This window comes from Flavobacterium beibuense F44-8 (assembly GCF_000769915.1).
GTDB lineage: Bacteria > Bacteroidota > Bacteroidia > Flavobacteriales > Flavobacteriaceae > Flavobacterium > Flavobacterium beibuense.
In genome coordinates this window covers 1-57671 of sequence record NZ_JRLV01000023.1, presented here as the reverse complement: position 1 = coordinate 57671, position 57671 = coordinate 1, and the positions used below count along the sequence as shown (strand labels likewise).

Sequence of the window (57671 nt, the reverse complement as noted above, 5' to 3'; positions counted from 1 at the left end):
ATGAGCTACCTCAGGTCGTTTTTTCTTTACCTCATCAAGATGAAGTACTACTTTATTAAGCAATTCTTCCTGTTTGTTTTTATGTAAAAGTTCGGCTATCTCAACAGATAACAACCAGTCGTTAGGATGACTCTCTTTCACTTTGGTAAATATAGCTTCAAGATCACCTGTAGCACCACTTCTTATGTCTCTAACGTTTTGATACAAACCTTCCAGTTCCTGTCTCTCTACAGATTTTTTCGCTTTTATGGTTTGGCTTGAAGGCACATGTGTAATAAGATCGAAGCTGTTCACATCAGCAGGGCCAGAGAAAGCAGAAACCACCTTCTTACCTACCGCCATATCATAAGTTCCCCATTCCGGTTGGAATAACACAGTATCACCATGAGTAACGGTACAGTCTTTAAAGCTTATCAGGATTATTTTCCCCTGTATGTTTCTGGTTCCGGTTATAATTTCACCGTTTACAGTTACATCTCCTTCAAATTCAAGAGTAACTCTTTCACCTTCATACACACCATACGCTTTTAAGTCACGCGGACTCATATCTTCAATCGCCAGGTTAATCCCTTTAAGTTTACCCACAGGACTACCAAAACCTTCGGCATGGTATGATGTACCATGACCTACCAGCTCTTTTTCCCTGTAAGCAAGCGCTGTACCACCGGTACATTGCAGGTAAATAGGTTTACCTTCATTTTCTATAACATTAGAAAAAACTCCTGAAATCTGCACACCTGTACTAAGTTCAACAGTACCTAAGGCATTAGAATTAATAAGCTTCTGAACCCCCGAAAGCCCTCCGGTACGCAAAGCCATTTTGTTAGCAAACTCCTCAAGCACCAGGCTTAAATGAGCAAAATCAGGCGTTACAAAAAGTTGCGGCTGCGGTTTTGTAATATCAAAACTCTGATAAGCCGCATTTATATCGTATGGTAATTTGGTAACATTATCAGTCATACACCAGGCACTTTCCCCAATAGACGAAAGCAATCCTGCGCCATATATTTTAGGGTCTTCAACCGTACCTATAAGTCCGTACTCCACTGTCCACCAGTGTAGGTTACGTATAAGCGCCATTTCACTAAGCTCACCAAGATCGTTTTGAAGTTCGTCTACCCTTTTCTCGGCAGCTTCAATTTCGTCCTGCGGCGTACCTTCAGCTTCCTTCAAAATGGAAAGCAACCTGATAGCCTCATATATCTCATAATCTCTAGCCGACGAAATTGCCTTACAGCCAATTTCACCAAACCTTCTAAGATACTCGGCATATTCCGGGTTTGCAATAATAGGTGCGTGTCCTGCTCCTTCGTGAATAATATCGGGAGCCGGAGTATATTCTATATGTTCAAGCTGACGGATATCGGAAGCTATAACAAGTACATTATACGCCTGAAACTCCATAAAGGCATTAGGCGGAATAAAACCATCTACCGCTACGGCAGCCCATCCTATTTCCTTTAGTATCCTGTTCATACCATACATACTTGGTATGCTGTCTACCTCAATACCTGTTTTTTTAAGACCATCCAAATAAGAACTGTGAGCTACTTTACTAAGATAATCCACATTTTTACGCATAACATAGCGCCAAACTGCCTGGTTTATGGGAGTATACTCTTCATAATCCTGCGGTTTAATAAACTGTTTCAGGTGCTTAGGCAACCTGTCTATCAACGGATTACTTTCAATAGTAGCATTCATAATATAGTAGTCTTAGTAATTGAGGTAAAATTACGAAATTCTCAATTAATTTCTACCATATAAAAAAAATCAATTGTTAATACCTAAAATTTAAACTCAATATTAAATAAATTGGAATAAAATCGAAACTTTAACAGTATGCAATTACAATAAAGCCTTGTATTTTCAGTTTTATTTTTACTTTTACGAACCTTAAACATTAATTAATTTTTAAATTTTCATTATGAAAAAACTTTTTTGCTTTTTAGCTATTGCAGCTACAGCAGCTTTTACATCGTGTAGTAGCGATGATGACTCAGGAAACAACGATAACGGAGGTGGCGACGTAGTAACGGGAATTACCCTTACTTCAAGTTCATCTACAGTTACTTTAGGTAGCGCTTTTACTTTTACAGTAAAAAACAACCTAAACGAAGATGTTACTGCAGCTTCAACTATCTATGTAGACGACACAGCTCTTGAAGGTAACACTTACACTGCTACTGAAGCTGGTACTTATACAGTACACGCTACTAACGGTGACTTTACAAGTGCAGACGTAACTGTAACTGTAACTGAAGAAGTTGCTACTGTTCTTACAATCACTGTTTCTAATAACTATTTCCTAGTTGGTGGTGAGATTAGCTTTACAGCTGCTACTGACCTATCTGACGATGTAACAGGAGATGCTACTTTCTACGTAAACGGTAACGCTATTGAAGGAAGTACTTTCACAGCTACTGAAGCAGGTGAGTATGAAGTATACGCTACTTTAGAAGATCTAACTAGCGCAACTGCTACTTTCACTGCTGCTGAAGAAGCTACTGAAGCTAGCGATTCTTTCATCGTTGACGGTCTTAACTACGAAACTGGTTTTAACATTTTCGGTTTTAGAGGTGTATACTCTACAGCTGTAGAAGGTGAATATATAATTGTTTGGGATTACAACTCAATTCAAATAGTAGGTGAAGGAGAAGATGCTACTACTCCTAACTACGTAACAATTACCTTCTCTATGCCAATAGAGCCAACAGGAACTGATGAAACAACAGGGCAACCAACATTTACTATTGAATTCCCAGTAGCTGGTGAATACACTATTACAGATGAGAACATCCTTAATACATTTGTTGTAAACAACAATAACTTATTAGTTGAAAGTATTGATGATGTACAGAGTGCTAGTTTAAATATTTCTTCCGTATCATTTGCTGAAGCAGAAGGAGAAACATCTGACGTAGCTTCTACATACACTATTACATTAGCTAACGGTACAACTGTTACTGGTGAATTTAGTGGCGCTACCGATGCATATGACGCAAGTGAAGATAATGCAGGAAGAGGCGTAAACACAAGAATTCCTTTAACAAGAACTACTGTAGGTTTAAGCAAATAATTAATATTGCTATACAAACTAAAAAGCCGCTCAATGAGCGGCTTTTTTTATTTCTTATTATCTTTTTGTGGCGGAAACTGAGCAAGTATATTAGAAACAAATTCTTTAATACGTTCCTCCTTCTTATCACGGTCCAGTGTTAAAACTCCTGTACCTACCCCCTGCCACACCAGGTCTTTTTTCTTAGCGTCTATAAGGTCTATATACAGCGTACCTTCGGTAGATGTGCTAACAGTGGTATAGTTACCACCCCAGCCCCAGGGATAACCGTAATAGCCTCCCCAGCCCCAACCACCGTAACCCCAGCCTCCATAAAACTGGTTTACATTGACTTCTTTACGGGCTTTGGTAAAAAAGTTCACCATAAAATCAGGGTTTTCACTTTTGGTAAATCCTTTTTTGGCAAACTCCTCATCAATGGCACGAAGAATCCTTTTCTTGTCAAGGTCAGATATATCAGCCTTATCTATACCCGGCTGAAAATAAGCATAAGTCCTGTACGTATTAAATTCAACAGCATCATCATAATCAGCAGCTACTTTAATAGAATTACAGGAACCTGTAAGGACCAAAACAAACAGTAACGATAGCAATTTTATTGTTTTCATAATCCAAAGAGTTAATAGTTCTTATTAATACACAAACTAATAACCGGTTTTGTGATTATTAGCCCAACAATGCGTCGTCTACCATATTAGGTATGGTCACTTTTAAAAGCGGCTGTACTTCCATTGCTCGTTTAATAGCAAAAACAGCACCTTCGTTTCTAGCCCATCCTCTTCTTGCAATACCGTTGTTAACATCCCAGAAAAGCATTGATTCTAAACGTCTTGACGCATCACTAGAACCATCAAGAACCATACCAAATCCGCCATTTATAACCTCTCCCCAGCCTACGCCTCCACCGTTGTGAATGCTTACCCAGGTAGCCCCCCTAAAGCTGTCGCCTATCACATTATGGATAGCCATATCAGCAGTAAAGCGGGAACCGTCATAAATATTAGACGTTTCACGATAAGGAGAATCAGTACCCGATACATCGTGGTGGTCACGCCCTAAAACAACATAACCTATCTCTCCCTTAGCGATTGCCTGATTAAAGGCTTCGGCAATTTTAATCCTTCCTTCTGCATCAGCATAGAGTATACGTGCCTGAGACCCCACTACAAGTTTGTTTTCCTGAGCTCCTTTAATCCATTTAATATTATCCTGCATCTGCTGTTTAATTTCAGCAGGTGCTGTTGTAGACATCTCCTCCAGTATATTTAAAGCAATAGCATCGGTCTTGGCAAGATCTTCAGGTTTTCCTGAAGCACATACCCAACGGAACGGACCAAATCCATAATCAAAGCACATAGGCCCCATTATATCCTGTACATAACTTGGGTATTTAAAATCGATACCGTTTTCTGCCATAATATCGGCTCCGGCGCGCGAAGCCTCTAACAGGAACGCATTACCATAATCAAAGAAATAAGTACCCTTAGCCGTGTGCTTATTGATTGCTGCAGCATGCCTTCTAAGTGTTTCCTGTACTTTTTCCCTAAAGGTTTCCGGCTCTTCAGCCATAAGCCTGTTAGACTCCTCAAAACTGATTCCGGCGGGGTAATATCCTCCCGCCCACGGATTATGAAGCGAGGTTTGATCACTACCTAAATCAATATATATGTTTTCTTCATCAAATTTCTCCCATACATCTACTATATTACCCTGATAAGCAATAGATACAACTTCTTTATTGGCTTTTGCCTCAAGCACCCTTTTCACAAGAGCATCGGTATCGGTTACTACTTCATCAACCCATCCCTGAGAATGACGTGTATGAACCGCTTTCGGGTTAACCTCGGCACAAACCGTAATACAACCCGCAATGTTACCTGCTTTTGGCTGAGCACCACTCATACCACCAAGACCCGACGTAACAAATACTTTTCCTTCAAGCCCTTCTCCGTTTTTAGAGATTTTTCTACCACCGTTCATAACTGTAATAGTAGTACCGTGTACAATACCCTGCGGACCTATGTACATATAACTACCGGCAGTCATTTGCCCGTACTGAGTAACACCAAGCGCATTGAATTTCTCCCAATCATCCGGTTTGGAGTAGTTAGGGATCATCATACCATTTGTAACCACTACCCTTGGCGCATCTTTGTGCGATGGGAACAGTCCCATTGGGTGACCGGAATACATGACAAGCGTTTGCTCTTCGGTCATTTCACTAAGGTATTTCATAACCAGCCTGTACTGTGCCCAGTTTTGAAACACTGCACCGTTACCACCATAGGTAATAAGTTCATGAGGGTGTTGTGCCACAGCATAGTCCAGGTTATTTTGTATCATCAGCATAATGGCTTTTGCCTGCTCTGATTTTCCCGGATATTCTGAAATAGGCCTTGCATACATTTCGTAATCAGGACGAAAACGGTACATGTAAATACGTCCGTATTTTTCAAGCTCATCAGCAAATTCTTTAGCCAGTTCGGCATGGTGCTGTGGTTCAAAATAACGTAATGCATTGCGTAGTGCCAGTTTTTTTTCTTCTGCCGAAAGTATTTCCTTACGCTTAGGCGCATGGTTAATAGTTGGGTCATACGGCTTCGGTTGTGGTAACACCGAAGGGATTCCTTCCTGTATCTGCTCCTTAAATGTCATAGTCTCAGTATTCAGTTGTTAGTGTTCGTTTCTTATTACCTTTAGCAACATAAGCTGTTGTTATAGGCAAGTGCTTATTTCTTTTTAAATGTTCCGGTATTTTTATCGTAGCCGTAGGCACAGTGCCTACAGCCGTTTTTACAGCAATAGCCTCTTTTTAAATGAAACTTTTCGGTAAAAACTTTATAGCCTTCGGGTGTAAGATAATAATCTTCACCTTCTATTAATTTATTTTCAGAATTTTGCCCACTCATGCGCGCAAATTTATGAACTTTACATTTAATGATGGTAATTGTATCTAAATATTTAATTCCGAAAGGATATACTGCAATAACCCTATTTCCTTTTATCATTTTAAGAAAAGAGGAATATAGAGGAAACACAATCTTACTTAATCATGAAAAAATCCATTTAAGGCAGCAGCTTGAACTCCTCATCCTACCTTTTTACCTGTGGTATTGTATTGAATTCCTTATACGCTTACTGATACACAAAAAATGGCATAAAGCTTACAGAAACATAAGCTTTGAACGGGAAGCTTATGCTAACGAGAATGTTACCGATTACCTGAAAAACAGAAAGTTACTATCTTTCATATTATTTATTTAAAACCAAAATTATTAACAATACAATATTTTGTAAGCCAATTAATTATACATTTACCATTACAAACACTAAAACAAATAATTATGGACATTAACTGGCTTGCAGTCTTAGCAGCTGCATTATCTACACTTGTTGTAGGTTTCATTTGGTACAACCCTAAGGTTTTTGGTACCGCATGGATGAAAGAAACAGGTATGACCGAAGAAAAAGCAAAAGGCGCTAACATGTTTAAAATTTTCGGCATGGCTATCCTTTTTGCCTTTTTTATCTCATTTATCCTGCAATTTATGGTGATCCATCAGTTTGGACCTATGGGTATGGTAGGCGGACCTGAATTTTTTGATTCGGCAAAACCATCTTTCGCAGCTTTTATGGCTGATTACGGAAGCGCTTACAGAACTTTTAAACACGGGGCGCTTCACGGCTTCATGGCAGGGCTTTTCTTTGCTCTCCCTGTTATAGGCACCAATGCTCTTTTTGAAAGAAGAAGTGCTAAGTACATCCTGATTAACGGAGGCTACTGGATTGTATGCTGTACCATTATAGGGGGTATAGTTTGCGCATGGCCTGTAGCCAAATAAAAATATAACACAATAAAAATCTCCTTCGGGAGATTTTTTTATTTTCTTTGCCTCACTTTGAGCACCACATTTTCTTATACTATTTTCAAATCAGCACAATCCCTTCCTGATGAATGGGACACTATTGCTGCGCAAAACATTTTCCTATCCAAAAACTACCTTTCGGTACTGGAAAATGCTTCGCCTGCAAATATGGAATGTCACTTTATTGGTTTGTTTAAAAACGATATACTTTGCGGTATTGCCATTGCTCAGTATATCGACCTTACCAGAATAAACACTTTTGGTGAAGAACAGGAGAAGAAATTCAGCATTAAGGATTATCTGTTCAAAAAGTTTTCGTCGCACATCCTTATTTTAGGAAACAACAAACTTACCGGACAAAACGCCTATTGCCTAAACCATGACATTAAGGAAACAGTAGCGCTATCATTATTTAAACAGGCACTTAAAAAATTACGAAAACAGTATCTAAAAAAATGCATTCCTATTAACCTTACTCTGGTAAAGGATTTTAATAAAAAAGAACTCCCCGATTTCAAAGCTGCAGGGTTTAAAAACTACTATCAGTTTTGTACACAACCCAACATGATTTTTGCCATTATGTCTGAATGGGAGTCGGTAAATGATTATCTGGCCGCACTCAATACCAAGTACAGAACACAATACAACCGAGCCCGTAAAAAAGCAGAAGGAATAGAGAAAAGAAAACTTAGCGAAGAGGAAATAAAAGAACAGGAAAACCGTATCCATGAGCTATACTTAACCGTAGCGCGAAATGCTCCGTTTAACACCTTTTTTCTGCCTAAGGGGCACTTCTATACTTTTAAGCAACAGCTAAAAGACAAGTTTTTGTTTTATGGCTATTTCTCCAATGATACCTTAATAGGGTTCAGTACCCTTATTAAGAATAACAGTGATATGGACACCTATTTTTTAGGTTATGACGAGACCATACAAAAAGAAAAAATGCTATATCTCAACATGCTGTATGATATGGTAGCCTATGCCATAAAAAAACAGTTTAAACATGTAATTTTTGCCCGATCGGCCATGGAGATAAAAAGCTCGGTAGGCGCCCATCCGGAAGAAGTTTATGGCATTATTAAGCACCATAACTCAATACTCAATATTTTTATGAGCAGGCTATTCCCCTATTTTGATCCTAAAATACAGTGGAAAGAACGCAATCCTTTTAAGTAGCATCGGGCACTGCGACCTTCATCTGCCTATGTAGTATTTTAATATCAAGTCGGTCTGTTTCTCCGCAAAACTCACCGTCTATCTGAAAACACACAGGAACATCGGTAGTTACAAGGGCTTCATCTGTAGATATAATTTCCACGTCCTCACTTTTATCCAAAGGCATTTTTCCTGCCAGTATACGCCCTATAAAAAATACATCAAGGCTTTTTAATATTACAATCTCAAATTTACCGTCGTCCATTTTCCCAACCGGGTTTATGGTTACCCCGGTACCATATCGCTGGGTATTAGCAATAACAACCATGCGTGCCTTAGTTTCAACCGTATTTCCGTTTGCTTCAATAATCACATGGAAAGGATCCCTAAGCTCGGTCAAGGTATTAAATGCCTGAAGCATATAACCCAGCTTACCACGCAGACTGCTGTTCTCGTAATTACGTATCAATTCGGCATTAACCCCTATATCACTTAAATGCAGGCTCTTTTTATCATTAATACTCACCATATCCATCTCCATATAACCACCATTAAAGGCAATTTCAAGATTCTCCTCAACGTCTTCAGGCAACTTCAGGTCAACCGAAAGTCCGTTTGCCGATCCGGCAGGCAGTACACCAATTATCACATCCTTATGGCCTATGGCTTCGGCTATCATTTTTACAGAACCGTCACCTCCGGCCACCATAACCCTTTTGGGTTTATGCTTTTCGTAAAGTTCCTTAATCCTGCTTTCATCATCTTTACCCGTAGTTTCATATTCAATTAGCAAGACGTTCTGATTTTTGGCATATTCACGGGCAGCCTCTATGAGGTCTGTTTTATCATTCCCCCCTGCTATGGGATTTACCACCAGTAAATATTCCTTTTGCGTTTCCATTTTCTTTTTTCATTAAATTTAATTAATTTACAGCAACGAACCTTCTTACAAAAATCATAAATTTTAATGAAGCCAATTTTACGATTGTACCGCGGCTATGCCAATGAAGATGAACTAATAGTTTTTGGACACGTATTTAAACCCAACAAAGCCAACAGTTATGAATTTGAGAAGAAGCGCTTTAAGAATGCAAAATCAATCATAAGAATGTTCAGGCTAAAAACCTTAGCCAATGCCGATGTGTACCTGGAACATAACGGCAGAAAAATACACACTAAAACCCTTGATGACGGTTATTTTAAGTTTTGTATCCCCTTGAAAGAAAAAGTAGGTCACGGTTGGAACGACTACTATGTAAGTACCACTTACAAAGGAAAAGAAGTTAGGGAACACGGCACCTATATAAGGCCTTATGAAGGCAACTTAGGCTTTATATCTGATATTGATGATACCTTTTTAATATCGCACACCCGTAACCTTTTCAAAAAGCTTTACATCCTTTTATGGAAAAACATTAACGACCGTAAGATTTTTGAAGGAGTAGTTCCCCATTATCAGGCGCTAAGTACCGCAGGACGCAATAAGAAGGATGAAAAGAATGCTTTTTTTTATGTTTCAAGCAGCGAATGGAACCTTTATAAATTTATTGTAAAATTTACTGAGATTCATGAGCTGCCTCGTGCCGTACTTCTTTTAAAGGATATTAAAACCAGCCTGATGGACTTTTTTGTTACCGGGCGCGGAAATCACGGACATAAGTTTGATAAAATAAAACACATACTGGAATTTTATCCGCATTTGGAATATACCCTTTTAGGAGATGATTCACAAGACGACCCTTATTTATATGAGCAAATCTGTAAAATATTTCCGGTAACGGTAAGGGCAGTATACATAAGGCAAACCGGGCATAGCAAGAAAGAGAAAGCACAGAAGGCACTTAAAAACATTGAATCATTAAACATTGCCACCTGTTACTTTAAGGATAGCCACGAAGCCATTAAACATTCAAGAAAAATAGGCCTTATTCAGTAAACTTTAAGTTTACCTTACCTATTTTTTAACAGTTTAAACCTTACCTTTATGCTTTAACCTTTTTAAATACCTAAGTGATTATGAAAAGATTAATGATTTTATCAGGAATTATGGCTATGCTATTTGTAGCGTCCTGTAAGGACAAAAAAGAGACACCACCAACACCGGACCCGGTAGAAAACCCGGCACCTCCGGCAACGCCACAACCAACAACTACAGCTCCTGCTGAGGAAGACCTTGACGGAACTTCAATAAGCATCAGCAAAGACGGAGTTAGTTATGAAAACAAAGATGGTGACAGTGAGAGTAAGGTAGAAGTCTCAGGAAAAAATTCTGAGGTGGAAATAAAAACCAAAGAATAAAAAAAGCCCTGCAAATGCAGGGCTTTTTTTATTGTAGACTTTCCAGTTCTTCCTGAACGGTTTCCCATTCTTCCATTAAACCTTCAAGGTCTTTTTTCTTTTTCTCATAGGCTGCAAAAAACGAAGCATCAGCCATCAGTTTCTCATAATCGGTTTCCAGTCGCCTGTCATCCTTTTGGATATCACTTTCCAGGCTTTGTATCTGTCCTTCAATTTTATTCAGTCTGTTTTGCAGGGTTTTATTCTTTTTCTGATCCTCGTAAGAAACCTGCTGTTTCACCTCCTTAGGAGCCTCTTTTACCACAACATCCTTTTTCTCCACCTCCCTCATATTCTGAAGGTTTCGCTGTTCCAGATAGAAGTTAATATCTCCCAGATATTCCCTTATTTTCCTGTCTTTAAACTCATACACCGTATTAGCCATTCCCTGAAGGAAGTCCCTGTCGTGAGAAACAAGCAGTAAAGTACCCTCAAATTTCTTTAGGGCAGCCTTTAAAACGTTTTTAGACTTAATATCAAGGTGATTGGTAGGTTCATCCATTACAAGCACGTTAATAGGCTGTAAAAGCATTTTACAAAGTGCCAAACGGTTTCTTTCTCCTCCCGAAAGCACTTTTACCTTTTTCTCCACATCATCTCCCCTAAAAAGGAATGCACCAAGCATATCCCTAACCTTAGATCTATTAGTATCGGTTGCGGCATTCTCCATGGTTTCCAAAAGCGTAATCTCACCATCAAGATATTCAGCCTGATTTTGGGCAAAGTATCCCAACTGAACGTTATGCCCCAGTTTTATATTACCGGTATAGTCAATTTCCTCAACAATAGCTTTTATCAGTGTAGATTTACCCTGACCGTTTTGCCCTACAAAAGCAATTTTACTTCCGCGTTCAATAAGCAGGTCGATATTACTTAATATGGTTTTCTCGCCATATTTTTTAGTCACATTTTCGGCTTCAACCACAACCCTACCCGGAGTAACAGAAACGGGGAAGGAAATATTCATAACCGAATTATCGTCCTCATCAACCTCAATACGGTCTATTTTGTCCAGTTTCTTGATGAGTGATTGCGCCATGGAAGCCTTAGAGGCTTTTGCCCTGAACTTTTCAATCAGCTTCTCTGTTTGCTCAATCTTCTTCTCCTGATTCTTTTGGGTAGCAAGTTGTTTTTCCCTTATCTCCTCCCTTAGAGTAAGGTACTGTGTATATGGCTTATTGAAATCGTATATCTTACCAAGTGATATTTCGATAGTTCTGTTTGTAACATTATCAAGGAACATTTTATCATGCGATACGATAATTACAACTCCAGGATAGTTACGTAAAAACTGCTCCAGCCAAATGATACTCTCAATATCAAGGTGATTGGTAGGCTCATCCAGCAGCAACACATCATTATATTGAAGCAGAAGCTTTGCCAGCTCAATTCTCATTCGCCATCCGCCCGAAAAGGTATCGGTTAGCTTATCAAAATCCTCGCGCTTAAAACCAAGACCTAACAGTATCTTCTCGGTATCACCCACATAGTTATATCCTCCCAATATCTCGTAGTGGTGTGTGTGATCACTTAAATCTTCTATCAGCTTAGAATACGATTCACTTTCATAATCCGTTCTTGTGGTAAGCTGCTCATTGATTTCTTCGATCTTAGCCTCAGCCCTCTTGATTTCCTCAAAAGCCTGATATGCCTCTTCAAGCACGGTTCTTCCTCTCACAAAATCGATATCCTGGCGCAGGAAACCTATTTTAACCTCTTTCTCAGTAGCTATCACACCCGAATCTGGCGGTATATCGCCTGATAAGATTTTAAGCATGGTAGACTTACCGGCACCGTTTTTACCAACAAGTCCTACCCTGTCTCCGGCACCAAGCCTAAAGGTTACTTCTTCAAACAAATAAGTTCCGCCAAAAGAAACCGATAAATTATGTATGTTAAGCATTATCTGTTTTTATTTAATTGTAAATTTGTGTGAAAACCAAATTTTTTGCAAATGTTAAAAAAAGGATCCAAACTATATAGCATTTTAACAGGAACATGTCCTCGTTGTCAGGAAGAAAGCATGTATATCGATAAAAATCCCTATAATTTGAGCAAGGTATATAAAATGCATGAGAATTGCAGCCACTGCGGACTGCATTATAAAATAGAGCCTTCCTTTTTTTACGGAGCGATGTATGTTAGCTATGCCGTTGGTGTCGCTTTTAGTGTTGCGGCCTTTATAATTAGCTATGTATTTTTTAACAGCAGCCTTAAAACAGCCTTTATCGCTATTGTAACTACACTTATAGCACTAATGCCTGTTAGCATGCGTGTATCAAGAAATATTTGGATTAATTTCTTTATCAGCTACGATAAAAACTGGAAAAACAACACTAGCGCTTGAAGCGAAGGAAACTTACTGTTTTATCTACAGGAATATCATTCTCAATAGAATCAAATAAAATTTTAGCCATAGGCGGACCTAACATTACACCACGTGTGCCCAATCCGTTTAAAAGGTGCACTCTTTTATACAACTCATGGGTACCAACCAACGGTTTCCTGTCTTTAACTGTGGGACGTATGCCTGCCAAATGTTCAAGGATTTCGTAGTCACATGAAATTACCTCCTCTATTTTTTCTACAAGTTCTTGTTTACCTGCTTCGGTAGGAACGGGGGTTTTATCATACCATTCGTAAGTAGCTCCCACCTTATAAATATCATCACCAACCGGGAGAATAAACACACTTGCATTTATCGCTACATCAAGCTTAAGTTCGGGAGCTTTTATTACTAACAACTCACCCTTAGTACCATCCAAAGGCAACCCTGTAAAGTATGGATTATCATGCAGGCCAAAGCCTTCGGCAAAGACAATATGCTTCGCTTTTATCCCTTTATATTCAACACAATCAGCAGTAACGTTAAGTTGAGTATAATCAAACGTTTCCTTTATAAGCTGATGGTTGTTTTCAAGATATTCCTGATAAGCATTTAGATAAACTCCGGTATCCAGATACCCGGTATGCAATACTTTTCCAAAGCCGAAAGGAGAATCAATACCGTTATACTTAGTGTGAATTACCGAAGTAGACAAAAAAGGTGATAAAGCAGGCTTATCAGCCGCCTCAAACCAGTTATTTTGTTCTTCGGCCGAAACGAACTTTCTGCAAATAGGAATAGGAACATCAAACTTTACATTAAGTCGATTCTCAATAGCATTGTAAAACGGCTTTATATATTCAATATGTTCTTTAGCATTCAGAGGCATACTAAAGCGCTTTAATATTACAGGATTATATAATCCGGCAGCTACATAGCTGGAGTTTTGAGAAGCATCACTAATAACCGTAAATGATTTATCATTCAAAAATGCTGTTTCAGCAAAACTTACACCTGCCAGTCCGGCACCTACAATTATATAATCTTTCATGGTGTAAAAATAAAAAACTCTTACTTAAAAAAGTAAGAGTTTTTCATATTGTATATAAGACAACTACTTATTAGTAATTCCACATATCCTGCTCAAAGTTACGAATAACCTCTTTTAGGCGCTCAGCTTCAAGAAGCTGCATTTGTGAATTATCTTTTAAATAGTCCTCAATAAGTCTGTCACCATATTCGTTTTCAACTTTAATCATAGTAGCTGAAAAACGTCTTGAGTTTAACAGGTGATCAAAAGTAATTGGCATTGCAGAGTTTCTTGGGTTGAATGCATCTTCTCTGTGCAGAATATCTCTTGCAGCAGGGAAGTAAACCCAGAATAATTGGATTGGCTCAGCCGAATCACCCATCCTCATTTTAGTAAGGGCATCAACAGCCATAGGACATATACCTATCATTCTGTACTTTAATTCACCCTGTCTCTTATCAAAATACCAGTACCCTTCAATCATGTACTTAGTAACGTCTGCAGCAGTAACTTCTGAAGTGTCATAGTGCTCGGCAGTTAAAATGCCTTTAGCCTTCAATTCATCCTCGGTACTACCCATATACTGGTTCATAGTTTCGATACCGTAGCTATTAAGTTCTTTGTAACTAAATAACTGTTCAATATTTTCAGGAGTAATTTTATCCCTGAAATAAGAATCACCATAAACCTCTGTTAATTCACCATCTTTAATTGCAGTCGTTAAAACATTGAATAGAGACTTTCTATTTTCGCCCAGGTTATCTTCAACCGGAAAATACAAAGGGAAATTAATTCTCTCGTCAAGGTCTATCACTTCCCACACTCTCTTACTGAACAGGATATCTCTATCTCCTACATAACCGTAAGGTAGTGGGTTATCATTGTCCGCAACCATTTCAGCCTCGGTCTTCTTACCTATCTCATCCGGTGTTTTTGCATTAAGCACGTTAGATTGAGCAAAAGCTGATCCAGCACGTAAAACACAAAGAGCCGCTAATAAAATTTTTCTACTATTCATATTTTAATTCTAAATTATAAAAGAAAAACGTTCTTTTAAATAAAATTATTGTACTTCCCAGTTAAATGCCCCAGATGGCTGAGGAATATATTGGCCAGCACCTATAATATCATACTTAATATTAGTAATGATAACCTGATCACCTCTTGCAGCTTTAGAAATAGCTTTTAGAGCCTGAGCATTGAATCTGTTACCCTGACAAATAATTGCAGGACTACCAGGAACATAAACTTCAAATGATTTAACGTTTGTTTTGATATCAAATACGAAATCAGAGAAATCAATATCAATAGTAGAGTTAGAAAGGTCATTTTTGTTACCTTTTCCAGACCCAACCTTACCTCTTAATTTAGGTAGCGGTGCAGGAATTTGTCTAATATTAAATGTCTTTTTATCGCTTACTGTTTGACCGCCAGGTAATTTACCTGTTACAGTAACTGTAGCAGTTTTACCTGAAATACCGTCAACTTTCCAAACGTATTTACCGTTTCCAACTTTTCTTAAACCAGGAGCAGATGCATTAACATCACTTTCAGGAATACCTGCAAAAGAAATTGTCATTGGGTTATCAACACCACGGTAAACAGAGTTCATTTTATCCGCAGAAATTGTAGCAGAGTTAGGTTTTGGTACAACTACATAGTTACCTTTAATATCAATGTTAACTGGCTTACCGTTTTCTACGAATGTAAACTTACCACCAATTTCATGCTCACCTATATTACCAGCACCAAATTCAAAGTTAACCTGACCACCTTTAAGAGCTTTATCAAGATCTACCGGGCTACCATTAAGCTCAACAGAAGTTGGAACTGTAGAATCATCATAACGACCAAGTACAATAGTACCTTTTACCGGCTCACCAGCAAAGAATGCTGATTTTTCAGTTACAACGATTGCCTGATAGTTATTCATAGATGCAATAGTTGCAGTAGTATTACCTACTAAAGCATTATAGATATCCTGCTCAGTTTTCTTAACATCATTCTGCATAGCAGTAAGTTTTGTTAAAGAAGCAATTGCAGGGAATCCTTTGTAATGATAGTCAAGATATTTTTTCTTTACACCTTCACCGTCAGTAACATCTCCTAAATTAAATTTACGATTGATGTCCTGAACAATGATTTTGTATTCATTACTTTTTCCAAGAATAGAGATAAGGTCACTTTTATATTTCTCTATAGTAGCAATGATTTCTTTACCCTTAGCAGAGTATCCGTCACCACTAAACCATAGTTCATCTATTTTATCACCTTTATCCATCGCTTCATAAGGAAGCTTTCCGTCCTCAGTTTTCTCAACCTCTTTAGTGATATCACCTTTAAGGTTTTCTATATAAGCATAAAAAGCATCTGTTACAGGTTTAACTTTTTTAGCTTTTTCAAAAGGCTCAGCATACTGAGATGCGTTTTCTTTTGATTTAGTTTGTAAGTCAGCGTAAAGCGTATTATTATAATCTTTCGCGAACGCATTAACGTCTTCAAACTTCTCGTTCATAAGACCAAAAGCGGATAATACCTCTTTTGACATATTAAGAGCCATCATAGCGATGAAAACCAGATACATCAGGTTAATCATCTTCTGCCTAGGGGTTAATTTTCCTCCTGCCATTTCCTAATTAGTTTTTTTGTTTTTTGGTTAAAAAATATTTAAATAAAACTAATCAGTCAATTAGCCTCTGTTACCCATAGCAGAAAGCATTCCGCCATAAACATTGTTTAATGAAGCGATGTTTTGAGTCATTTGCTGCATTTGTTGCTTTAATTGAGAAGCGTTCTCAGCAATCTCTTTGTTAGCTTCAGCATTACGAGAAGCACTTTCTAACTGTACTTTGTAAAGACTGTTTAGAGATTCCATTTGAGCTGCTGCTGTAGACATCTCTTCGCTGTATTTCTTTTGAGAAGCGATAGAGTCTACTGTAGGAGAAATTCCTTTAGCTGCAGATTCGAAGTTTTTGATACTGTTACCTAAGCTAGCCATTAACTCACCGTCAATTTTAGCCTCTTTTAACAGGTTATCTAATTTTTGAGATAATAACCCCTGAGCTTCTTTCGGATCTTCTTTTTTCTGACCTTTTTTAGTTGGCTCTCCACCAGCTAGTTCAGGATAAACAAGAGACCAGTCTAATTCTTTCTCAACTGGATCAAAAGCAGAAAGACCGAAGATAAATGCCTCAACACTTAGACCGATGATAAGCATTGGACTTGCACCTGGCCAGTGCATAAGCTTAAATAATGCTCCGATGATTACAACTGCTGCCCCCATACCGTAGGCGAAATTCATAACTCTTTTAGGTAGTGCCATAATAAATAATTTTTAGTTTTTAGTTAAGTTAATCAATTAAATATTCAAGTTATTAAAATTGGTTATTAGTTAATTGTGTTACGTGTATTTTGAGTACCCATGTAATCCTGCACTGTTCTGAAACCGATAAAGCTTCTTGCAGAATCTGCATACTCATAATCTCTCGTACTCACCTGAAGGAAGTAAGCAACATCCTTCCATGATCCTCCGCGAATTACTTTACGTTGATTTTGGTGATCTGTAACGTTAGGGTTCATTGTAGAAACATACTCATAAGATGAAGCATCGTATGAAGAATCTGTCCACTCAGAAACGTTACCTGCCATGTTGTAAAGATTGTAATCGTTTGGATCGTATGACTTAGCTTCTACAGTGTATAGCGCACCGTCTGCAGCATAGTCACCTCTGTTTGGTTTAAAGTTAGCAAGGAAACAACCTCTGTCACCTTTAGCATATGGACCACCCCAAGGGAATGTACCTGATTCCAGGCCACCTCTTGCAGCATACTCCCATTCTGCCTCAGTTGGTAAACGGAAAGAGTTTACAAACTGTCTTCCTTTATCTTTTTGATAAGCATTTTTGTAAAGTGTTCTCCAAGCACAAAATGCTTTTGCCTGTTGCCAGGTCACACCTACAACCGGATACTCTCCGTAAGCCTGATGCCAGAAATAATCATTATGCATTGGCTCATTATAAGAGTAAGCAAAATCTTTAATCCAAGCTGTTGTATCAGGATAAACATCTACTCTCTCTTTTTTCAAATACTTACTTCTCTTAGTTCTTGTATTCTTAGACTTATCTTTTGCAGCAGCCTGAATATCCATCCAGGAATAAGCAAATACAAGTTTAGAAACATCAATAGTTCTTAAACCATTGTAAGACTCAGAAGCAGGAAGATACATAGAATCCATAACCTCAACATAGTACTCATCCGGGTATTTTTGAGGATCGTCGATAAGCTTTACTTTATGGTTAAGCTTTCTACCGGCAAACGGATCATCATCAGTACCAATACTGTAGTAATTATCATACATATACTGATCGTAAGGAGATTTCTCCTCTTCTGTCTGATCCATGAATGCATACTCACCGATACCACCGCTACCTGGAGTCTGACCCATTTCTTCTGCAAGAATAGCAAGTCTTGTTCTGATAGTAGAATCTTTAACCCATTCAACAAACTGACGGTATTCACTATTGGTAATCTCTGTTTCATCCATGTAAAACGAACGAACAGTTACAGTCTTAGTTGGAGCATCCTGTACATTAGCCAAATCGTCGTCCGATTTACCCATAATGTAAGCACCTCCAGGAACCAAAGTCATACCATAAGGCTTTTCAGGCCTCCACTTTCTGCCTTTAACACCTACAAGCTCTCCGCGGTCGCTAGAACCACAGCTAATTAAAAATGTTAAAGTTGCTGTTAATGCAATGAACTTCTTCATATAAAATTGGGTTATTAATGTAATTCTATTTTTTAAGGGCGTAAACCTATTTATTTATTTTCAAAAAAACAATTTTTTTCCTAAAAAAACCTAAACAAAAAGTAATCTAATGGTAACTTTAAGAAAATCTAAATAAAACTATGCTCATTTTATAACATTATCATCAAATAATGTTTTTTCGCTGAGCCTTCCACCATCTTTCCGGTATCTCACTACCACATGCCCCCTTATAATCTTCGTGTGTACAAGGTAACAACGTATTTCTTGTTAATTTATTATTAACGTGAGACACATATGGTATCTCTATCCACCATCTGTCTGTCCTGTCGCTCTTATAAAAAACCAGTTCCTCGTCTTCCAGAGGAACAATGTATTTAAGATAGTGTTCTTTACTTCCAAAAGGATACTCATTAGACCTGTAATGAAAGCCTTCTATAAAATACCACAACACCTGTGCTATTAAAACGGACTCCTGAGCAGAATTATTGTGATTGAATACTCCAAACGATGTAACCTTATCACTTATCCCTGCATACCGCGCTAAAATACAAATTTCTTTGCCATCAAAGCCATTTGGGATAAATTTAACATAATTACCGGAATCACTGGATTTTACAGCCGTCATATCGACAGAAACGATATCTGCATCCCTAAAAACAGGCTCCGCAATCGTCGAATTATTACTTATTTCACCTAAACGGTAAGCGTCAAAATACAATTTCTCAATCAAATCGATCTCTTCCTGAGAATTATAATACGTTTGATAGCCTACGTTGCTAAAATTAAAAAGATTATTGGGTTCTTCTACGATTATCTTAGTTAAATATGAGTTAGCTGTAAGACCTTCTCCTTCGCTACCAAAATCAAACTTACTGTCTATCGAAACCAGGTTAACCATTTGCTCCAGCCTGTCATAACCTCTATACATAGCATAGGTAATATCCTGCGAACCTCCCAGTACTAACGGCACCACTTTTTGCTTAACCAGCTCCTCAACCAGTGTCTTTACAACATAATAAGTATCTTCCGGAGTATTCCCTGCCGCTACATCACCCAGATCAATAACATTAGCATGCCAGTTACCCGGAAACAAGTTGTAAAATTCCTTTCTTACATGTTCAAGATTAACACGTTCGTCCTGCCCCAGGGAACCTCTGTTTTCTAAAACACCTATAATAGCAATAGCTGCTTTATCCAAATCAGGAAAAACATCAGATGTATGTATACTGACCCTCCTCCCCAGAGACTGCTCAGGAAGTTCACTTATAAACTCCAGTAAGCTTTCGTCTACAGGTTCTAAAAAATCAAACACCATACTTTATTTCTTTTTTGTTTTTACAGTTGTTTTTTTAGCAGTTACTTTCTTAGTAATTTTTTTTACCGGAGCTTTCTCCTCTATCAAAGCTTTCACCTGATCCAGCGTTAGCTTTTCAGCATCTACATCTTTGGTTAGTTCTATTTTGGTTTTTCCTTTCAAGATAACCGAACGTCCCCAACGGGCTTTTTCAACCCTTATACCTTCATCCTCCCAGTTATGGATAAGCTTATCCCTGTCTTTTTGAAGCTTATCTTCAATAAGAGTCACTATATCCGACTGTGAAAGATTATCAAAGTCATATTTTTTATTAACATTGATAAACATGCCGTTCCATTTGATAAACGGACCAAAACGCCCAACTCCTTTTTGCACCGGCTCGTTTTGATAAGTACCAATTGGCGCATCAGCCTGTTCTTTCTCTGCAATAAGCTTAGATGCCACTTCAAAGTTCACATCAAGCGGATCCATCCCTTTAGGTAGTGAGATAAATGTTTTACCGAAACGAACATACGGACCAAAACGACCGTTGTTCACCTCTACCTCTTCTCCTTTGTAAGTTCCCAATGTTTTTGGCAACATAAATAAACCAAGAGCTTCATCAAGGGTAATGCTACCTATATTTTGTTCCGGCAACAGGCTGGCAAATCGTTTCTCATCATCTTCGGCATCACCTATCTGAGCCATTGGCCCGAATTTACCTAAACGAACACTTACCGGTTTTCCGCTATCCGGGTCAGTACCTAAAATACGCTCACCAGATTCCCTGTCGGCATTTTTCTCAACATCAATTACATTAGGATGGAAGTGACTGTAAAAATCATTCATCATTTTTGTCCAGTCTTCATTACCCGATGCAATCTCATCAAAATCCTGTTCTACCTTAGCAGTAAAGTTATAATCCAGTATGGTTTCAAAATGATTTACAAGGAAATCATTCACAATCATACCTATATCTGTAGGCACCAGTTTTCCTTTGTCTGAGCCTACATTTTCTTTTAATTGCTGTTCTGAAACCGCTCCGGCTTTTAAGGTTAGCTGAGCATATTTTCTTTCCTGCCCCTCAAAGCTTCCTTTCTCTACATAATTTCTGCTTATAATAGTAGAAATTGTAGGAGCATAAGTAGACGGACGACCTATACCAAGCTCTTCCAGTTTTTTAACCAGTGCCGCCTCCGTGTAACGTGCCGGCGGTCTTGAAAAACGCTCGGTAGCTGTAATATAATTATTACGCAGCTTCTCGTTTACTTTTAATACAGGCAGCATACCTTCCTGCTCCACATCCTCATCATCACTTCCTTCAAGATATACTTTAAGGAAACCTTCAAACAACAGCACCTCTCCCGATGCTGCAAAAATTTCTTTATGATTATTAGCTTCTATCTTAACATTAGTACGCTCTAATTTAGCGTCACTCATTTGAGAAGCTACTGTTCTTTTCCAAATCAAATCGTAAAGTCTTGCCTGATCCCTGTCAATATTTACCGTATGACGGGTCATATCTGTAGGACGGATAGCCTCGTGAGCTTCCTGTGCGCCTTTACTTTTTGTAGCATAGTTACGCGGCCTGCTGTATTCCTTACCGTAAGATTTTGTAATCTCTGCTTCGGCAGCAGCCATTGCTTCCTGAGAAAGGTTAACACTATCCGTTCTCATATATGTTATAAGTCCGGCCTCATACAGTCGCTGTGCCAGCATCATGGTTACTCCAACAGGGAAGTACAACTTTCTTGATGCCTCCTGTTGTAGTGTAGATGTGGTAAACGGAGCTGCCGGCGATTTTTTACCCGGTTTGGTTTCTAAATCGGTTACCTTATACTCAGATCCTATATTTTTATTCAGGAAATCCTCCGCTTCCTGTTTTGTAGCAAAATTTTTAGGAAGTCTCGCTTTAAACGTTTTACCAGCCTCATTAACAAACTCGGCAGTTATTGAATAAGAAGCCTCAGCATTGAAATTTTGTATATCGCGTTCTCTTTCTACAATTAGACGTACAGAAACCGACTGTACACGCCCGGCAGAAAGTCCGCTCTTTACTTTTTTCCACAATACCGGCGAAAGTTCGTATCCCACTAACCTATCCAACACCCTTCTTGCCTGCTGTGCATTTACAAGATTGTAATCTATAGTTCTTGGGTTTTCAATCGCTTTCTGGATTGCGATTTTAGTAATTTCATGAAAAACAATACGCTTGGTTTTACTCTTATCCAGCTTAAGCTCTTCGGCTAGATGCCAGGCTATAGCTTCCCCCTCACGGTCCTCATCACTCGCTAACCAAACTGTCTCAGCTGATTTAGACAGATCCTTAAGTTTTTTAACCAAAGCCTTTTTATCTGAAGACACCTGGTATTTGGGTTTAAAGCCGTTTTCTATATCTACCCCTATCTCCTTTGAGGGTAAATCGGCTATATGCCCATAGCTGGACTCCACCTGGTAATCTTTACCTAAAAACTTCTCAATGGTTTTTGCCTTTGCAGGCGACTCAACGATCACTAAATTCTTTGCCATATTTGCTTTCCTTTGTCGCAAAAGTATAGGATTTTTTTAAATATTAAATTTTGGACATTTCAAATTCATACTTTTTTATCACAAATAAATGCTAAAACACCTCTTTATACCACACTACTCCTTATTATATATATACCCAAAATAAAAAACCGGAATACACATTGCCATTCCACCCTAAGTTTATTAAATTTAGGGTTTTACACATAATCCCAACCACACTATGAGAGAGATAAATATAAAGCTGTTACTACCCTATAATTGGGGACACATAAGAAAAATTAAAATTTATGATAATAAAAAGCAGTTAATCACCAAAATTATGCACGGTGAGGAACTCACATTAAATATAGATTCTGATATTGAAGAAGTGATTATTAAACTTGATTTTTACAAATCTGTAATAAAAATCCCAAAAAACGAAAAAGTATATCTGGGTCTGTATATGGACTTCAGGGATCGCTTTCCATTTAAATACCTGGACACTTTAAAAAGGAAATGTTTAACTGGCCGTTTCATGACCGAAGAGGAATATGAAAATTTCAACCTGAGCTTTTATGCCGAATCATTCCGATGGGTTCCAAAAGCCGGAATTGATAAGCCTACTGTATTTTTAGGCTTACTCCTATCTGTTGCCATAGTAGCTCTATCCATAATACAACAACACAACCCTTATCAGGACATTGTTTTCTTTATAGGAGCATCGGGAACCATATCGCTGGCCCTATTGTATTTTGAAAAAGATAAAGTGGAACTTTACGATTACCGAAACAGGATGATAGCTTCAGGTTGCTCATTCATACTAGCAGGACTACTGGCTTCTTCATCCTTATCTGCCGGAGCTTTATTAGTGATTTTAGGTTTTACTTTTATACTACGATCTATTGCCGGAGTAAAACGTTTGTTTAACTCGGCAAATTTAACCCGATAGAATATGTCAATATGTCATATTTTACAAATTAAATAGTATCTTTGCGAATTCAAAAAAGCACTACAGTAGCGAATCATGGAAAAGATTATAGAAGAGAACAAACAGGGAGAAAGTCTTGTTTTAGAGCAAAAAGACGGAAACAGCAAAAAGCTTTTTATAGAAAGCTACGGTTGCCAGATGAACTTTTCTGACAGCGAGATTGTTGCATCCATCCTTGCAAATGAAGGATATAATACCACCCAAAACCTTGAGGAGGCTGATTTGGTATTGGTTAATACCTGCTCCATCCGCGATAAGGCAGAACAAACTGTACGTAAAAGACTGGATCAGTACAACGCTATAAAAAAAATAAACCCGGGAATGAAAGTGGGCGTTTTAGGCTGTATGGCCGAACGCTTAAAAAGCAAGTTCCTGGAGGAAGAAAAAATTGTTGATATGGTAGTAGGCCCCGATGCCTATAAAGACCTGCCTAACCTTTTAAAAGAGGTAGAAGAAGGACGTGATGCCATTAACGTAATCCTTTCTAAAGAGGAAACCTATGGAGACATTGCTCCTGTGCGCCTTAACAGTAACGGGGTAACCGCATTTGTTTCCATTACACGCGGTTGTGACAACATGTGTACGTTTTGTGTGGTACCGTTTACCCGCGGACGCGAAAGAAGCCGTGACCCGCAAAGTATTACCGAGGAGATTGCTGCACTATGGGAGAGAGGCTTTAAGGAGGTAACACTGCTTGGCCAGAACGTAGACAGCTACCTTTGGTATGGCGGCGGACTTAAAAAAGATTTTGAAAAAGCCAGCGAAATGCAAAAGGCAACTGCTGTAGATTTTGCCCAGTTACTGGACATGGTTGCTACACAGTTCCCTAAAATGCGTTTCCGTTTCAGTACTTCAAACCCACAGGATATGCACCTTGAGGTAATTGAAGTAATGGCTAAACACCATAATATATGTAAGTACATCCACCTGCCGGTACAAAGTGGTAGCACACGTGTACTTGAAGCAATGAACCGCCAGCACACCCGCGAGGAATATATGGAGCTTGTGAACAACATTTACCGCATTATACCTGAAATATCACTTTCTCAGGATATGATTGCAGGTTTCCCAACCGAGACCGAAGAAGATCATCAGGACACATTAAGCCTTATGGAGCATTGTAAATATGACTTCGGGTTTATGTTTGCCTACTCTGAGCGTCCGGGCACACTGGCTGCCAGAAAACTGGAAGATGATATTCCTGCCGAGGTGAAAAACCGTAGACTTACAGAGATTATCAACCTACAGCAAAAAATGGCTTTTGAAAGAACCCAGCGTTTTGTAGGACAAACAGTTGAAGTACTTATTGAAAAAGAATCTAAACGTTCTAACGAACACTGGAGTGGGCGTAATTCACAAAACACCACAGTAGTATTCCCTAAAGAGGGCAACTACAAACCGGGTGACTTTGTAAATGTAAAAATCAGCAATTGTACTTCGGCAACCCTTATTGGTGATGCAGTAGGTTACAGCGACATGAATTAAGCATGACGGATATAACTATAACCCAAACCTTAAAGCAAGACGACCTTGCAAAGGCAAGTCTATATAATTTAGTAATCGGGAGAAGTCCGGTATTACTTATAATATATGGCGCTTTAGCATTAAGTGCAATTATAACATTTGTAAATCCGTTTAATGCCTATAGGGAAAGGGATAATACCAGTTACGATATTTTTGTATATGTAATAGCAATAATCGCCATACCCTTATTACTTTGGAGAAGTATAAAGAAGGCTTCAAAAAAGGCTTTTGAAAAAAATGCCAGGTTTTACAATAATGTTAGCTACACCTTTACCCCTAACTCATATAAAAGTGAAGGTGAAGATTTTAGCACTTCATACAAATGGGAAGACCTTTACAAAATAAAAGAAACAAAAAAATGGTTTTTTATACATATAAGTAAAAACCAGGCTGTAATACTAGATAAGTCACAAATTGATTTATTACAACAAACAGAAATGAAAAATATATTCAATTCTGTTCAATCAAAAATCAAAGTGTCACTCATAAAATAAAATGTGACAATGCCTATGGAAAACATACAAGCCATAAAACAACGATTTGAGATTATAGGGAACGACCCTAAACTTAACCGTGCTTTGGAAAAAGCGATACAGGTGGCCCCTACCGATATTTCGGTACTGGTTACAGGAGAAAGCGGTGTAGGTAAAGAAAGTATTCCTAAAATAATACACGCACTCTCTCACAGAAAACACGGCAAGTACATTGCTGTTAACTGTGGTGCGATACCAGAAGGGACTATAGACAGTGAACTTTTCGGTCACGAAAAAGGAGCCTTTACCGGAGCCACTTCTACCCGCGAAGGGTATTTTGAAGTTGCCGATGGCGGTACTATTTTCCTTGACGAGGTTGGTGAACTACCTTTAACCACACAGGTTAGGCTGCTTCGTGTTCTTGAAAACGGAGAGTTTATAAAAGTAGGTTCGTCTCAGGTACAAAAAACCAATGTGCGTATCGTGGCAGCAACAAACGTAAACATGTTTGAGGCCATTGAGAAAGGAAGATTCAGGGAAGACCTTTACTATCGTTTAAGCACGGTAGAGATTTTACTCCCTCCGCTTCGCGAACGAAAAGAAGATATCCACCTGCTGTTCAGAAAGTTTTCTTCCGATTTTGCGCACAAATACAAAATGCCTCCTATTAAGCTGGATGACGATGCGGTACAGTTATTGTTGCGCTATCGCTGGAGCGGAAACATCAGGCAGCTACGCAATATTGCAGAACAGATATCAGTACTGGAAACCAATCGTAACATTTCGCTTTCCGCACTGCGTTCTTATCTACCGGATACCGGCACTAACCTACCGGCCGTAGTTAGTGAGAAAAAAGCAGAAGGCGACTTTAGCAACGAAAGAGAAATACTGTACAAAGTACTGTTTGACATGAAAAGCGATTTAAACGACCTTAAAAAGCTTACCATGGAACTGATGCAAAACGGGAATACGAGTAAAGTACAGGAGTCTAACAAAGGACTTATCCAAAGAATTTATGGCAACAGTCCGGCAGAGGACAACAACCATAATTTTGAAGAAAGAATCCGTACAGAGGTTATGCCTCCACAAAAAATAAGTCATGCTACCGAAACGGTAATAAGTCATCATGACGACGACGATGATGACGATGATCATTACCTTTTTGCAGAGACTGTTGAAGAAGAAGAAACACTCCGTCTAGATGAAAAAGAAGTTGAGCTTATAAAAAAGGCACTGGAACGCAACAAAGGAAAACGTAAGGCTGCTGCCGATGAGTTAGGAATATCTGAAAGAACATTATACAGAAAGATTAAGCAATACGACCTTTAACAGGGATTAATGAAATATTTAAAATTTATACTGGTTTTTGTAATAGCAGCTACTTTTAGTGGTTGTAACACCTATAGTTTTACAGGAATAAGTGTTGATGCCGATTCTTTTCAGGTGAACCACTTTCAGAATAATGCTGAACTGGTTGAACCGGGCATTGAGCGCAGTTTCACTAATAAGTTACAGGAACTGATACAAAACCAAACCCGCCTTAACCTAACCGACTCTAATCCTGATTTGGTTTATGAAGGCGAAATTACACAGTATCGCATCTCACCCATGACAGCTACCGCTAATCAGGGTGCGGCCCAAAACAGGTTAAGCATAACTGTAAATGTGAGATTTTCAAACAAAAATAATCCTGACGGTGATTTTGAAAAACCTTTCAGCTTTTATTATGATTACAGCGGGAACGACCTCCCTACAGGATCAGTACTTACAACTGCTGTTAATGAAATTTTTGAAAGGATAAGTCAGGATGTTTTTAACGAGTCGCTTACTAACTGGTCAAAAGCCTAATTAATAAAACACAACCTTTACTAATAAAAAAGGATAATGAGATATTTAAAATTCATACTTGTTTTAGTTGTAGCCACTACATTAAACAGTTGTAGTGTGTATAACTTTACAGGAACAGGTAAAATTGATGCCGAAACTTTCCAGGTTAACTATTTTCAAAACAGTGCCGAAATTGTAGAACCGGGTATAGAACGTACCTTTACATTAAGGTTACAGGACCTGATACAAAACCAAACCAACCTAACCCTTACAAACTCGGGAGGTGATTTGGTTTACGAAGGCGAGATTACCCAATACCGTATCTCACCAATGACAGCCACTGCCGATCAGCGTGCTGCTCAAAACAGGTTAAGTATTACGGTAAACGTAAGGTTTACCAATAAGAAAAACGAAGATGACGATTTTGAAAAACCGTTTAGTTTTTACTATGACTTTAGCGGTGATTCGTTACCTACAGGATCGGTACTTACGGCTGCTTTAGACGAAATTTTTGAAAGAATAACCCAGGACGTTTTTAACGAGTCGCTGGCAAAATGGTAATTAAATAAAAAGCTCCCTTAAAATAAATACATTTGAACACGAAAGATTTTACATACCTGCTTAATAAACCCTACAGTGTTACAGACAAGCACACCATGGATCTGGAGAGCGTATTATACGAATTTCCGTACCTGCAAAGTGCGCGTGCCATACACTTAAAAGGCTTATACAATCAGGATAGCTTTCGTTATAATATGGAGCTTAAAAAAACGGCATCACACACTAACGACCGTTCGGTACTTTTTGACTTTATTACCTCAGAGAATTTCCAGAGCATTCAAAAGGATTTTTTAGAGGAGAAAGAAAAAGCTATCGAAGAAATCACCGTTAAAGATACTGAAACCCTCCAAACAGAAACGGACGAAACAGAGACTCCTACTCCTCCTGCTAACAGACTGGAGCGTTCTATAGAACAAACCATAAAAGAAGCAGAAGAAAACAAAAGGAAAGAAGAGGAAATTCACGATATCCCTGCCATAGTAACTTCACCCGTTTTTACCCCTGGTGAAGAAAAGGAGGAACAGACAGAGGAACCTCAACAGGATGAAACCGAAAAAAAACTGGAAATAGGCAAACCGCTGGAATTCGATAAAGCCGAACAACATTCATTTCAGGAATGGCTACAGCTTTCAAAACTCACGCCTATAAACCGCGAAACCGAACCGGAAGAAACAACAATTTTAGAACCGGAAAGCACAGTTGAAGACGAAAACACCCTGACTGAAGAACCTAAAAAGGAAGAAACAGAGAATCCAGGACAAACTTCTTTAGATAAAAAACTGGAACTTATAGATAAATTTATAGAATCAAACCCTAAAATAGTTCCTGTTAGAAATGCCACCCAACCCGTGGCAAACATAGAAAAAAGCAGCAGTGACAGCTCGCTGCCTATGACTGAAACACTTGCAAGAGTATACCTGGAACAAAAAAAATATCAGAAGGCAATTCAAGCTTATGAAATTTTAATTTTGAAATATCCGGAAAAAAGTGTTTTCTTTGCAGACCGCATAGCGGATATAAAGATTTTACAACAAAATAATAATATAAATAACAATGGTTGACTTTTCAATTTTTCTGGTACTAATTGTAGTAGTAAGTTTCCTTTTGGTTTTAGTAGTTATGGTACAAAACCCTAAAGGAGGAGGATTATCTTCTTCATTCGGAGGAACTCAAATGATGGGTGGTGTTCAAAAGACAACAGACTTTCTTGATAAAAGCACCTGGACTCTTGCCACTGTTCTAATCGCTTTAATTTTACTATCTACTTTAAGTTTCTCTAACGGAACTACAAATAGTATTATTGACGAGAGTGCTGTTCCAACTACAACGGCTCCGGCTGCTACTGAAGAAGCTGCACCGGCCGCTACTGAAACTCCTGCTACAACAGAAGGAGAAGCTCAGGAATAGTTTCAACATACAATATAAAAAAATGCCAGCCTGTCAGTGCTGGCTTTTTTTTTGCCACAAATCTGTCAGTTTTATGAATTGGCATAATTTCTGAAAAATTCAAAACAGTTAATTTTAAAAACAATAATCATAAATAGTAATTCATATGGCTTTAAACATTAAACCACTTTCAGATCGAGTTCTGATTGAGCCCGTAGCCGCAGAAACTCAAACTGCTTCAGGAATTTTTATCCCTGACACTGCTAAAGAAAAACCACAAAAAGGTATTGTAGTAGCCGTAGGTAACGGAACTAAAGACCATGACATGACAGTTAAGGTTGGCGATACTGTTTTATACGGTAAATACGCAGGAACCGAGCTTAAATTTGAAGGTAAAGATTACCTTATAATGAAAGAAGAGGAGATTTTTGCAGTAATCTAATAAGAGTTTAATATTTTTTAAAAACATATAACCAGAATACAACATGGCAAAAGAGATAAAATTTGATATAGAGGCACGCGACGGTTTAAAGCGTGGTGTTGATGCGTTAGCTAATGCTGTAAAAGTAACATTAGGCCCTAAAGGACGTAACGTAATTATAAGCAAATCATTTGGCGGACCAACCGTAACTAAAGACGGTGTATCTGTAGCTAAAGAAGTTGAACTTGAAGACGCACTTGAAAACATGGGTGCTCAAATGGTGAAAGAAGTTGCTTCTAAAACTAACGACCTTGCAGGTGACGGTACTACAACAGCAACTGTTTTAGCACAGGCTATCGTTAAGGAAGGACTTAAAAACGTAGCTGCGGGTGCTAACCCAATGGACCTTAAAAGAGGTATTGACAAAGCAGTTGAAGCTATTGTAAAAAACCTTTCTGAACAAACTAAAGAGGTAGGAAGTACTACAGATAAAATCAAACAGGTTGCTTCTATCTCTGCAAATAACGACGAATCTATAGGTGAGCTTATCGCTACTGCTTTTGGTAAAGTAGGTAAAGAAGGTGTTATTACTGTAGAGGAAGCTAAAGGTACTGATACTTATGTTGACGTAGTTGAGGGTATGCAGTTTGACAGAGGTTACCTTTCGGCTTACTTTGTTACCAATTCAGAAAAAATGGAAGCGGAACTGGATAACCCTTACATTTTACTATACGACAAAAAAGTATCTTCAATGAAAGATCTTCTTCCTGTACTTGAGCCGGTAGCTCAGTCTGGAAAACCACTTCTTATCATTGCTGAAGATGTAGATGGCGAAGCTCTTGCTACACTTGTTGTAAACAAATTAAGAGGTGCGCTTAAAATTGCTGCTGTTAAAGCTCCTGGCTTTGGTGACAGAAGAAAAGCGCTTCTTGAAGATATCGCTATCCTTACAGGAGGTACTGTAATTGCTGAAGAAAGAGGTTACACTCTTGAAAATGCAACACTTGATATGCTTGGTACTTGTGAAAAAGTAACTATAGATAAAGATAACACTACAGTTGTAAATGGTGCCGGTGATGCAGAAAACATCAAAAACCGAGTTAACCAGATCAAAGCACAAATAGAGTCGACCACTTCAGATTACGACAGAGAGAAACTACAGGAGCGTCTTGCTAAGTTAGCAGGTGGTGTTGCTGTACTTTATGTTGGTGCTGCAAGTGAAGTGGAAATGAAAGAGAAAAAAGACAGAGTTGATGATGCACTACACGCTACAAGAGCTGCTGTTGAAGAAGGTATAGTAGCCGGTGGTGGTGTAGCTTTACTTAGAGCTAAAGCTGTACTTGCTAACATTGATGCTGACAATGCTGACGAAGCTACAGGTATCCAGATTGTTTCACGTGCTGTTGAAGCTCCACTTAGAACAATCGTTGAAAATGCCGGTCTTGAAGGATCTGTAGTAGTTGCAAAAGTTGCCGAAGGGACTGGTGACTTTGGTTACAATGCTAAAACAGATGAGTATGTAGACATGCTTGGTGCTGGTGTTATTGACCCTAAAAAAGTAACACGTGTAGCGCTTGAAAATGCTGCTTCGGTTGCAGGTATGATCCTTACAACAGAGTGTGCTTTAATTGACATTAAAGAAGAAGGTGCTGCCGGTGGCGGAATGCCAATGGGTGGCGGAATGCCTGGAATGATGTAATAACAAGCATCACAACAATATAGACAAAGGAGCCTTAGGGCTCCTTTTCTTTTTTAAAATAATTGAAAAAGGCATACTTTAGCAAAACCAAAAAATAATTGCAAAATAACAATCACACCTACATGAAAAAGAAAATTAAAGCATTGCTGCTATGCATTGCACTCGCAAACGGATTAGCCAGTTTTGCACAACAATCCAAAAAAGAAGAGATTGCAAAGAAATTTGAAGACTACTTCCTTCTCGAACGTGAAAACATTCATGCACACTTTGACAAAAATGTTTTTTTAACAGGTGAAAGCGTTTGGTTTAAAGGTTATGTATTTCACAGAAAATACAATATTCCTTTCTTCTCCTGCGTAAATATTTTCGCAAACCTTATTGACGAAAACGGAACTGTTTTAGAAACAAAACTCCTGTATGGCAACCTTGGTGATTTTACCGGAAATTTTAAACTTGACAGCAGTTTAAAGTCCGGAAAATACTACATCCAGTTTTACACTAACTGGATGAATAACTTTACTGAGGACGAGTCTTCTGTATACGACATAACAGTTATAAATGAAGAAACAGGTATACCGGCATCCCTAACTAAAAATGCAGAAGCCGAGATAAATATAATCCTAAAACCCGAAGGCAACTTTATTAGCGATTGTACAAACACCATAGCAGTACATGTAACCGGATGCGACAATACTCCTCTTAATATTGATAAGGCAATAGTGCTAAACAATAAAGGAGAAGAAACAAAAGAGATAACTTTAAACAAGTTAGGCTATGGCAAATTTGACATTTCTGTAAACAACTCAGCAGATTATACTGTACAAATAGAATTAAACGGAAACAAATACAGTCAGCCCTTACCTCCTATTGAGGCAAAAGGAATCATTATGGACGTAAACAGCTATGTAATAGCCAATAAAACTATTATTAAGCTTAAAACCAACTCCTTTACCTACAACGAGATTAAGGGTAAAAAATATTATGTTGTCATAAACAAAGACAACAAAACATCTGTTATTGATTTCTCATTTAATGACAACCAACTGGAGCAAACTATACTGCTTCAAAACAAAGACCTTTTTGAAGGAATAAACACACTGCGCATTCTGGATACCAATCTTAACGAAATAGGACAGCGACTGTTTTACGTATATCCTGAAAACACTATAAATACCGATATCAAAAAAACATTTGATGATAACGGAACCGTAGAATTTAAAGGAAAAGTAAACAGCAGTAGCATGAGCCTTAGCGTATCTGTTTTACCTGAAAACACAATAAGTATAACTGAGAAAGAAGACATTTATGGTGATTTCCTCCTTTCCCCTTATATTAACGGACAGGTAAAAACTACTGCAAAGCAATATTTTAGTGACCTATCACGAACCAGCAAGTATGAGCTTGATTTGTTCTTAATGTGCCAAACCAGCAAATACAACTGGCACAGTATAAAAAATAATCCTCCTAAACAAAACTATTCGTTTGACATTGGTTTATCTCTAAAAGGCATCATAAATAAGAAAAAATCATTAAAAGGACATTATGTTATAATTTCCTCTTTTAAAGGCTTACTAAATGAAAGAGCTTATGTAACCGATAAGAATGAATTCTATATTAACAATTTAATTGTCCCTGATTCATGTAATGTAAGTTTCTCTTTGGTTAAACCGGGACAAAAGCCAGAGCCCTTAAAATTAACCCCTCAGGTTTCAAATAATATAAGACCGTTTAATAAACCTTATAAACCTGTTAAAGTTTCCTGTGTAGACTACACTTCAAATCCTGATTCAAAAATTGCTTTACCAAAATATAACTCTCAAAGCGTTATGCTGGAAAACATAACTATTGACGGAGATGCTAAAAAGAGTTTAAAATATGCCAGAGGTTCCGGTAACGGCTTACTAAGAGGCTACAAAATTAGCGAAGACGATGCTATTAGCTTTTTTTACCTGCTGGATTTTATAAGATACCATGGTTTTGATGTAACCAAAACCCCAATGGGCGATATTAATATTACCGGAAGAACCGTAAATACTTTTCAAGGACAGCCAACAACACCAATGGTTTATATGAACACCTGGCAATTAATGAGTTTTGATGTTCTGGATGGCATTCAGACCTCAGAAGTTGAAGAGCTATATATCAATCAGCATATTGCAGTTCCCGGAGTTGATAATAAAATGGGGATAATCAAAATTTACCTAAAACCGGGAGGAGGGTTTAAATCAAAAAGCAAAAAACCTGAAGTCTCCTTTCTTATAAAAAAAGGATTTGAGGAAAACAGCGAATTCAAAAACGCTGAATACCTTTCAACTTATGATGATATAGGTTTCCAAAACTTCGGACTGATAGACTGGCATCCTACAATTATTACAGATGACAAAGGAGAGTTTAGCTTTAGTATACCTAAACTTTATTCGGGCAAAGTTAAAATACTTATAGAAGGCATTGCCCCCGACGGTAAAATGGTTTCGGAAATAAAAACAGTAAACTTATAAAAAAGAGGGTGTTAAAGTATTTAACACCCTCTTTTTTTGTAACTTCCCCAAACTATGAAAAAGCGCCTTACAACAATAATATTTCTCTGTATCTTAATAGCATTACCTATTTACGGACAAGAAAATAAAGTACAGGAAATCTCATCGATAGTCAAAAATTACTTTTCCCTTGAGAGAGAAAATATACATGTACATTTTAATAAAACCACTTTCATTACTAACGAAAGTATATGGTTTAAAGGTTATGTATACTATAGTAAAAAAAACACACCTTTTTTTACTACAACAAACATTTTTGCAGTACTAAAAAATGCTGAAAACAAAACTTTAGATTCAAAATTACTATACGGTAGCTTAGGCTCCTTTGAAGGAAATTTTGAGCTCCCTCCTAACATGGTTTCGGGCACTTATTATTTACAGTTTTATACTAACTGGATGAATAATTTTAAAGAAGACCAGTCTGCCATATATAAAATTGAAGTAATTAACCCAAACACTCCGGGTCAAAGCACAACAAACGATGCAGGTATTGAAATAACAACATACCCTGAAGGAGGAACATTTCTTAAAAATAAAACAAATACTTTGGTAGTATCGGTTAAGGGATGCAAAAATCAGCCCTTACCTGTTACCGAAGTTAATCTTTACAGCCATAATGAAATAATTCAAACTATACCTCTTGACAACAATGGTTACGGAAAATTTGAATATTATGCTGTTGAAGAAATCACAACAGACTCATTAAAAGTAACTTTTCTTAATAAAACCTATAAAACAGCCCTACCCAAAGCACAAAAAAAGGGGATTACTCTTAAGTTCACTAACAAAACAGGCAATGATGCTTCTTTGCTTGAATTAAAAACAAATAAAGATACTTACCCTGACATAGAAAACAAACCCTTTTATATACTAATACATAAAGATGACAATGCCTTTTTACTGGAAACTAAGTTCACTGATAACGTTACAGATCAGGAAATGTTAATTACTGATAATTATTTATTTGACGGACTAACTACAATACGGATAATAGACAGTGATTTAAATGAAGTAGCACAAAGGCTTATATATAAAGATTTTGAAAATGATATCCCCGTAAATATTATTGAAACTATACAGGAAAATGGCAACATACTATTTACAGCCCAAACTACAGCTAACACTAATTTAAGCATTACTGTACTGCCTTTACAAACTAAAACCCTTAATAATAATAGCATTCTCAATGACTTCTTACTTGCTCCTTATATTAAAAACCATCCTGATATAAATATTTCAGAGTATTTCAATAATAGTAAAGAAACTAATAAAAACCTCGACCTATACCTAATTTGCAGCAACAGCAAATATATTTGGGAAACTATGAAACAAAATCCGCCAAAAGAAAACTACACTTTTGACATGGGATTAAAAATAAAAGGAGTTATTAATCAAAAGCTAAAGCGCGGAAAAAAATATTTGGTTAAAGTTACCTCATTTGGTACTATTATCGACGAAGAAGCTGAAATTGTAAACAATAACGAGTTTTATTTTGATAATCTCATATTAGCCGATTCCTGTAAACTTGATTTTGAGCTACTGGAAAACGACAAAAATATAACTCCGAAAATTTACTTAAGAACCCTTAACAACACATCACAGTACAACCATCCATTTACCCCTAATGAAAAGAGATGCATAACCGATAAAGTTGATGAACCATTTACTGATTTACCTAACATACAAGAAGAGGCTATTAGACTTAAAGATGTTGTTATTGAAGAGAAAAGAGAAAAACTTAAACATGCAGTAGCATTTGGTAACGGACAGCTAAGGGGCAGAAAAATTACTGAAGCCGAAAGTATAGGCTTTCCTACAGTTCTTGACCTTATAAGATATGAAGGCTTTGAGGTAAGAAACAGGCCCGATAGTGCCGTTGCTGTTTACGGACGTTCGAAAAATACATTTGTAAAAGGACTAAAAAACTCGCCCGATGTATTTCTTGATGATTACCGCCTGGTAAAACTGGATATTTTAAGAGACATATTAACTAGTGAAATAGATGAGTTTTACATTAACAAACACATGTCGGTACCAACATTACAAAACAGGATTGGTATAATTAAAATATACCGTAAAAGAAAAGCTTTTAGTGCACTTAAAGATAAGCCTGTATACAACTATGTTTTAGAAAACGGATTTGAAAAAATAAAACCTTTCACAAACACTACATATACAAACGGTTACAGTGGTAGCGGTTTTAATAATTACGGGCTAATTCACTGGATACCCACAACCGTTAGTGATGAGAATGGAAAATTTAGTTTTAGTATTCCGCAGGCATATAAAGGAGAAGCTAAATTAATTATTGAAGGATTTTCGCCCGAAGGTAAAATCATTTCTCAGGTCATAACTATTAACTTATAATAAAAAAGCGGGTAATAAACCCGCTTTTATTAGTTGAACAAAACCTGATACTGAGCTATAAAAGCGCCCTTACTCCCGGTTTTCTCTCCGCCTAAATTATAAATAGGCCTGTTTTGATAAGCTACGGTAAACTTAGATACATTCCCGTCCAATAGCCAGTTAACTCCGGCATCAAAAAAGTTCATAGCATCGTTCAGCCTGTCATAGTCGGCATGCTGTAATGACACATAAGGCATTAAGGTAGTTTGCCCTATAAGGTTATCTTTAAATTTATACCCTGCCTGCGCATAAATCACAGTACCTGTACCATACATTGGGAAACTGTTCCCTCCTCCGTTTAGCATTACGGGATTATTACTTCCGTTTGCCGGATTCATTGCACCACCATTACGAATATAATTTTTCCCAAAATCATAACTGGTTACATTACCGTAAAAGCTTACAGCCTGCCCGCCAGCACCTATAGGAGCATCATAAAATACATCGGCAGCAAAGTGAACCATATCGCTTTTCTCCACATCTCCTGTAGTGTTAAGCATCCACATCGCATCCTTCTGGTAAATAAAACCTGCTCCTATATTAAACACCTTCTTTTTACCCTGATACGTTCCGGTTAAGTAAGGCGTCATGTTAGACTCCTGATCCAAAAACTGGTATTGGAAATAACCGTTCCATTGCATTTCAGACGGATCGGTAGAGAAAGTAGCTTCGTTAACTATCGGGGGTGAGTCTTTAACTTCCAGCGGATCGGCCATTTGCAGGCGATAGTCCAGCTTACCCAGCTTACCTTTTACAAACACCGAAAGCTTCCTTAAAAACTGATCGTTCACATCATTGGTCGTTTGTAAAAACAACGGTGCATCTATCCCTAAAATGGAGCCAACGGAAGGCGACGAGAAACGTGACAAACCACTCCAGCCTGATAAACCTACACCTATGGAAAGCTTCGTTTTATCTACAGCATATTCGCCATAAGCATCGTGTACAAAAAAGCCCAGTTTCCTTTCGGATATAGTATTGAAATTATTTTCTCCAAACTGACTATACGCAAAAACCCTATCAGTAAGCTGTCCATACATTTGTACCCTGTAACGGCGTATACCAATATCGGTACCATTGTTTTTCTCAACTCCGTTTATGGTAGTTCCCGGATTATAATCCATACTTCTAAGCCAGGCTTGGGTCATAAAGGTAAATTTCACATAGTTACTTCCGTCTTCATTAAGGTAGAGTTTCCGGTCTTTAAAAAATTCCTGTGCCTGTGTACTTTCAGGTAAAAATGTTGCCGATAGCCCCAAAAAGGCCAGCGCATACTTTAGGTTTTTCATACGGTGATTATGGTTAATAGTAAGTACATGCAATTTAATGATTCCGCCTGTAGGGCACAATCAAACCCCTTGCTTTAACTATAAAAAAGTGAATAAATAAGCTATTTTAATAACAATAGGGCAAAAAAAATCCCGAATTGAATTCGGGATTTACTTTTTTATCTGTTTATCTATTCCATACGGTCATACATACAGCAGGTATGCAATTTATTGAAATCTTCTTCAGTTGCTTTTACCAGTTCAGTATCATGTCCTGCTTTAGCTACAGCTTTACAAACATCATCAATACTGCTTTTGTTCTCATCCATTATAATATGAAGGTCCTGATGATCTGCATGCCACTCGGCCGACTTAACACCTTTCACGCTGAAAGCCGCTTTTTCAATACGCTTTTTGCACATATCGCAGTTACCGTTTACAGCAACCTCATATTTAGCGTTCTTACTTTTTTTAACTTCTTTATCCTGTGCCTGTGCTGTTAATCCGAAAAGAGTTACCAACACTACTAATAGTATGTTTTTCATGATTTATTTTTTTGAATGTTAAATATATACTTTTTTTATTATTTGATTTTAAACCTTAGTCCGGCATAGTACATCTGGCCAAAAACCGGAGCATATACAATAGATGTATCAAAATACTGGCCAAAAGGATCATCTGCTCCAACAATTGCCTTATTTTGTCTGTAATTGCCAATATTCTCCCCTCCTACATATACCTCAAACACACTTGAAAAGGTTCTTGTAATCTGAGCATTCATTAACGAGAAGGCCGGAGCATAATCTCCCATTTGGTATTCAACAGGGTTACTACCGGTGTATGGCAGGCGTTGTTTACCCATCCAGTTATAGGTAAAGTCAAACTTCCATTGCTTACCGCCTTCGGCAATATGAGTTTCATAAGCTAAATTGGTAAAGAAACGGTGTTTTGCCTGTAACGGTTTATCCTGAGCTCCTGAAAGATAATCGGTTTGAATATCGTAGTACTTGTATGCTGTACGGATATTAAAATGACGTGTAATTTCATAGTTAAGCTCTACCTGAAGACTGTTAGCATATGACTTACCATCCAGATTATAGAACAATACCTGTTGCGGACTGGCATATAAATCGACCACTGCCTGATTTTGGAAATCGGTTCTGTAAAAATCGACCACAAACTCGGCATTCCTGTTAAACAGAGGGAACCCCTGTACAAAGCTCAAACCGTAGTTCCATGCAATTTCAGGATCCAGCCCATAAACCTTACCTCCTGAGTTAAGAATACTCATTACCCTTGAGCTACCAAACAGCGATTGGTTTTCGGCAAAAATATTAGCTGCTCTTTTCCCGCGTCCAAATGATGCTCTTACCGTTGCCTTATCCCACGGATTGTATTTTAAGTGCATTCTTGGCGTTAAAAATGCCCCTAAACGATTATGGTAATCAAACCTACCACCGGCAACTAAACTAAAGTTACGGGTATTATCGTAAGTATATTCAAAAAAGGCTCCTACACTGTTATCAATACGGCTGTGATCTATAGTGTTTACAAACTCCCCATAGTTATCATAAGTCACATTAAGACCAGTAGAGAACTTATTAAGGGTATTGCTTAAAATAGAATTGAATATCAAATTAGAATAAAAACTCTTTTGGTCTATATCATACTGGTTAAACCCAAAGTAAGACTCCTGGTTATGCCAGTTAAAAGATGTTTGCCACCCAATACTCTGGTAAGGCATATCGGGGAAAACATACCCCAGTTTGGTAGAGATATCCAGTTTATCGGTATTTATCTCGGCACCCCAGTGATTTGTAGTAAACTTATCGGTGTCCGGATCAAAGTCAACCTCACCGGTTTGTTTTTCATCCCTCATATAACGAAGATTTATAAAACTTATCCATCCGGTCTCAGCGTTATTGTATTGCCAGCGGTTCATTACATTGATTTGCTTTGCCAGCGGATTATCTAAAAAACCATCGTCGTTCATATCGTTTTTAGACACTCTTGTGTTACCATGTACAAAAAGACTGCTGCTCCAGTGGTCATTTAGTTTTTTATTGAAATGAGTATTTAGCTCAAAACGACCACCCTGCGAACCGTATGCATTTAAAAAGAACGGAATATCCATAGCAGGCTTTAGCAGCTCGTAGTTTATCTGTCCGGATATACTCTCATAACCGTTAATAACAGGACCTGCACCTTTGGTTATCTGGATACTCTCTACCCAAGTACCCGGTATAAATGATAATCCGTATGCTTGTGAGGCACCACGAACCGAAGGAATATTCTCTTCAGATATTAACAGGTAGGGACTGGTAAGCCCCAGCATTTTGATTTGTCTGTTTCCCGTAAGAGCATCAGAGAAATTGACATCAATAGAAGGATTGGTTTCAAAACTCTCAGCTATATTACAACAAGCAGCTTTAAGCAGCTCACCGGAGCTCATATTAACAACATTAGCTGCCGATGCACTTGTACGCTTTAGGCTCTTCCTTGTTTTATCTATCACCACATTATCAAGCTTACTACCTTGAGAAGGTTTAAGCGAATGGCTTATAAAATCAGGCGATTCCACAGTAAGCGTATCTGTAGTATAACCAATATAGCTTACCAATAGTTTTTTGTATTCCGTTTTGTAAGGGATCTCAAAAGTACCGTCAGCTTCTGTAGAGGCGCTAACGTTTGTGTTAAGCCAGTAAAGGCTGGCTCCCGGAAGCGGCTGGCTGTTTTCATCCAGCACCTTACCGCTTAGCTTATCCTGTGCCTGTACCATAAGAGTGCACAGCAAAGCCGTGTAAAATAATATATTACGCATAAAAATATTTTAATGTTAACGAGTAGTATTCCCCATTATAGGGATATCAAACTGAAAAACATTAAAATCAGGCGTATAAAATATATTGGCAATAGAGTTTAAAGAGCGGGGGCGCATTGGCCTCGCAGTAAAAAGAAGTATTTACCTGTTTTACAACAGGTGTTTTATAAGCAACATTAATTGGTTGCCAGGTATCGGCAACATAAAAAGCACCAAGATCAAGCTGTAGTGATTTTACAAGTATATTATCACTCTTATCATGAGGCTTTACAACGTCATTCTTACAGCATTTTTTACCGGTTTCGGTTTTCATGGCACAACAGCCCTTATCCTCATTCTTGGTATTAGCCATACATGGCTCATCCAGTTTATAGGCAAGCGTAACCGATGCTATCTCTCCGTGGCAATAATGTACATTAAGCGCAAACCCCATGTTAGACATTAACAGGAGTGAAGCCAAAAGTATGTTTATGTGCCTTTTAAGTTTCATTGTGCCACAAATTTATACATTTAATTTTTAAGAGAGACTACCCCACCCCTGTTAAAACGCAAAATGTGGGAATTTTATATTTTTTAACACAAAAAAACATAAGCCAGAATGTTTTAATAAATAATTTTGTATTAAATATTATACACTATGACATTTGAAGAGTTAAAACCGAAAGTTACAGATATACTGCACCATGATAACACTTTAAGAGATGAGAAACTATTACAGCTTTGCCATCTTTTAAAAGATAATATTGATTATTATGATTGGGTAGGCTTTTATTTCAGAAACGGAGATAAGGAAGAGCTTTTACTGGGACCTTATGCCGGCGAACCTACAGATCATACCGTTATTCCTTTCGGAAAAGGTATTTGCGGACAGGTAGCAGTTTCTAACGAAAACTTTGTGGTACCCGATGTAACCGCCCAGGACAATTATATTGCCTGCAGTATTACAGTAAAATCAGAAGTGGTGGTTCCGCTTTTTGTAGACGGAAAAAACATAGGCCAGATAGACATTGACTCTAACGTACTGGACGCTTTTAGCGAACTGGATGAGCGTTTCCTGGAGTTTGTAAACGAACAGGTAGCTAAGTTATTCTAACTTACTGATTACCTGACACACTACACACCTTTTAAAGTTATTCAGCAAAGTATTGCGGATATTAAAATATTGATTACCTTTGCACCCAATCGGGATAGGCCCGTTACATAAAAATTATTTAAACAAATATTGGCATGTACTTAACTAAAGAAGTAAAAGAGCAAATCTTTACAAAACACGGTAAATCTGCAACTGACACAGGAACTGCAGAAGGACAGATTGCGTTATTCACATTCAGAATTAACCACTTAACTGAGCACTTAAAAAAGAATCGTCACGATTTTAACACTGAGCGTTCTCTTGTTAAGCTAGTAGGTAAAAGAAGAAGTCTTCTGGATTACCTTAAGAAGAAAGAGATTAACAGATACCGTGAGATTATCAAAGAATTAAACATCAGAAAATAATCGAGATGAAAAGAGGCGCCTGCGCGCCTCTTTTTGTTTTTATATATTTTGCATAAAAAAAGTTTTGGTTTTTCATTGGGGTTTAAACAACTACACACAACAACTACACAACTACAACGTACCCATTGTTTAATCAAAGAAATGGATTTATGATTCCAAATGTAACAAGAGAAATTATCGATCTTGGAGATGGAAGAAGCATCTCGATCGAAACGGGGAAACTAGCAAAACAGGCAGACGGCTCTGTAGTAGTACAAATGGGCGATGCCATGCTGCTTGCAACTGTAGTTTCCGCAAAAACTGCCGCTCCGGGCATTGACTTTTTACCCCTAACGGTAGATTATCGTGAAAAATTTGCGGCCGCGGGCCGTTTTCCGGGCGGATTCTTTAAACGTGAAGCAAGACCAAGTGACGCAGAAGTATTAACCATGAGGTTAGTAGACCGTGTACTTCGTCCGCTTTTCCCGGATGATTACCACGCTGAAACGCAGGTAATGATCCAGCTTATGTCTCACGACGAAAACGTAATGCCTGATGCACTTGCAGGTCTTGCAGCTTCTGCTGCCCTTGCAGTGTCAGACGTACCTTTCCACACACTTATCTCTGAAGTTCGTGTAGCACGTGTAGATGGCAAATTTATCATCAACCCAAGCAGGGAGCAACTGGAGCAGTCTGACATCGATATGATGATTGGTGCTTCAAGCGACTCTATCGCGATGGTTGAAGGTGAAATGAAAGAGATATCTGAAAAAGAAATGGTTGAGGCAATTAAATTTGCTCACGAAGCCATTAAAGCTCAGATTGCCGCTCAGGAAAAACTTAAAGCTGCCATAGGCAAAGAAATCAGAACTTACGAAGAGGAAGCTACTGATGCCGATGTTGAGAAAAAAGTATACGACCTTTCATACGACAAGTATTTTGCTGTTGCTAAGGAAAGCTCTTCTAAACAGGAGCGTTCTGAAAAATTCAGCACTATTAAGGAAGAAGTTCTTGCTGCCTTCACAGAAGAGGAGCAACTTGAACTTGCCGACCTGATTAGCAAATACATTTACAAGTCGCAAAAAGAAGCCGTAAGAAACGTAATCCTTGACCTGGGTGTACGTCTTGACGGAAGAAAAACAAACGAAATACGCCCTATTTGGTGTGAAGTGGATTATCTTCCTTCAACACACGGTTCGGCTATATTCACAAGAGGTGAAACTCAGGCACTGGCAACAGTTACCCTAGGTACATCACGTGAGGCTAACGTTATCGACCTACCGTCTGAGCAGGGAGAAGAGAACTTCTACCTACACTACAACTTCCCTCCGTTCTCTACCGGTGAAGCAAAACCACTAAGAGGAACTTCAAGAAGAGAAGTTGGTCACGGTAACCTTGCACAACGTGCACTTAAAAACATGCTTACAGACGAGAACCCATATACTGTTCGTGTAGTATCTGAAGTACTTGAATCTAACGGTTCATCTTCTATGGCTACTGTATGTGCAGGTACACTTGCTCTTATGGATGCAGGTGTTAAAATCGCAAAACCTGTATCGGGTATTGCAATGGGATTAATCTCTGACGATAAAACAGGCAGATGGGCTGTACTTTCAGACATCCTTGGTGATGAAGATCACTTAGGTGACATGGACTTTAAAGTTACAGGTACTGCCGATGGTATTACTGCCTGCCAGATGGATATCAAGATTGAAGGACTTAACTATGAAATCATGGAGCAGGCGCTTGAGCAGGCACGTGAAGGTCGTCTTCATATCCTTGGTAAACTTACTGAAGTTATCAGCCAACCAAGAGAAACTGTTAAGAAACACGCTCCTAAAATTGTTAAGGTTACTATACCTGGTGCATTTATTGGTGCTCTTATCGGTCCTGGCGGAAAAGTCATCCAGGAACTTCAAAAAGCTACAGGTACAACTATCGTTATTAACGAGGTTGATGAGCAGGGTGAAGTTGAAATCCTTGGTACTGATCCAGACGGAATGCAGGCTGTACTTAACAAAATCGACTCTATTATATTTAAACCACAGGTGGGCGAAACTTACAGCGTAAAAGTTGTAAAAATGCTTGACTTTGGTGCAGTAGTAGAGTACGTTCAGGCTCCGGGTAACGAAGTACTGTTACACGTATCTGAACTGGCATGGGAGCGTACAGAAAATGTTTCTGACGTTGTTAATATGGGTGATGTATTTGATGTAAAATACATCGGTATCGACCCTAAAACCAGAAAAGAGAAAGTTTCAAGAAAAGCATTATTGCCAAGACCTCCAAGAGATGAGAATCGTCCGCCAAGAGACGAGAACCGTGCTCCAAGAGAAAACAGAGGACCTCGCCCTAACAGGGACAATAACAACAGAGGACCTAGAAATAATGACAAAGACGGTAATAAGGAAGCTTAATATTTTATAAGGTTAATTCATAAAAACCCTGCTTTATAGCAGGGTTTTTTATTTAACTTAGCACTTTGTTTTTACAATATGTCATCAAAAAAAGCAGCAGCCACAAGGCTTAACATACTACAAAAAGCATTTGAGCTGGTTTACCAAAACGGTTACCGCACCACCAGTGTAGACGAGATTATCGCCACTACACAGGTTACCAAAGGCGCTTTTTTTTATCATTTTAAAAACAAAGACGAAATGGGCCTTGCCATGATAAACGAGGTTATGCAGCCCGGTATGCGCAAATCGCTCATAGAAGCACTACCCAGTAATGGTAACCCTACAGAAGAGATATATAACATGATGGAATCCCTCTTGCTTAAAGATCCGTTTTTTATCATAAAATACGGTTGCCCAGCCATAAACATGGTGGAAGAAATGGCATCATACAACGAGGCTTTTAACAAGGCACTTTCCCAACTGGTTATACAATGGGAAGAAGCCATTACCACTACCCTTGAAAAAGGTAAAACTATTGGAAAAATAAACCCTGACACCAATCCAAAAGAAGTGGCACAGTATATTATATCAGGGTACGGCGGAATAAGAAACCTTGGAAAAATTCACGGAAAACCAAGCTACATAAACTATTTATCCCAATTCAAAAAATATCTCAACACCTTGAAATAATTTTTTTAACCAAAAACATACTAATTAGTATGTTTTTATTATTTTTGTCCTGTCAATCATCAATCAAAACACAGTTATGTATTCATTTTTACTCACTGTCCACTCGGTTTTCAGGTGGGCTGTGGTTTTTAGTCTAACCTATGCCATAATTATTTCGGCAAAAGGTTACTTCGCTAAAACCGCTTTCACCAAAACCAGCAACGCCATAAGACACTGGACAGCAACTATTGCACACATACAGCTTATTACCGGAATCCTACTGTATGTAAAAAGTCCGTTTGTAAAACAGTTTTTCGCTACAGCAAACAACACAGGTGAAACCCTGTTCTTTGGCATCATTCACATATTGCTAATGTTATTAGCAATTGTTTTAATCACTATAGGTTCGGCAAAATCAAAAAGAGAAAAATCAGACCAAGCAAAATTCAAGATCATGCTGATATGGTTTAGCCTTGCCGCACTGCTAATATTATTAGCAATACCCTGGCCTTTCTCACCTCTTGCTAACAGACCACTAATCCGCTTTTAATTATGAAAAACTTGTTTAAAACCAATGTAGGAAGACTACGACTAATAGCTTTCCTTGAAGGCATATCATTACTAGTATTACTATTTGTTGCTACTCCCTTAAAACACTTTTACGGTTACCCTCACCTTTCAACCACACTGGGAACAATACATGGAGCATTGTTCCTTTTGTTCTTATTCAACACCTTAAGTGTAGGCGTGGAACAACAATGGCAGTTTAAAGTCACCACCTGGAAAGTTCTGCTTGCCTGTATCATTCCGTTTGGTACATTTTATATTGATAAAACGATCCTCAAAAAAATCAAATTATAATTAAAAAGTCCTGCTAAATAGCAAGGCTTTTATTGTCTGTAAATAAATCCTAAACTCAAACTATGCGACCCCAAACCGGAAGGAACATAATTTGTAAATAATTTATAGGGTGTAAAATTATACTTTACCTGAAAACCGGTGTTTTTATACCAAAACCTCATTCCCTGTCCCAAATGAAAAGCACTAAAACCCTTACTGTACCCCGTAACCATATCACCATTTTGAAAGTTTTCATCAATACCCTCTTCACGCGGAGCGTTATACAGTAAAAAAGCATACCCTAACGAAGACTCCCACTCCAACACAAAGTTTTGATTGCGCATTACATAGAGCTTATTCATACGAACACCAACCATACCCGAAACTTCCTGCAATTTTACACTATACTCTCTATTATTAAGTTTATAAATAAACACTTCACGATTTAAGGGAGTAAAGAGAGAAAAACCTATATCATATACTTCATTAGCCATTTTAGTACGATACCATAATCCAAATTCAGGCGACACACCATACCTGTTATCGTTACCTATAGGAATCCTTAACCCTGCCTCTCCAAAAAAACGTTCATTAACAGTATCATTAACAACTTCAACCTGTGCAGTGACATAAAAGGTCAAAAGCAATATCTTTAAAAACATAACCTTCTTCATATTACCAGTTTATTAAAGGCAAAGACCTCTTTGCATTAATATTCCAAAATCCAAATTGCAAACCTTTAGTATGAGTAGTTTTATTAAACAATCCTATCTGTAAACCATGAAGTACCTCCGAATTATTAAGAAGTCCAAGCTGCACACCATGAAATTGAACACCTGCATTATTAAATATAGCTATCTGTAGTCCGCTGCCTTTCTGGGTATCATTTTTAAGCCCGGCAATATGAAGTCCATTCATCTCAAGAGAATAATTATAAAAAGCCGTTAGGGTAAGCCCGTTTGAAGCACAGGTAATATTATAAAGTGAGACCCCCATACCGTTTTGTTTCACATTACCCAAAAAGCCTCCTATAGACAAATGAAGCCCGTTTTGCACCAGTCCGACTTCACGACTGATGTCAATACGTTTTTGGGGATCTATATAAAGAAGCAAAAGAGGAGATACCGGATTTATTTCAATATTAAGTCCGTTAATATGTTTAGGCATTTCTAAATCATAATCATAATGCCACACCCCTAAAACCATTCCGTTTACGGTTTTCACATTAGCTGAAATCGGAGCAAAACTAAATATCTGTGTTTTGTATTCCTGTTGGGCAACACTCTTAACATAACAAAGTAATAAAAGCAAAACAAACAACCTGATTTTCATAATAAGCTGATTTAAAGTTCAGCTCAAAACTATTGCGTATATTGCAATTAACTTTGCGGTAATAAATTAAAAAGCAAATTAATTTTGCGTTTTTCACAAATGAACAATCAGGATAAACTTTTAAAAACCATAAGACAGCACAGCCAGTCGGTATCACTTATAGATGAGATAGCCGCCATACTCAATATCAGCTATGACGCCGCACACAGGAGAATTTCTCAAAAAAGCAAGTTTACTATTGATGAAACAATAGCACTATGCAATCACTATTCCATATCAATGGATACCCTGTTTGGCAGCAGCAATAAAGTAGTTGTAGAAAAAACAGCCGAAATAAAAAACATAGCAAACCTAACCGACTACTTTAAAAACTCAGCACAAAAACTGGAAGCTTACAAAAACTACACTGATTCGGTTATGTACTATTCGGCAAAGGATATTCCGTTATTCCATACCATTAGCGGAACATTACTCTCCAAGTTTAAGCTTTATGTATGGCTTGATCTTCTTAGCGGACAACAACATGAAAAATTTGAAAATTTTACCGTTAACGGTTCGTTGCTGGAACATAGCCAGAAACTTAACAATGTATACAAAAATGTAGAGGTAAAAGAAATTTGGAACGATACTACCATAAACAGTACCATACAACAGATATATTATTTTTTTCAGTCGGGATTAGTAACACTGGCGAACGCATTGCTTATTTGTAACGATCTTAAAGCCATACTTAATGAAGTAGAACTAAAATGCACCAAAAACGATTCGGGCTATCATTTATATTACAACGAACTGCTTTTATTAAACAACAACGTACTGTTATCATCGGTAAAACAAAAATCATTATTTATACCCTATACCATGTTAGGCTACTTTATAACGGGCGACAGTAATACCTGTAAAAGCACAGAAGACTATTTTAACTATCAAATCAAAAACTCAAAATCACTTAACCTGTCGGGTACACGCGACCGTAAACTGTTCTTTAATCGAATGCACCAAAAAATAGATTTCTACATTCAGCGCATGAACAGCGAACTGGATTACAATTTCTAAAATACAAAAACATGTTAACCGATTTAACTTACAGGGAAGCTCTAGTTACCGACATTCCGCAAATACAATATGTAAGGCATACCGTTAAAGAGAATATCCTCTCCAATCCCGAACTTGTTAAAGACAGCGATGTGGAAGATTATATAACCCGTCGCGGTAAAGGCTGGATTGCCATAGTAAACAATACTATTGTGGGCTTTGCTATAGTAAGCACGGCAGATAATAATGTATGGGCATTATTCATTTTACCCGAATTTGAAAACAAAGGCATAGGCAAAACCCTCCATAATATAATGATGGACTGGTATTTTTCACAAACACAGGAAACCATTTGGCTTAGTACCGGTACAGGCACACGTGCCGAAACATTTTACCGCCTTAAAGGATGGGAAAATATCGGAGCTTATGGCACTCAGGAAATAAAATTTATAATGGCTTACAAAAAATGGTTGTCGTTAATGAAGTAGCCATAATTTAAAAGTAACTGTTGCCAGATAAAAATTATTGCCCGAAATTTAGATTCGCAAAATAAACCAAAACCTTTATGGCAGATACAGCTCATTTTCTAGATACCATTACTAAAGGATATACCACAAAAGGCGACGCTATTACACTGGGAACAGCAATGCTTAACGGCGAACCTGTAGAGGGGGCTTATGTAAATGTTCCGCTAAAAACATTAAACAGGCATGGACTTATTGCCGGGGCTACCGGTACGGGTAAAACAAAAACCCTTCAAATCCTGTCAGAACACCTTTCTAACAACGGTATTCCTGTATTAATGATGGATATAAAAGGTGATCTTAGTGGTATTGCCAAACCGGGGGAAGAAAAAAACTTTATTACCGAAAGACATGCTAAAATAGGTTTGCCGTATGAAGCCAAAGGTTTCCCTGTTGAACTGATGAGCCTTTCCAAACAACATGGTGTAAGACTTAGATCAACAGTTTCAGAATTTGGTCCGGTTTTATTTTCCAGGGTCTTGGATCTTAACGATACCCAAACCGGGATTATGAGTGTTATCTTCAAATATTGTGACGATAACAACATGCCTTTACTGGATTTAAAGGATATTAAAAAAGTACTGCAATACATTACCGACGAAGGTAAAGAGGAGATTGAAAAGGAATACGGACGCATATCTACCGCTTCAACAGGAGCGATACTCCGCAAAATAATTGAACTGGAACAGCAGGATGCCAACCTATTTTTCGGCGAACTATCCTTTGAAATTGAAGACCTTATGCGCATAGACAACGAAGGCAAAGGCTATGTAAACATTATGAGGTTAACCGATATTCAGGACAAACCAAAGCTGTTCTCAACCTTTATGCTGTCGTTACTGGCAGAGATATACAACCAGATGCCTGAAAAAGGAGACGCCGACAGACCTGAACTGGTAATTTTTATTGATGAGGCACACCTTATTTTTGACGAGGCCAGTAAAACACTACTGGATCAGATAGAGACTATAGTGAAGCTTATCCGATCCAAAGGTGTAGGACTGTTTTTTGTAACTCAAAATCCTACCGATGTTCCAAACGGAGTATTGAGTCAGCTGGGATTAAAAGTACAGCATGCGCTTCGCGCCTTTACTGCTACCGACCGTAAAGCCATTAAACTAACGGCTGAGAACTATCCTATTTCTGATTTTTATGATACAGATGAAGTTATAACCCAACTGGGTACCGGGGAAGCACTCATAACAGCACTTAACGAAAAGGGCATCCCTACCCCGCTTGCCGCTACCATGCTACGCGCCCCTATGAGCCGAATGGACATCCTTACAGAACAGGAAATAAGCGAAATAAACAACAGTTCCAAACTGGTTAAAAAATATGCCGAGGAAATAGACCGCGAAAGTGCCTGTGAGATACTTACCAAAAAAATAGAGGCAATCACCACACAACAACAGCAGGAAGAACAGCAAAAAGCCGAAGAGAAAGCCCGCAGACAAACCACCCGAAGCTCCCGAACAACTTCTACAAGCAGCACACTGGAAAAACAAATTATAAAAACAGTTACCAGTGCTACTTTTATTAGAGGAGTTTTTGGGGTGTTGAATAAAATGTTTAAGTAAAAAACAACACAAAACCTTAACAATAAGCTAATTAAAAATAATTTCAAATTTTCTGTAACTTTTTTGCAACTCGTTACGTATAACTATCTCAACACATAACTCAGAGGAGATTTTAGATGAGACAGCTTAAGATTACCAAGCAGGTTACCAACAGGGAAACTGCTTCATTAGACAAGTACCTACAGGAGATTGGAAAAGTAGATTTGATCACTGCAGATGAGGAGGTAGAGTTAGCACAACGTATTAAAGCCGGAGACCAGAGAGCACTTGAAAAACTTACAAAAGCCAACCTGCGTTTCGTTGTATCGGTTGCAAAACAATATCAAAATCAGGGATTAACACTTCCCGATTTAATTAACGAAGGAAATTTAGGACTTATTAAAGCTGCACAGCGTTTTGACGAAACCCGTGGTTTTAAATTCATTTCATATGCCGTATGGTGGATTCGTCAGTCTATATTACAGGCACTTGCAGAACAGTCCCGTATTGTTCGTTTACCACTTAACAAAATTGGTTCCATAAACAAAATCAATAAAATGTATGCTTTGCTTGAGCAAAGTAACGAGCGTGCCCCTTCTGCAGAAGAAATCGCTAAAGAACTTGATATGACAGTAAACGACGTAAAAGAGAGTATGAAAAACTCAGGTCGTCACCTGTCTATGGATGCACCGCTTGTTGAAGGTGAAGATTCTAACTTATACGACGTTCTTCGTTCGGGAGAATCACCAAATCCTGACCGTGAGCTTATTCACGAATCACTTCGCACAGAGATTGAAAGGGCTCTTGAAACCCTTACTCCCCGTGAAGCCGATGTGGTACGCCTTTATTTTGGTTTGGGTGACCAGCACCCTATGACACTTGAAGAAATTGGTGAAACTTTTGACCTTACCCGTGAGCGTGTACGCCAAATTAAGGAGAAGGCTATCAGAAGATTAAAACATACTTCAAGAAGTAAAATCCTTAAGACATATTTAGGATAATCGTAAAAAGCCAAAAAAGAGCTTCCAAAATTCGCTTTTTTAGATTAAATTTGTATTTTGGCACTCCAAAATTTTGACTTTCAACACGAATAAAAATATTTAAGACACTTACAGTTCAATAACTGTTCGTTTTTTGATTGATGATTGAACTCCGGCTGATTACCGGAGTTTTTTTTATGTATATACTTTAACTTATCTGTTGAAAAATTATCAATTATACACAATAACATGACTTTGCGAAGGTTAAGCTGCGTATTTTAAAAACTTTGCTCTTATATTTGCATAAATTCATACTTTAACAATAATGAAAAATACATTAATTGCACCATCTGTGCTTTCGGCTGATTTTGCCAACCTGCAACGTGACATTGAAATGATTAACAACAGTGATGCCGACTGGTTTCACATAGACATTATGGATGGCGTTTTTGTGCCTAACATTTCTTTTGGTATGCCGGTTTTAGAGGCTATTACACGCCACGCTAAAAAAACTATAGATGTGCACCTTATGATTGTTAACCCAGACCAGTACATTAAAACATTTGCTGCTCTTGGTGCTACAAACTTAACCGTTCATTATGAAGCATGTACTCACCTGCACCGTACCCTACAGGCAATTAAAGCCGAAGGTATGAAAGCCGGTATTGCTGTAAACCCACACACTAACGTAGCACTTTTAGAAGATGTTATTAAAGATACTGATGTGGTTTGTATGATGAGCGTTAACCCTGGTTTCGGCGGACAGTCTTTCATTGAAAACACTTACAGTAAAATCAAACAGCTTAAAGAAATTATCGTAAAACACAATGCTCCTACCCTTATTGAGGTTGACGGTGGTGTAAACGATAAAAACGCTAAGTTGCTTGTAGAAGCAGGTGCTGATGTACTTGTTGCCGGAAACTTTGTATTTAAGTCAGATAACCCTACGCAAACTATTGCCGACCTTAAAAAGCTTACATCGTTTTAATTTAATTACATATATACATTAATCTCAAAACCGCATCTATGAGACAGTATCTATTAACCATCCTGATGGTATCGGGGGTGGCATCGTTTGCCCAAAAAACACCCTATACCACCTCAGGTAAAAAAGTAACGGTATACAATACCGTTAAGGAAACAAACCAAAGACTAACACCGGCACAGGGTACTCTTTCGTTTAGCGAAAAGAAACAACCGCTGGAAACAGAAGTATCTGTATTTGTAGATCCAACCCATACTTTTCAAAGTGTAATGGGTTTTGGTGGCGCTATTACCGATGCATCTGCCGAAGTATTTGCCAAACTGCCTAAAGAAAAACAAAAACAGCTTCTTGAAGCCTATTACGACAAAGAAAAAGGCATTGGCTATAATCTTGCCCGTACTACCATTCATAGTTGTGATTTTGCCAGCGAAAGCTACACTTACGTGAAAGAAGGCGACAAGGAACTGAAGTCTTTCAACATAAGCCACGATAAAAAATATCGTATTCCGCTTATCAAAAAAGCTATTGAAGCTGCCGGAGGTGAACTTACACTTTATGCTTCTCCTTGGAGTCCACCTGCCTTTATGAAAAGTAACGGCAGTATGCTAAAAGGTGGTAAGTTACTACCTGAATTCTATCAAAGCTGGGCTACTTACTACACTAAATTTATTGCCGCTTATGAGAAAGAAGGAATCCCTGTTTGGGGTATTACCATCCAAAACGAGCCTATGGCAACCCAAAAATGGGAGTCTTGCATTTACACTGGTGAAGAGGAGCGTGATTTCCTTAAAAACTATTTAGGCCCTACAATGCATAAAGCAGGCTACGCCGACAAAAAAATCATTGCATGGGACCACAACCGCGACATGCTGTTCCAAAGAGCTGCAACGGTACTTAATGACCCTGAGGCTGCAAAATACCTTTGGGGTATAGGTTATCACTGGTATGAAACATGGAACGGTGGTTCGCAAATGTTTAATAACCTGAAACTGGTTCACGAAACTTTCCCTGAAACCAACCTTATTTTTACCGAAGGCTGTAAAGAACAGTTTAAACTGGAAAAAATAAACGACTGGAAACTGGGTGAATTATACGGTCACAATCTTATCAATGACTTTAACAGTGGTACAACAGCATGGACCGACTGGAATATTCTTCTTGATGAAACAGGAGGACCTAACCATGTTATGAACCTGTGCTTTGCACCTGTACATGCAAACACAAAAACCGGTGAGCTTATGTTTACCAATGAGTATTACTATATAGGTCACTTCTCAAAATTCGTTCAAAAAGGTGCTAAAAGAATTGCCTGTTCTACAAGCCGTAGTGCCATTGAGGCCACTGCTTTCCTTAACCCTGACGGAAAAACTGTGGTAATTGTAATGAACCGTGGTGAAGAGAAAGTAAATTACTTCCTTTGGATAAACGGTCAGGCTACAGAAGTTGAAAGTGCTCCGCATTCAATACAAACACTGGTTTTCTAAACCCTGAATACAAAATATAAAAAGCCTCCCTATGGGAGGCTTTTTTCGTTTATAACGGCTGTGTCTTAAATCCCCCCTTATAATGACGTTTAAACGTTCCTTTAGCAATAACAGTTCATCCTAACTTTGTAATATCAAAATAAAAACTTAAACAACCTCATAATTTATTATATCGTTTTCGCAAACCACAATAAGCTAATATTCATAACTTTATAAAACTAACTACAAAATCAACCAAGATGAAAAATCTGATTAAAGTACAGGCTCTTAACATTGATTTGGCCACTTTACTACTTAGGCTGATCTTCGGCGGAATGTTTGTTTATTATGGTTATATGAAAGCGGCAAACTATGAGGCAATCGCACCAATGTTTGAGGACATTATAGGGATAGGTGCAAAACTATCTTTTAATCTGGTAATTTTTGCCGAACTGGTATGCGGTTTCTTTATCCTTATTGGGCTATTAACCCGTTTTTCGGTAATACCGGTATTCATAACTATGATAATTGCCTTTTTTGTAGCACATGCCGGTGACGGATTTAATGACAAAGCCATCGCCTTTGTGTATATGCTACTATGTATAGTGATTTTCATTCTAGGTAGCGGAAAGTATTCTGCCGATGCGGTTCTTTTCGGTAAAGATTCAAACACTCAAAAAGAAGAATAACAATTAATCAATCATAACTTAAAATCAGCTATGAGAAAACTAAAGCTTCAGGTACAAATGTCTATTGACGGATATATTGCAGGTACAAATGGTGAAATGGACTGGATGATTTGGAACTGGGATCAGGAACTTAAAGATTATGTTACCGCCCTAACAAAACCTGTTGACACTATTGTACTGGGCAGGAAGCTCGCCGAAGGTTTTATTGCACACTGGGAAAGCCAATACAACAACCCTGAAACGAGAGAAGAAGCTCGTGATTTTCACCAAATCCCTAAAGTAGTATTTACCAATACCATCAAGGACAACCCGTGGAATAACACATCTCTGGCTTACAACCTTACCGATGATATTAAAAAATTGAAAGAATCAAACGGTAGTGACATCATTGCTTATGGCGGCGGAACTTTTGTTTCTTCTCTTATCAAAGAAGGACTTATAGATGAGTTTTTCCTATTTGTAAATCCAACCGCTTTAGGTAAAGGCATGTCTATTTTTGAAGAACTTGATAATAGACAAAGTCTCAAACTTGTGGAAAGCAAAGCTTTTGAATGCGGAATCACGCTATTACATTACACCAAATAATATAACTTAACAATCAATCACCATGAAAATAATTAAACGAATCCTGATAGTACTTCTTATCATAATTGCTATCCCTTTTATACTGGCAATTTTTATTAGCAAAGACTATAAGGTAGAAAGAGAAATTACTATTAACAAACCTCAGGCAGAAGTTTTTGATTATGTATCCCACCTAAAAAACATGGATGAATACAGCGTATGGATGAAAGATCCAAACATGAAAACCGAGTTTACAGGTGATGATGGCACCAAAGGTTTTATTTATGGCTGGGACGGTAATGATGATGTAGGTGAAGGCGAGTTGGAAATAACCAACATAGAAACCAACGAACGCATTGATATGGACCTTCGTTTTATAAGACCTTTTGAAAGCGAAGCTAAAGTATATATCACTACCGAAAATTCAGGAGGCAACAGTACAAATATGCATTGGGTTATGCAGGGCACCAGCTCCTACCCTATGAACTTTATGAACCTGATGATGGATAACATGATAGGTAAAGATCTTGATGCCAACCTACACAATATCAAATCTAAATTAGAGAAACAATAAAAATCAATCATAAAATGAGAGCAGTTAATCCTTATTTAAATTTTAATGGAAATACCGAAGAAGCATTCAATTTCTACAAATCGGTATTTGGCGGAGAGTTTGTAACCGTTATGCGTTTTGGCGAAACTCCGGGATGTGAGAGTATGCCGGAAACCGAAAAAAATGGTATTATGCATATTGCCCTACCACTAGGCAGTAGTTTGCTAATGGGTACCGATGTCCCTAAATCCATGGAACAGGTCAAATTTGGCACTAACAGTTCCATCACTATTGATGCGGAAAGTCGCGAGGAAGCCGACAGGTATTTCAACGGGCTTGCAGCAGGTGGTAAAGTAGGAATGCCTATGGACGATATGTTTTGGGGTGCCTATTATGGCATGCTAACCGATAAATTCGGGGTACAATGGATGATTAATTTTGACTCCAGAATAAAATAACGACTCCAAAGCAGCCGGTTTTCTGGCTGCTTTTATTTTACAGGAATTAACTTAACTAAAAAGAATAGGCATGGAGACAATCATCAGTCAATTGGAAAAATCGTTTAACGAAACAACACAACTTCTTTCTGAATTCAACCAGGAAGAGATAAATACTATTCCTTTTAAGGACAGCTGGACAGCTGCTCAGGTTGGCTGCCACTTACTAAAATCAGGAACGGGAACAGATAATATTCTTACCGAACCTACACAACCCGTAGACCGTGCTCCTGACAAAAATGCTGAGAATCTGAAAAAGCTGTTTCTGGATTTTGAGAATAAAATGCAGGCCCCTGATTTTATAATTCCCAAAGATAAAGTTTATGATAAAGAAGAATTAATTGCTTCCTTAAAAGAACTTAGTAAAAAAACTATTGAGGCAGCACATAAAAGTAATCTTTCACAAACAGCATCATTACCTGATATTCATCCTTTGAAAGGAATGTCAAAACTGGAAATGATATATTTTCTAACCTATCATACCATGAGGCATAACAACCAGATTAAAAACATCAGGAAAAGCCTTAACGTCTAAAGTTGATCATTTTACTTACCATATCATGCAGTTCGGGCAATTTTTGCCTGAACTCATTTGGTGTTTCAAAAAAGTACTCCAATATAACGGCTATAAATTCAAACTGATTGGTATATGCATATAACCTGAAATAATCTGCCTGTACAAGTTTCTCCCTGTTTGCCGGCTGGCTTATATATTTCATAATCTTATCCAGCATATCACAATACAATACAGATGCAGTACCTACTGCCCTTTTACGAAGAGAACTGAAATGAAGGGCATGAGCAAACTCATGCAGCCCTAAATTCAGGTTATCATTGTCATATTCTATGCCTTCTATAAAATGATGCCACGAAAACACTATAACACCAGCAGCCGGATTAAACTCTCCTTTATGATACTCCTGAGTTGAAAGAGATAAAAAAGCATCTGGATAAACGATTATGGTTTGGAATACATCTGTAAGATACTGTCGCATTCCAAACGTAAGCATCACACTTGTAGCTGCAATTCTTATTTTCATAGCATCGGTAACCTCTAGTCCTTCTCTACCTACAAAATCATAGTATTCAATAAAAGCGTGTACCCTGTGCCTAAAGTATTTTTTTCTCACAGGAGAGAGACTCCTGTAAAACCTGAATTCTTTATTTAATATAAAATGTGCTTCTGACGGAAGCTCTTTAGGAAACAGATACCAATGTACATATACCGGCCTGTCAAACATAAGCATATAGGCAGGCTCAATAAGCACATTAAATGCCAGAAAAAGAAAAAACAAAGCTATGGCCATACATAAAAGCCCTACAAATACTTCCAAAATAAAATTCGTGTTTTACAGTTGCAAAATACTATTTTAAATTACATAAAGGCATAAAAAAACTGCTATCCTACATGTGCACAATAATGGCCACGAGGATAGCAGGGTTCAAACATAAACAATATTATTTATGCTGTATATAAATTTAATTCTCTTTTAAGCCTTATCTCCTTTAACGATAATAAACTCTGATCGTCTGTTTTGAGCATGTTGCTCTTCACTGCAGTTTTCTTTACAGTCAACTTTAGGCTCACTCTCACCATATCCCTGTCCTGAGATACGCTCTTTAGCAATACCTTTTGAGATAACATACTGAACTGTAGCCTTAGCCCTCTTGTTAGAAAGGTTCATGTTGTATTGTGCACTACCACGGTTATCCGTGTGGGCCTTAACCATGATTACCATATTCTTATCGTTATTCATAGCCTCAACTAACTTGTCAAGCTCAAAAGCAGCTTCTTTAGTGATGTTACTCTTATCAAACTCGAAATAAATATCA

The 57671-nt window shown here is 38.0% G+C and carries 57 protein-coding genes (1 of these 57 running past the window's edge); 36 read left to right on the top strand and 21 right to left on the bottom strand.

The window, feature by feature from the left end; genetic code table 11:
• Window positions 1-1704, bottom strand: partial view of an aromatic amino acid hydroxylase gene (locus Q763_RS15530; RefSeq protein WP_035135950.1) — the 5' portion only. Its footprint begins 51 nt before the window's first position; the window shows 1704 of its 1755 coding nt (coding positions 1-1704); its start codon is at window positions 1702-1704; its stop codon lies off the left edge, out of view.
• A gap of 223 nt (window positions 1705-1927) precedes the next feature.
• Here Q763_RS15530 and Q763_RS15525 point away from each other — a divergent pair, with 223 nt between their 5' ends.
• Window positions 1928-3079, top strand: a complete 1152-nt coding sequence (locus tag Q763_RS15525; protein ID WP_035135949.1) for a hypothetical protein — start codon at window positions 1928-1930, stop codon at window positions 3077-3079.
• Window positions 3080-3126: 47 nt separating this feature from the next.
• On the opposite strand, the gene Q763_RS15520 is transcribed toward Q763_RS15525, so the two are convergent.
• From Q763_RS15520 to Q763_RS15510, 3 genes are all read right to left on the bottom strand, one after another.
• A complete protein-coding gene (locus Q763_RS15520; protein WP_035135948.1) occupies window positions 3127-3687 on the bottom strand; it encodes a DUF4136 domain-containing protein in 561 nt (186 codons plus the stop codon).
• Window positions 3688-3745: 58 nt separating this feature from the next.
• Window positions 3746-5734, bottom strand: coding sequence for a urocanate hydratase (locus tag Q763_RS15515; RefSeq protein ID WP_035135947.1), 1989 nt, complete (start codon window positions 5732-5734; stop codon window positions 3746-3748).
• Between the two features lie 74 nt (window positions 5735-5808).
• Entirely contained in the window at window positions 5809-5988 is a 180-nt protein-coding gene (locus tag Q763_RS15510) for a DUF5522 domain-containing protein (RefSeq protein WP_035135946.1), read from the bottom strand.
• A gap of 31 nt (window positions 5989-6019) precedes the next feature.
• Here Q763_RS15510 and Q763_RS15505 point away from each other — a divergent pair, with 31 nt between their 5' ends.
• From Q763_RS15505 to Q763_RS15495, 3 genes are all read left to right on the top strand, one after another.
• Window positions 6020-6343, top strand: coding sequence for a hypothetical protein (locus tag Q763_RS15505; RefSeq protein WP_035135966.1), 324 nt, complete (start codon window positions 6020-6022; stop codon window positions 6341-6343).
• A gap of 80 nt (window positions 6344-6423) precedes the next feature.
• Window positions 6424-6921: a DUF1761 domain-containing protein gene (locus Q763_RS15500; RefSeq protein WP_035135945.1), complete on the top strand. Its 498-nt coding sequence runs from the start codon at window positions 6424-6426 to the stop codon at window positions 6919-6921.
• A gap of 57 nt (window positions 6922-6978) precedes the next feature.
• Entirely contained in the window at window positions 6979-8124 is a 1146-nt protein-coding gene (locus tag Q763_RS15495; RefSeq protein WP_035135944.1) for a peptidogalycan biosysnthesis protein, read from the top strand.
• Here the strand turns inward: Q763_RS15495 and Q763_RS15490 are convergent.
• Window positions 8117-9004 carry a diacylglycerol/lipid kinase family protein gene (locus tag Q763_RS15490; protein WP_035135943.1) on the bottom strand — a complete coding sequence of 296 codons (888 nt, stop codon included), beginning with the start codon at window positions 9002-9004 and terminating at the stop codon, window positions 8117-8119. The genes Q763_RS15495 and Q763_RS15490 overlap by 8 nt on opposite strands.
• Window positions 9005-9070: 66 nt before the next feature.
• Here Q763_RS15490 and Q763_RS15485 point away from each other — a divergent pair, with 66 nt between their 5' ends.
• Both Q763_RS15485 and Q763_RS15480 read left to right on the top strand, forming a co-directional pair.
• Window positions 9071-10039 (top strand): App1 family protein, encoded by a 969-nt coding sequence (locus Q763_RS15485; RefSeq protein WP_035135942.1) that lies wholly within the window; start codon window positions 9071-9073, stop codon window positions 10037-10039.
• A gap of 80 nt (window positions 10040-10119) precedes the next feature.
• The gene (locus Q763_RS15480) at window positions 10120-10401 is read left to right on the top strand and encodes a hypothetical protein (protein WP_035135941.1); all 282 of its coding nucleotides are present in this window, start codon (window positions 10120-10122) and stop codon (window positions 10399-10401) included.
• A gap of 28 nt (window positions 10402-10429) precedes the next feature.
• Here Q763_RS15480 and Q763_RS15475 read toward each other — a convergent pair whose 3' ends face one another.
• Window positions 10430-12343: an ABC-F family ATP-binding cassette domain-containing protein gene (locus tag Q763_RS15475; protein ID WP_035135940.1), complete on the bottom strand. Its 1914-nt coding sequence runs from the start codon at window positions 12341-12343 to the stop codon at window positions 10430-10432.
• A 51-nt stretch (window positions 12344-12394) separates the two neighbouring features.
• On the opposite strand from Q763_RS15475, the gene Q763_RS15470 reads away from it, so the two are divergent.
• Entirely contained in the window at window positions 12395-12787 is a 393-nt protein-coding gene (locus Q763_RS15470; RefSeq protein ID WP_035135939.1) for a DUF983 domain-containing protein, read from the top strand.
• Here the strand turns inward: Q763_RS15470 and Q763_RS15465 are convergent.
• From Q763_RS15465 to topA, 7 genes are all read right to left on the bottom strand, one after another.
• Window positions 12777-13817, bottom strand: a complete 1041-nt coding sequence (locus tag Q763_RS15465; protein WP_035135938.1) for an NAD(P)/FAD-dependent oxidoreductase — start codon at window positions 13815-13817, stop codon at window positions 12777-12779. The genes Q763_RS15470 and Q763_RS15465 overlap by 11 nt on opposite strands.
• 70 nt (window positions 13818-13887) lie before the next feature.
• Window positions 13888-14814, bottom strand: coding sequence for a type IX secretion system ring subunit PorN/GldN (gene porN / locus Q763_RS15460; RefSeq protein WP_035135937.1), 927 nt, complete (start codon window positions 14812-14814; stop codon window positions 13888-13890).
• A 45-nt stretch (window positions 14815-14859) separates the two neighbouring features.
• The gene (gene porM, locus Q763_RS15455; protein ID WP_035135936.1) at window positions 14860-16425 is read right to left on the bottom strand and encodes a type IX secretion system motor protein PorM/GldM; all 1566 of its coding nucleotides are present in this window, start codon (window positions 16423-16425) and stop codon (window positions 14860-14862) included.
• Between the two features lie 60 nt (window positions 16426-16485).
• Window positions 16486-17118 carry a type IX secretion system motor protein PorL/GldL gene (gene porL / locus Q763_RS15450; RefSeq protein WP_035135935.1) on the bottom strand — a complete coding sequence of 211 codons (633 nt, stop codon included), beginning with the start codon at window positions 17116-17118 and terminating at the stop codon, window positions 16486-16488.
• A gap of 65 nt (window positions 17119-17183) precedes the next feature.
• On the bottom strand, window positions 17184-18563 hold the full coding sequence (porK, locus tag Q763_RS15445) for a T9SS ring complex lipoprotein PorK/GldK (protein ID WP_035135934.1): 1380 nt from the start codon (window positions 18561-18563) through the stop codon (window positions 17184-17186).
• A 163-nt stretch (window positions 18564-18726) separates the two neighbouring features.
• Window positions 18727-19878 (bottom strand): formimidoylglutamase, encoded by a 1152-nt coding sequence (locus Q763_RS15440; RefSeq protein ID WP_035135933.1) that lies wholly within the window; start codon window positions 19876-19878, stop codon window positions 18727-18729.
• A gap of 3 nt (window positions 19879-19881) precedes the next feature.
• Window positions 19882-22386 carry a type I DNA topoisomerase gene (gene topA / locus Q763_RS15435; protein ID WP_035135932.1) on the bottom strand — a complete coding sequence of 835 codons (2505 nt, stop codon included), beginning with the start codon at window positions 22384-22386 and terminating at the stop codon, window positions 19882-19884.
• A 220-nt stretch (window positions 22387-22606) separates the two neighbouring features.
• Here topA and Q763_RS15430 point away from each other — a divergent pair, with 220 nt between their 5' ends.
• From Q763_RS15430 to Q763_RS15375, 12 genes are all read left to right on the top strand, one after another.
• The gene (locus tag Q763_RS15430; protein WP_035135931.1) at window positions 22607-23314 is read left to right on the top strand and encodes a hypothetical protein; all 708 of its coding nucleotides are present in this window, start codon (window positions 22607-22609) and stop codon (window positions 23312-23314) included.
• 75 nt (window positions 23315-23389) lie between these two features.
• The gene (gene miaB, locus Q763_RS15425) at window positions 23390-24838 is read left to right on the top strand and encodes a tRNA (N6-isopentenyl adenosine(37)-C2)-methylthiotransferase MiaB (RefSeq protein ID WP_035135930.1); all 1449 of its coding nucleotides are present in this window, start codon (window positions 23390-23392) and stop codon (window positions 24836-24838) included.
• 2 nt (window positions 24839-24840) lie between these two features.
• Window positions 24841-25371 carry a YcxB family protein gene (locus tag Q763_RS15420; protein ID WP_035135929.1) on the top strand — a complete coding sequence of 177 codons (531 nt, stop codon included), beginning with the start codon at window positions 24841-24843 and terminating at the stop codon, window positions 25369-25371.
• 15 nt (window positions 25372-25386) lie between these two features.
• Window positions 25387-26679: a sigma-54 interaction domain-containing protein gene (locus Q763_RS15415; protein WP_035135965.1), complete on the top strand. Its 1293-nt coding sequence runs from the start codon at window positions 25387-25389 to the stop codon at window positions 26677-26679.
• Window positions 26680-26688: 9 nt separating this feature from the next.
• Window positions 26689-27198 (top strand): LptE family protein, encoded by a 510-nt coding sequence (locus Q763_RS15410; protein ID WP_035135928.1) that lies wholly within the window; start codon window positions 26689-26691, stop codon window positions 27196-27198.
• Between the two features lie 36 nt (window positions 27199-27234).
• On the top strand, window positions 27235-27738 hold the full coding sequence (locus Q763_RS15405) for an LptE family protein (RefSeq protein WP_035135927.1): 504 nt from the start codon (window positions 27235-27237) through the stop codon (window positions 27736-27738).
• A gap of 32 nt (window positions 27739-27770) precedes the next feature.
• Window positions 27771-28799 carry a tetratricopeptide repeat protein gene (locus Q763_RS15400; protein ID WP_035135925.1) on the top strand — a complete coding sequence of 343 codons (1029 nt, stop codon included), beginning with the start codon at window positions 27771-27773 and terminating at the stop codon, window positions 28797-28799.
• Window positions 28792-29145 (top strand): preprotein translocase subunit SecG, encoded by a 354-nt coding sequence (gene secG / locus Q763_RS15395; protein WP_035135924.1) that lies wholly within the window; start codon window positions 28792-28794, stop codon window positions 29143-29145. Before Q763_RS15400 ends, secG begins: the two co-directional genes overlap by 8 nt.
• Window positions 29146-29290: 145 nt before the next feature.
• Window positions 29291-29566, top strand: coding sequence for a co-chaperone GroES (locus tag Q763_RS15390; RefSeq protein WP_035135923.1), 276 nt, complete (start codon window positions 29291-29293; stop codon window positions 29564-29566).
• A 43-nt stretch (window positions 29567-29609) separates the two neighbouring features.
• Window positions 29610-31244, top strand: a complete 1635-nt coding sequence (gene groL, locus Q763_RS15385) for a chaperonin GroEL (protein ID WP_035135922.1) — start codon at window positions 29610-29612, stop codon at window positions 31242-31244.
• Window positions 31245-31366: 122 nt separating this feature from the next.
• Window positions 31367-33742: a hypothetical protein gene (locus tag Q763_RS15380; protein WP_035135921.1), complete on the top strand. Its 2376-nt coding sequence runs from the start codon at window positions 31367-31369 to the stop codon at window positions 33740-33742.
• Window positions 33743-33796: 54 nt separating this feature from the next.
• Complete coding sequence (locus tag Q763_RS15375; RefSeq protein ID WP_035135920.1) at window positions 33797-36148, top strand: hypothetical protein; 2352 nt, start codon at window positions 33797-33799, stop codon at window positions 36146-36148.
• A gap of 29 nt (window positions 36149-36177) precedes the next feature.
• On the opposite strand, the gene Q763_RS15370 is transcribed toward Q763_RS15375, so the two are convergent.
• From Q763_RS15370 to Q763_RS15355, 4 genes are all read right to left on the bottom strand, one after another.
• Window positions 36178-37476, bottom strand: a complete 1299-nt coding sequence (locus Q763_RS15370) for a hypothetical protein (RefSeq protein WP_035135964.1) — start codon at window positions 37474-37476, stop codon at window positions 36178-36180.
• Window positions 37477-37646: 170 nt separating this feature from the next.
• On the bottom strand, window positions 37647-38000 hold the full coding sequence (locus Q763_RS15365; RefSeq protein WP_035135919.1) for a heavy-metal-associated domain-containing protein: 354 nt from the start codon (window positions 37998-38000) through the stop codon (window positions 37647-37649).
• Window positions 38001-38038: 38 nt separating this feature from the next.
• The gene (locus Q763_RS15360) at window positions 38039-40276 is read right to left on the bottom strand and encodes a TonB-dependent receptor (protein WP_084596093.1); all 2238 of its coding nucleotides are present in this window, start codon (window positions 40274-40276) and stop codon (window positions 38039-38041) included.
• Between the two features lie 67 nt (window positions 40277-40343).
• Window positions 40344-40766 carry an HYC_CC_PP family protein gene (locus Q763_RS15355; protein WP_035135918.1) on the bottom strand — a complete coding sequence of 141 codons (423 nt, stop codon included), beginning with the start codon at window positions 40764-40766 and terminating at the stop codon, window positions 40344-40346.
• 147 nt (window positions 40767-40913) lie between these two features.
• Here Q763_RS15355 and Q763_RS15350 point away from each other — a divergent pair, with 147 nt between their 5' ends.
• The 6 genes from Q763_RS15350 (at window position 40914) to Q763_RS15325 (ending at window position 45681) form a co-directional block, all read left to right on the top strand.
• Window positions 40914-41369, top strand: coding sequence for a GAF domain-containing protein (locus tag Q763_RS15350; protein WP_035135917.1), 456 nt, complete (start codon window positions 40914-40916; stop codon window positions 41367-41369).
• Between the two features lie 134 nt (window positions 41370-41503).
• A complete protein-coding gene (gene rpsO / locus Q763_RS15345) occupies window positions 41504-41773 on the top strand; it encodes a 30S ribosomal protein S15 (protein ID WP_035135916.1) in 270 nt (89 codons plus the stop codon).
• A gap of 149 nt (window positions 41774-41922) precedes the next feature.
• Window positions 41923-44169, top strand: a complete 2247-nt coding sequence (locus Q763_RS15340) for a polyribonucleotide nucleotidyltransferase (RefSeq protein ID WP_035135915.1) — start codon at window positions 41923-41925, stop codon at window positions 44167-44169.
• A gap of 78 nt (window positions 44170-44247) precedes the next feature.
• Complete coding sequence (locus tag Q763_RS15335) at window positions 44248-44841, top strand: TetR/AcrR family transcriptional regulator (protein WP_035135914.1); 594 nt, start codon at window positions 44248-44250, stop codon at window positions 44839-44841.
• Window positions 44842-44917: 76 nt separating this feature from the next.
• Window positions 44918-45370 carry a hypothetical protein gene (locus Q763_RS15330; protein ID WP_035135913.1) on the top strand — a complete coding sequence of 151 codons (453 nt, stop codon included), beginning with the start codon at window positions 44918-44920 and terminating at the stop codon, window positions 45368-45370.
• A gap of 2 nt (window positions 45371-45372) precedes the next feature.
• Window positions 45373-45681: a DUF3817 domain-containing protein gene (locus tag Q763_RS15325; RefSeq protein WP_035135912.1), complete on the top strand. Its 309-nt coding sequence runs from the start codon at window positions 45373-45375 to the stop codon at window positions 45679-45681.
• A 29-nt stretch (window positions 45682-45710) separates the two neighbouring features.
• Here Q763_RS15325 and Q763_RS15320 read toward each other — a convergent pair whose 3' ends face one another.
• Together Q763_RS15320 and Q763_RS15315 are read right to left on the bottom strand one after the other, a co-directional pair.
• Window positions 45711-46334 (bottom strand): hypothetical protein, encoded by a 624-nt coding sequence (locus tag Q763_RS15320; RefSeq protein WP_035135910.1) that lies wholly within the window; start codon window positions 46332-46334, stop codon window positions 45711-45713.
• A 1-nt stretch (window position 46335) separates the two neighbouring features.
• A complete protein-coding gene (locus Q763_RS15315) occupies window positions 46336-46992 on the bottom strand; it encodes an LA_2272 family surface repeat-containing protein (protein WP_035135908.1) in 657 nt (218 codons plus the stop codon).
• 99 nt (window positions 46993-47091) lie between these two features.
• On the opposite strand from Q763_RS15315, the gene Q763_RS15310 reads away from it, so the two are divergent.
• From Q763_RS15310 to Q763_RS15260, 11 genes are all read left to right on the top strand, one after another.
• Window positions 47092-48048: a hypothetical protein gene (locus Q763_RS15310; RefSeq protein ID WP_035135907.1), complete on the top strand. Its 957-nt coding sequence runs from the start codon at window positions 47092-47094 to the stop codon at window positions 48046-48048.
• An 11-nt stretch (window positions 48049-48059) separates the two neighbouring features.
• The gene (locus Q763_RS15305) at window positions 48060-48515 is read left to right on the top strand and encodes a GNAT family N-acetyltransferase (protein WP_035135905.1); all 456 of its coding nucleotides are present in this window, start codon (window positions 48060-48062) and stop codon (window positions 48513-48515) included.
• A 77-nt stretch (window positions 48516-48592) separates the two neighbouring features.
• Entirely contained in the window at window positions 48593-50128 is a 1536-nt protein-coding gene (locus Q763_RS15300) for a helicase HerA-like domain-containing protein (protein WP_035135904.1), read from the top strand.
• Between the two features lie 116 nt (window positions 50129-50244).
• A complete protein-coding gene (locus tag Q763_RS15295; RefSeq protein WP_020212501.1) occupies window positions 50245-51108 on the top strand; it encodes a sigma-70 family RNA polymerase sigma factor in 864 nt (287 codons plus the stop codon).
• 304 nt (window positions 51109-51412) lie between these two features.
• Window positions 51413-52075, top strand: coding sequence for a ribulose-phosphate 3-epimerase (gene rpe / locus Q763_RS15290; protein ID WP_035135902.1), 663 nt, complete (start codon window positions 51413-51415; stop codon window positions 52073-52075).
• Window positions 52076-52113: 38 nt separating this feature from the next.
• The gene (locus Q763_RS15285) at window positions 52114-53556 is read left to right on the top strand and encodes a glycoside hydrolase family 30 protein (RefSeq protein ID WP_035135900.1); all 1443 of its coding nucleotides are present in this window, start codon (window positions 52114-52116) and stop codon (window positions 53554-53556) included.
• Between the two features lie 239 nt (window positions 53557-53795).
• Entirely contained in the window at window positions 53796-54224 is a 429-nt protein-coding gene (locus Q763_RS15280; RefSeq protein WP_035135899.1) for a DoxX family protein, read from the top strand.
• A gap of 30 nt (window positions 54225-54254) precedes the next feature.
• The gene (locus tag Q763_RS15275; protein ID WP_035135898.1) at window positions 54255-54809 is read left to right on the top strand and encodes a dihydrofolate reductase family protein; all 555 of its coding nucleotides are present in this window, start codon (window positions 54255-54257) and stop codon (window positions 54807-54809) included.
• 22 nt (window positions 54810-54831) lie between these two features.
• Entirely contained in the window at window positions 54832-55362 is a 531-nt protein-coding gene (locus Q763_RS15270) for an SRPBCC family protein (protein ID WP_035135896.1), read from the top strand.
• 14 nt (window positions 55363-55376) lie between these two features.
• A complete protein-coding gene (locus Q763_RS15265; RefSeq protein ID WP_035135895.1) occupies window positions 55377-55799 on the top strand; it encodes a VOC family protein in 423 nt (140 codons plus the stop codon).
• Window positions 55800-55869: 70 nt separating this feature from the next.
• Window positions 55870-56373 (top strand): DinB family protein, encoded by a 504-nt coding sequence (locus Q763_RS15260; RefSeq protein WP_035135893.1) that lies wholly within the window; start codon window positions 55870-55872, stop codon window positions 56371-56373.
• Here Q763_RS15260 and Q763_RS15255 read toward each other — a convergent pair.
• A complete protein-coding gene (locus tag Q763_RS15255; RefSeq protein ID WP_084596092.1) occupies window positions 56363-57172 on the bottom strand; it encodes a zinc-dependent peptidase in 810 nt (269 codons plus the stop codon). The genes Q763_RS15260 and Q763_RS15255 overlap by 11 nt on opposite strands.
• Window positions 57173-57328: 156 nt before the next feature.
• A partial coding sequence (locus tag Q763_RS15250; RefSeq protein ID WP_035135890.1) for an OmpA family protein occupies window positions 57329-57671 on the bottom strand: 343 nt, incomplete at its 5' end.

Coding starts and splice junctions, on each gene's coding strand:
- Q763_RS15525 (WP_035135949.1), top strand. CDS start 1,928: ATGAAAAAACTTTTTTGCTTTTTAGCTATTGCAGCTACAGCAGCTTTT.
- Q763_RS15520 (WP_035135948.1), bottom strand. CDS start 3,687: ATGAAAACAATAAAATTGCTATCGTTACTGTTTGTTTTGGTCCTTACA.
- Q763_RS15515 (WP_035135947.1), bottom strand. CDS start 5,734: ATGACATTTAAGGAGCAGATACAGGAAGGAATCCCTTCGGTGTTACCA.
- Q763_RS15510 (WP_035135946.1), bottom strand. CDS start 5,988: ATGAGTGGGCAAAATTCTGAAAATAAATTAATAGAAGGTGAAGATTAT.
- Q763_RS15505 (WP_035135966.1), top strand. CDS start 6,020: ATGGTAATTGTATCTAAATATTTAATTCCGAAAGGATATACTGCAATA.
- Q763_RS15500 (WP_035135945.1), top strand. CDS start 6,424: ATGGACATTAACTGGCTTGCAGTCTTAGCAGCTGCATTATCTACACTT.
- Q763_RS15490 (WP_035135943.1), bottom strand. CDS start 9,004: ATGGAAACGCAAAAGGAATATTTACTGGTGGTAAATCCCATAGCAGGG.
- Q763_RS15485 (WP_035135942.1), top strand. CDS start 9,071: ATGAAGCCAATTTTACGATTGTACCGCGGCTATGCCAATGAAGATGAA.
- Q763_RS15480 (WP_035135941.1), top strand. CDS start 10,120: ATGAAAAGATTAATGATTTTATCAGGAATTATGGCTATGCTATTTGTA.
- Q763_RS15475 (WP_035135940.1), bottom strand. CDS start 12,343: ATGCTTAACATACATAATTTATCGGTTTCTTTTGGCGGAACTTATTTG.
- Q763_RS15470 (WP_035135939.1), top strand. CDS start 12,395: ATGTTAAAAAAAGGATCCAAACTATATAGCATTTTAACAGGAACATGT.
- Q763_RS15465 (WP_035135938.1), bottom strand. CDS start 13,817: ATGAAAGATTATATAATTGTAGGTGCCGGACTGGCAGGTGTAAGTTTT.
- porN (WP_035135937.1), bottom strand. CDS start 14,814: ATGAATAGTAGAAAAATTTTATTAGCGGCTCTTTGTGTTTTACGTGCT.
- porM (WP_035135936.1), bottom strand. CDS start 16,425: ATGGCAGGAGGAAAATTAACCCCTAGGCAGAAGATGATTAACCTGATG.
- porL (WP_035135935.1), bottom strand. CDS start 17,118: ATGGCACTACCTAAAAGAGTTATGAATTTCGCCTACGGTATGGGGGCA.
- porK (WP_035135934.1), bottom strand. CDS start 18,563: ATGAAGAAGTTCATTGCATTAACAGCAACTTTAACATTTTTAATTAGC.
- Q763_RS15440 (WP_035135933.1), bottom strand. CDS start 19,878: ATGGTGTTTGATTTTTTAGAACCTGTAGACGAAAGCTTACTGGAGTTT.
- topA (WP_035135932.1), bottom strand. CDS start 22,386: ATGGCAAAGAATTTAGTGATCGTTGAGTCGCCTGCAAAGGCAAAAACC.
- Q763_RS15430 (WP_035135931.1), top strand. CDS start 22,607: ATGAGAGAGATAAATATAAAGCTGTTACTACCCTATAATTGGGGACAC.
- miaB (WP_035135930.1), top strand. CDS start 23,390: ATGGAAAAGATTATAGAAGAGAACAAACAGGGAGAAAGTCTTGTTTTA.
- Q763_RS15420 (WP_035135929.1), top strand. CDS start 24,841: ATGACGGATATAACTATAACCCAAACCTTAAAGCAAGACGACCTTGCA.
- Q763_RS15415 (WP_035135965.1), top strand. CDS start 25,387: ATGGAAAACATACAAGCCATAAAACAACGATTTGAGATTATAGGGAAC.
- Q763_RS15410 (WP_035135928.1), top strand. CDS start 26,689: ATGAAATATTTAAAATTTATACTGGTTTTTGTAATAGCAGCTACTTTT.
- Q763_RS15405 (WP_035135927.1), top strand. CDS start 27,235: ATGAGATATTTAAAATTCATACTTGTTTTAGTTGTAGCCACTACATTA.
- secG (WP_035135924.1), top strand. CDS start 28,792: ATGGTTGACTTTTCAATTTTTCTGGTACTAATTGTAGTAGTAAGTTTC.
- Q763_RS15390 (WP_035135923.1), top strand. CDS start 29,291: ATGGCTTTAAACATTAAACCACTTTCAGATCGAGTTCTGATTGAGCCC.
- groL (WP_035135922.1), top strand. CDS start 29,610: ATGGCAAAAGAGATAAAATTTGATATAGAGGCACGCGACGGTTTAAAG.
- Q763_RS15380 (WP_035135921.1), top strand. CDS start 31,367: ATGAAAAAGAAAATTAAAGCATTGCTGCTATGCATTGCACTCGCAAAC.
- Q763_RS15375 (WP_035135920.1), top strand. CDS start 33,797: ATGAAAAAGCGCCTTACAACAATAATATTTCTCTGTATCTTAATAGCA.
- Q763_RS15370 (WP_035135964.1), bottom strand. CDS start 37,476: ATGAAAAACCTAAAGTATGCGCTGGCCTTTTTGGGGCTATCGGCAACA.
- Q763_RS15365 (WP_035135919.1), bottom strand. CDS start 38,000: ATGAAAAACATACTATTAGTAGTGTTGGTAACTCTTTTCGGATTAACA.
- Q763_RS15360 (WP_084596093.1), bottom strand. CDS start 40,276: ATGCGTAATATATTATTTTACACGGCTTTGCTGTGCACTCTTATGGTA.
- Q763_RS15355 (WP_035135918.1), bottom strand. CDS start 40,766: ATGAAACTTAAAAGGCACATAAACATACTTTTGGCTTCACTCCTGTTA.
- Q763_RS15350 (WP_035135917.1), top strand. CDS start 40,914: ATGACATTTGAAGAGTTAAAACCGAAAGTTACAGATATACTGCACCAT.
- rpsO (WP_035135916.1), top strand. CDS start 41,504: ATGTACTTAACTAAAGAAGTAAAAGAGCAAATCTTTACAAAACACGGT.
- Q763_RS15340 (WP_035135915.1), top strand. CDS start 41,923: ATGATTCCAAATGTAACAAGAGAAATTATCGATCTTGGAGATGGAAGA.
- Q763_RS15335 (WP_035135914.1), top strand. CDS start 44,248: ATGTCATCAAAAAAAGCAGCAGCCACAAGGCTTAACATACTACAAAAA.
- Q763_RS15330 (WP_035135913.1), top strand. CDS start 44,918: ATGTATTCATTTTTACTCACTGTCCACTCGGTTTTCAGGTGGGCTGTG.
- Q763_RS15325 (WP_035135912.1), top strand. CDS start 45,373: ATGAAAAACTTGTTTAAAACCAATGTAGGAAGACTACGACTAATAGCT.
- Q763_RS15320 (WP_035135910.1), bottom strand. CDS start 46,334: ATGAAGAAGGTTATGTTTTTAAAGATATTGCTTTTGACCTTTTATGTC.
- Q763_RS15315 (WP_035135908.1), bottom strand. CDS start 46,992: ATGAAAATCAGGTTGTTTGTTTTGCTTTTATTACTTTGTTATGTTAAG.
- Q763_RS15310 (WP_035135907.1), top strand. CDS start 47,092: ATGAACAATCAGGATAAACTTTTAAAAACCATAAGACAGCACAGCCAG.
- Q763_RS15305 (WP_035135905.1), top strand. CDS start 48,060: ATGTTAACCGATTTAACTTACAGGGAAGCTCTAGTTACCGACATTCCG.
- Q763_RS15300 (WP_035135904.1), top strand. CDS start 48,593: ATGGCAGATACAGCTCATTTTCTAGATACCATTACTAAAGGATATACC.
- Q763_RS15295 (WP_020212501.1), top strand. CDS start 50,245: ATGAGACAGCTTAAGATTACCAAGCAGGTTACCAACAGGGAAACTGCT.
- rpe (WP_035135902.1), top strand. CDS start 51,413: ATGAAAAATACATTAATTGCACCATCTGTGCTTTCGGCTGATTTTGCC.
- Q763_RS15285 (WP_035135900.1), top strand. CDS start 52,114: ATGAGACAGTATCTATTAACCATCCTGATGGTATCGGGGGTGGCATCG.
- Q763_RS15280 (WP_035135899.1), top strand. CDS start 53,796: ATGAAAAATCTGATTAAAGTACAGGCTCTTAACATTGATTTGGCCACT.
- Q763_RS15275 (WP_035135898.1), top strand. CDS start 54,255: ATGAGAAAACTAAAGCTTCAGGTACAAATGTCTATTGACGGATATATT.
- Q763_RS15270 (WP_035135896.1), top strand. CDS start 54,832: ATGAAAATAATTAAACGAATCCTGATAGTACTTCTTATCATAATTGCT.
- Q763_RS15265 (WP_035135895.1), top strand. CDS start 55,377: ATGAGAGCAGTTAATCCTTATTTAAATTTTAATGGAAATACCGAAGAA.
- Q763_RS15260 (WP_035135893.1), top strand. CDS start 55,870: ATGGAGACAATCATCAGTCAATTGGAAAAATCGTTTAACGAAACAACA.